The 56,121-nt window shown below is 59.8% G+C and carries 47 protein-coding genes and 2 pseudogenes (1 of these 49 cut by a window edge); 24 read left to right on the plus strand and 25 right to left on the minus strand.

The window, feature by feature from the left end:
• The 3 genes from repA to SM764_RS19050 all read right to left on the minus strand — a co-directional run.
• Positions 1 to 977, minus strand: partial view of a plasmid partitioning protein RepA gene (repA, locus tag SM764_RS19040; RefSeq protein ID WP_274861361.1) — the 5' portion only. Its footprint begins 208 nt before the window's first position; only the first 977 of its 1,185 coding nucleotides appear in the window; the start codon lies at positions 975 to 977; the stop codon falls past the left edge of the window.
• A gap of 197 nt (positions 978 to 1,174) precedes the next feature.
• On the minus strand, positions 1,175 to 1,513 hold the full coding sequence (locus tag SM764_RS19045) for a DUF736 family protein (protein ID WP_274861362.1): 339 nt from the start codon (positions 1,511 to 1,513) through the stop codon (positions 1,175 to 1,177).
• Between the two features lie 550 nt (positions 1,514 to 2,063).
• Complete coding sequence (locus SM764_RS19050) at positions 2,064 to 3,227, minus strand: ATP-binding protein (protein WP_274861363.1); 1,164 nt, start codon at positions 3,225 to 3,227, stop codon at positions 2,064 to 2,066.
• Between the two features lie 129 nt (positions 3,228 to 3,356).
• Between SM764_RS19050 and SM764_RS19055 the strand changes: the two genes are divergently transcribed.
• Entirely contained in the window at positions 3,357 to 3,539 is a 183-nt protein-coding gene (locus SM764_RS19055) for a hypothetical protein (protein ID WP_274861364.1), read from the plus strand.
• Positions 3,540 to 3,547: 8 nt separating this feature from the next.
• Here SM764_RS19055 and SM764_RS19060 read toward each other — a convergent pair whose 3' ends face one another.
• From SM764_RS19060 to SM764_RS19105, 10 genes are all read right to left on the minus strand, one after another.
• Complete coding sequence (locus tag SM764_RS19060; RefSeq protein WP_274861365.1) at positions 3,548 to 4,459, minus strand: DUF2493 domain-containing protein; 912 nt, start codon at positions 4,457 to 4,459, stop codon at positions 3,548 to 3,550.
• A 311-nt stretch (positions 4,460 to 4,770) separates the two neighbouring features.
• Positions 4,771 to 5,817 (minus strand): DUF7146 domain-containing protein, encoded by a 1,047-nt coding sequence (locus SM764_RS19065; protein ID WP_274861366.1) that lies wholly within the window; start codon positions 5,815 to 5,817, stop codon positions 4,771 to 4,773.
• A complete protein-coding gene (locus tag SM764_RS19070) occupies positions 5,814 to 10,211 on the minus strand; it encodes a strawberry notch-like NTP hydrolase domain-containing protein (protein ID WP_274861367.1) in 4,398 nt (1,465 codons plus the stop codon). The genes SM764_RS19065 and SM764_RS19070 overlap by 4 nt, the downstream gene beginning before the upstream one ends.
• A gap of 514 nt (positions 10,212 to 10,725) precedes the next feature.
• Positions 10,726 to 11,355 carry a hypothetical protein gene (locus tag SM764_RS19075; protein WP_274861369.1) on the minus strand — a complete coding sequence of 210 codons (630 nt, stop codon included), beginning with the start codon at positions 11,353 to 11,355 and terminating at the stop codon, positions 10,726 to 10,728.
• Between the two features lie 106 nt (positions 11,356 to 11,461).
• Positions 11,462 to 11,938, minus strand: a complete 477-nt coding sequence (locus SM764_RS19080; protein WP_274861370.1) for a DUF6915 family protein — start codon at positions 11,936 to 11,938, stop codon at positions 11,462 to 11,464.
• A gap of 1 nt (position 11,939) precedes the next feature.
• Complete coding sequence (locus SM764_RS19085; protein ID WP_274861371.1) at positions 11,940 to 12,323, minus strand: DUF6878 family protein; 384 nt, start codon at positions 12,321 to 12,323, stop codon at positions 11,940 to 11,942.
• A 78-nt stretch (positions 12,324 to 12,401) separates the two neighbouring features.
• Positions 12,402 to 12,698 (minus strand): hypothetical protein, encoded by a 297-nt coding sequence (locus SM764_RS19090; protein ID WP_274861372.1) that lies wholly within the window; start codon positions 12,696 to 12,698, stop codon positions 12,402 to 12,404.
• Between the two features lie 115 nt (positions 12,699 to 12,813).
• A complete protein-coding gene (locus SM764_RS19095) occupies positions 12,814 to 13,194 on the minus strand; it encodes a DUF3768 domain-containing protein (protein WP_274861373.1) in 381 nt (126 codons plus the stop codon).
• A 126-nt stretch (positions 13,195 to 13,320) separates the two neighbouring features.
• A complete protein-coding gene (locus SM764_RS19100; protein WP_274861374.1) occupies positions 13,321 to 15,492 on the minus strand; it encodes a ParB/RepB/Spo0J family partition protein in 2,172 nt (723 codons plus the stop codon).
• Positions 15,493 to 15,623: 131 nt separating this feature from the next.
• Positions 15,624 to 16,742: a tyrosine-type recombinase/integrase gene (locus tag SM764_RS19105; protein WP_394436576.1), complete on the minus strand. Its 1,119-nt coding sequence runs from the start codon at positions 16,740 to 16,742 to the stop codon at positions 15,624 to 15,626.
• Positions 16,743 to 17,035: 293 nt separating this feature from the next.
• Here SM764_RS19105 and SM764_RS19110 point away from each other — a divergent pair, with 293 nt between their 5' ends.
• Genes SM764_RS19110 through SM764_RS19120 form a run of 3 tightly spaced genes read left to right on the plus strand, consistent with a single transcriptional unit; the run spans position 17,036 to position 20,272 of the window.
• Complete coding sequence (locus SM764_RS19110) at positions 17,036 to 18,571, plus strand: lipopolysaccharide biosynthesis protein (protein WP_342456207.1); 1,536 nt, start codon at positions 17,036 to 17,038, stop codon at positions 18,569 to 18,571.
• Between the two features lie 19 nt (positions 18,572 to 18,590).
• Positions 18,591 to 19,298 carry a class I SAM-dependent methyltransferase gene (locus tag SM764_RS19115; RefSeq protein ID WP_369002494.1) on the plus strand — a complete coding sequence of 236 codons (708 nt, stop codon included), beginning with the start codon at positions 18,591 to 18,593 and terminating at the stop codon, positions 19,296 to 19,298.
• A 23-nt stretch (positions 19,299 to 19,321) separates the two neighbouring features.
• Entirely contained in the window at positions 19,322 to 20,272 is a 951-nt protein-coding gene (locus SM764_RS19120; protein ID WP_274861674.1) for a phosphoribosyltransferase, read from the plus strand.
• On the opposite strand, the gene SM764_RS19125 is transcribed toward SM764_RS19120, so the two are convergent.
• Complete coding sequence (locus SM764_RS19125) at positions 20,253 to 20,705, minus strand: methyltransferase domain-containing protein (protein ID WP_274861672.1); 453 nt, start codon at positions 20,703 to 20,705, stop codon at positions 20,253 to 20,255. The two genes, SM764_RS19120 and SM764_RS19125, sit on opposite strands and share 20 nt — an antisense overlap.
• A gap of 164 nt (positions 20,706 to 20,869) precedes the next feature.
• Between SM764_RS19125 and SM764_RS19130 the strand changes: the two genes are divergently transcribed.
• Genes SM764_RS19130 through SM764_RS19140 form a run of 3 tightly spaced genes read left to right on the plus strand, consistent with a single transcriptional unit; the run spans position 20,870 to position 24,268 of the window.
• The gene (locus SM764_RS19130; protein ID WP_093455154.1) at positions 20,870 to 22,498 is read left to right on the plus strand and encodes a TnsB C-terminal domain-containing protein; all 1,629 of its coding nucleotides are present in this window, start codon (positions 20,870 to 20,872) and stop codon (positions 22,496 to 22,498) included.
• Positions 22,476 to 23,333, plus strand: coding sequence for a TniB family NTP-binding protein (locus tag SM764_RS19135; RefSeq protein ID WP_071974414.1), 858 nt, complete (start codon positions 22,476 to 22,478; stop codon positions 23,331 to 23,333). The genes SM764_RS19130 and SM764_RS19135 overlap by 23 nt, the downstream gene beginning before the upstream one ends.
• Positions 23,279 to 24,268 carry a TniQ family protein gene (locus tag SM764_RS19140; RefSeq protein ID WP_083545780.1) on the plus strand — a complete coding sequence of 330 codons (990 nt, stop codon included), beginning with the start codon at positions 23,279 to 23,281 and terminating at the stop codon, positions 24,266 to 24,268. Before SM764_RS19135 ends, SM764_RS19140 begins: the two co-directional genes overlap by 55 nt.
• 236 nt (positions 24,269 to 24,504) lie before the next feature.
• Here SM764_RS19140 and SM764_RS19145 read toward each other — a convergent pair whose 3' ends face one another.
• Both SM764_RS19145 and SM764_RS19150 read right to left on the minus strand, forming a co-directional pair.
• On the minus strand, positions 24,505 to 25,386 hold the full coding sequence (locus SM764_RS19145; RefSeq protein ID WP_037932044.1) for a TniB family NTP-binding protein: 882 nt from the start codon (positions 25,384 to 25,386) through the stop codon (positions 24,505 to 24,507).
• A 1-nt stretch (position 25,387) separates the two neighbouring features.
• Complete coding sequence (locus SM764_RS19150; RefSeq protein WP_037932042.1) at positions 25,388 to 27,022, minus strand: TnsB C-terminal domain-containing protein; 1,635 nt, start codon at positions 27,020 to 27,022, stop codon at positions 25,388 to 25,390.
• A 145-nt stretch (positions 27,023 to 27,167) separates the two neighbouring features.
• Between SM764_RS19150 and SM764_RS19155 the strand changes: the two genes are divergently transcribed.
• The gene (locus SM764_RS19155; RefSeq protein WP_161353827.1) at positions 27,168 to 28,181 is read left to right on the plus strand and encodes a hypothetical protein; all 1,014 of its coding nucleotides are present in this window, start codon (positions 27,168 to 27,170) and stop codon (positions 28,179 to 28,181) included.
• Positions 28,182 to 28,236: 55 nt separating this feature from the next.
• On the opposite strand, the gene SM764_RS19160 is transcribed toward SM764_RS19155, so the two are convergent.
• The 3 genes from SM764_RS19160 to SM764_RS19170 are packed head-to-tail and all read right to left on the minus strand — an operon-like array spanning position 28,237 to position 31,713.
• Positions 28,237 to 28,566: a TetR/AcrR family transcriptional regulator gene (locus tag SM764_RS19160; protein ID WP_367022248.1), complete on the minus strand. Its 330-nt coding sequence runs from the start codon at positions 28,564 to 28,566 to the stop codon at positions 28,237 to 28,239.
• Between the two features lie 55 nt (positions 28,567 to 28,621).
• Positions 28,622 to 30,232, minus strand: a complete 1,611-nt coding sequence (locus SM764_RS19165; protein ID WP_161353829.1) for a GMC family oxidoreductase — start codon at positions 30,230 to 30,232, stop codon at positions 28,622 to 28,624.
• A gap of 35 nt (positions 30,233 to 30,267) precedes the next feature.
• Positions 30,268 to 31,713, minus strand: coding sequence for a coniferyl aldehyde dehydrogenase (locus tag SM764_RS19170; RefSeq protein ID WP_369002496.1), 1,446 nt, complete (start codon positions 31,711 to 31,713; stop codon positions 30,268 to 30,270).
• Positions 31,714 to 31,808: 95 nt separating this feature from the next.
• On the opposite strand from SM764_RS19170, the pseudogene SM764_RS19175 reads away from it, so the two are divergent.
• The 13 genes and pseudogenes from SM764_RS19175 to SM764_RS19235 form a co-directional block, all read left to right on the plus strand.
• Positions 31,809 to 32,048, plus strand: a pseudogene (locus tag SM764_RS19175) (transposase); the annotation flags it as partial.
• Positions 32,049 to 32,418: 370 nt separating this feature from the next.
• Positions 32,419 to 33,207, plus strand: a complete 789-nt coding sequence (locus tag SM764_RS19180) for an enoyl-CoA hydratase/isomerase family protein (RefSeq protein WP_093455117.1) — start codon at positions 32,419 to 32,421, stop codon at positions 33,205 to 33,207.
• Positions 33,208 to 33,218: 11 nt separating this feature from the next.
• Positions 33,219 to 34,457: a thiolase family protein gene (locus SM764_RS19185; protein WP_093455119.1), complete on the plus strand. Its 1,239-nt coding sequence runs from the start codon at positions 33,219 to 33,221 to the stop codon at positions 34,455 to 34,457.
• Positions 34,458 to 34,466: 9 nt separating this feature from the next.
• Positions 34,467 to 35,603 carry an acyl-CoA dehydrogenase family protein gene (locus SM764_RS19190; RefSeq protein ID WP_093455116.1) on the plus strand — a complete coding sequence of 379 codons (1,137 nt, stop codon included), beginning with the start codon at positions 34,467 to 34,469 and terminating at the stop codon, positions 35,601 to 35,603.
• A gap of 11 nt (positions 35,604 to 35,614) precedes the next feature.
• Positions 35,615 to 36,388 carry an SDR family NAD(P)-dependent oxidoreductase gene (locus SM764_RS19195; protein ID WP_093455115.1) on the plus strand — a complete coding sequence of 258 codons (774 nt, stop codon included), beginning with the start codon at positions 35,615 to 35,617 and terminating at the stop codon, positions 36,386 to 36,388.
• A gap of 4 nt (positions 36,389 to 36,392) precedes the next feature.
• Positions 36,393 to 37,508: a CaiB/BaiF CoA transferase family protein gene (locus SM764_RS19200; protein ID WP_093455118.1), complete on the plus strand. Its 1,116-nt coding sequence runs from the start codon at positions 36,393 to 36,395 to the stop codon at positions 37,506 to 37,508.
• Positions 37,505 to 38,386 (plus strand): branched-chain amino acid ABC transporter permease, encoded by an 882-nt coding sequence (locus SM764_RS19205; RefSeq protein ID WP_093455114.1) that lies wholly within the window; start codon positions 37,505 to 37,507, stop codon positions 38,384 to 38,386. Before SM764_RS19200 ends, SM764_RS19205 begins: the two co-directional genes overlap by 4 nt.
• 4 nt (positions 38,387 to 38,390) lie before the next feature.
• Positions 38,391 to 39,470, plus strand: coding sequence for a branched-chain amino acid ABC transporter permease (locus SM764_RS19210; protein ID WP_093455113.1), 1,080 nt, complete (start codon positions 38,391 to 38,393; stop codon positions 39,468 to 39,470).
• On the plus strand, positions 39,467 to 40,234 hold the full coding sequence (locus SM764_RS19215) for an ABC transporter ATP-binding protein (protein ID WP_093455112.1): 768 nt from the start codon (positions 39,467 to 39,469) through the stop codon (positions 40,232 to 40,234). The genes SM764_RS19210 and SM764_RS19215 overlap by 4 nt, the downstream gene beginning before the upstream one ends.
• Positions 40,231 to 41,001 carry an ABC transporter ATP-binding protein gene (locus tag SM764_RS19220; RefSeq protein ID WP_093455111.1) on the plus strand — a complete coding sequence of 257 codons (771 nt, stop codon included), beginning with the start codon at positions 40,231 to 40,233 and terminating at the stop codon, positions 40,999 to 41,001. The genes SM764_RS19215 and SM764_RS19220 overlap by 4 nt, the downstream gene beginning before the upstream one ends.
• Positions 40,998 to 42,836, plus strand: coding sequence for an AMP-dependent synthetase/ligase (locus SM764_RS19225; RefSeq protein WP_244525673.1), 1,839 nt, complete (start codon positions 40,998 to 41,000; stop codon positions 42,834 to 42,836). Before SM764_RS19220 ends, SM764_RS19225 begins: the two co-directional genes overlap by 4 nt.
• 20 nt (positions 42,837 to 42,856) lie before the next feature.
• Positions 42,857 to 44,017, plus strand: coding sequence for an ABC transporter substrate-binding protein (locus tag SM764_RS19230; protein ID WP_243614752.1), 1,161 nt, complete (start codon positions 42,857 to 42,859; stop codon positions 44,015 to 44,017).
• A gap of 62 nt (positions 44,018 to 44,079) precedes the next feature.
• Positions 44,080 to 44,691, plus strand: coding sequence for a TetR/AcrR family transcriptional regulator (locus tag SM764_RS19235; protein WP_274861576.1), 612 nt, complete (start codon positions 44,080 to 44,082; stop codon positions 44,689 to 44,691).
• 314 nt (positions 44,692 to 45,005) lie between these two features.
• Here the strand turns inward: SM764_RS19235 and SM764_RS19240 are convergent, their stop codons facing one another.
• From SM764_RS19240 to SM764_RS19265, 6 genes are all read right to left on the minus strand, one after another.
• Positions 45,006 to 46,589, minus strand: a complete 1,584-nt coding sequence (locus SM764_RS19240) for a PHA/PHB synthase family protein (RefSeq protein WP_369002497.1) — start codon at positions 46,587 to 46,589, stop codon at positions 45,006 to 45,008.
• A gap of 380 nt (positions 46,590 to 46,969) precedes the next feature.
• A complete protein-coding gene (locus SM764_RS19245) occupies positions 46,970 to 47,419 on the minus strand; it encodes a MaoC family dehydratase (RefSeq protein ID WP_161353835.1) in 450 nt (149 codons plus the stop codon).
• 25 nt (positions 47,420 to 47,444) lie between these two features.
• Positions 47,445 to 49,094 carry an electron transfer flavoprotein-ubiquinone oxidoreductase gene (locus SM764_RS19250; RefSeq protein ID WP_161353841.1) on the minus strand — a complete coding sequence of 550 codons (1,650 nt, stop codon included), beginning with the start codon at positions 49,092 to 49,094 and terminating at the stop codon, positions 47,445 to 47,447.
• 10 nt (positions 49,095 to 49,104) lie between these two features.
• Positions 49,105 to 50,889: an acyl-CoA dehydrogenase gene (locus tag SM764_RS19255; protein ID WP_161353836.1), complete on the minus strand. Its 1,785-nt coding sequence runs from the start codon at positions 50,887 to 50,889 to the stop codon at positions 49,105 to 49,107.
• Positions 50,890 to 50,903: 14 nt separating this feature from the next.
• Positions 50,904 to 51,830, minus strand: coding sequence for an electron transfer flavoprotein subunit alpha/FixB family protein (locus SM764_RS19260; RefSeq protein ID WP_161353837.1), 927 nt, complete (start codon positions 51,828 to 51,830; stop codon positions 50,904 to 50,906).
• A complete protein-coding gene (locus SM764_RS19265) occupies positions 51,830 to 52,588 on the minus strand; it encodes an electron transfer flavoprotein subunit beta/FixA family protein (RefSeq protein ID WP_161353838.1) in 759 nt (252 codons plus the stop codon). Before SM764_RS19265 ends, SM764_RS19260 begins: the two co-directional genes overlap by 1 nt.
• Positions 52,589 to 53,453: 865 nt before the next feature.
• Between SM764_RS19265 and SM764_RS19270 the strand changes: the two genes are divergently transcribed.
• The 3 genes and pseudogenes from SM764_RS19270 to SM764_RS22600 all read left to right on the plus strand — a co-directional run.
• On the plus strand, positions 53,454 to 54,446 hold the full coding sequence (locus SM764_RS19270) for an IS30 family transposase (protein ID WP_274861575.1): 993 nt from the start codon (positions 53,454 to 53,456) through the stop codon (positions 54,444 to 54,446).
• 101 nt (positions 54,447 to 54,547) lie between these two features.
• Positions 54,548 to 55,549, plus strand: coding sequence for an IS30 family transposase (locus tag SM764_RS19275; protein ID WP_274861574.1), 1,002 nt, complete (start codon positions 54,548 to 54,550; stop codon positions 55,547 to 55,549).
• A 309-nt stretch (positions 55,550 to 55,858) separates the two neighbouring features.
• A pseudogene (locus tag SM764_RS22600) lies at positions 55,859 to 56,023 on the plus strand (helix-turn-helix transcriptional regulator); the annotation flags it as partial.
• Between the last annotated feature and the right edge of the window lie 98 nt (positions 56,024 to 56,121).

Raw genomic sequence — 56,121 nt, forward strand, 5'->3', positions numbered from 1 at the left:
AACGAGGTCAGCTGCTGTGAGGGAACATCCGTTGGCTCATCCCGGGTGATCAGAAACTTGAAGTTATCGTACTGCAGCGTTGCGCCCGCATCCTCGATCACCCCCATGTAGGCGCCCGCGAGTTCAAGGAACTGGGCGGTTGAGGAGACATCCAACATCGAGGGCGTCAGAGGCACAATCAGAGAACTCGCGGCGGCCATTCCAGCGATGGTCAAGAAGCCCAGCTGGGGCGGGCTGTCCATCAGGACTAGGTCAAAATCATTCTCGACTTGGGACAGTGCATTGCGGATGCGCGTGAAGAAAGGCTGATCGGGGTTCGAATGTACCGCAGATTCAGTCTCGAACTCCGACAGCATGAGGCGCGAAGGCGCAATCGAAAGCCCCGGGAAGTAGGTCGGAACAACGACATCGGCCATGCTGACCGGATCGTCGTAGCGGATCGCGTCATAGACAGTCAGCCCATCAAACTCGATTTCCGGGCTGATGCCGCACATGGACGTGAGCGATCCTTGGGGATCCAGGTCAACGACCAACACTCGATAGCCGCGTAGCGCGAAGTAATGCGCAAGATGGATGCTCGTGGTGCTCTTGCTCGAGCCGCCCTTGAAGTTCATCAACTGCCAGACCTGCAGTTTCTCGTCACCAGACCGACGCGGCAGATAGCGCCCTTTCTTGCGTGATGACTTCTCCAGGATCTCGCGTGCGCTCCATATCTCTTGCGCCGTGTAAAAGCGCCGCCCTCCACGAACATCCTCGGGCTCTGGGATCGTCCCTTCTGAGTGCAGCTTTCGCATGAACTGACCGGAGACCCCGAGGAGTTCTGCCGCCTCAGGTGCGGAAAAAGACCGTAGCGTTTTGGTGCTATCTGGGGCAAAAGCTGAAAGAAGATGCTCCCGGATGGCAGCATTCAACCGCTCGGAAATATCTGTCGCGAGCGCTGAAGGCTTCTCGTTTGCCAGTGGTGTCACAGGAATCATCTAGTTGCCCCAAAATCGAAAATATGGCCTTTTTCACGCCACTTGGGATTAAGAGCCGTGATTCACGGCGCTAAGTCAAGATTTTTCCTCTATATAGTGTCTATTGAGGCCGGAAGAGACTACATGCGCGGACCGGCTCGTCCCCGAGTTTACAGCTGTAAACGTGCTGGCAGAGGCGACCCCCGCCAGCCCTTGGCTTAGGCGGCGTCTTTCGGCCCCCAAGGGATGACGGCCTGCAGGGACGGATCGTCCTGGTTCGCGGCCTTGCCGAGGTTGGCGTTGAAGCCGTGATCGCGGATGGTCAGCGTGTAGTAGTCGGCGCCGGTCTCCTTGTTCTGCTTCTTCCAGATGCCACCGCACTCGACCAGCTTGCCGCGCGGGGAGCGGCCGAGGACGCGGTGCGTGGGTGCCATCGGGTTCACGCTCGCGACAGGTTCGACCGTGATGTCGAGGTCGAAGGTCAGGGTCGAGATGGAGCCGACGCCCTTGACAGTTTCGATGTCGGCGCTGGTGAATTTGATGCCGTTCGTGGTCATTGCTCTTTTCCTTGTTTGCGTTGCAATGATGGTCACCTTGCAGCTGGCCAAGGCACGGCCACACCGAAGGCGAAGCGCAGCGGAGAGGGGCAGGCGCCGGTCTTTTTGCTGCGCGCGGAATGGCCCGCAGGGTCAGGGGAAAAAGATCGGCGACAACCTTTGTGGACGGGACGACAGCTGCGACCAGCATGTCATGCAACTCAGACAAAAGGAGAGTTGCGGTGGCCGCGAATGAAACTGGGGGAACAGCCGACGGAGATGCCAGGGGCACAAGTGACGTCTTCGCAATTGTACTGACACTGAGACTCAGTGCGGCCCAAAGTCGCCAGATCACAATCCGATGCCAACAGCGGGCATTTTCCCAAATCCTCTGGCGGGGCAGGATCGCTTGCGTCAGCATCCGGCGATGCAGGGCTCCGGGTACGATCGCGGGGTGACGCACTCATCCGCATAGTGCAGGACAACTGGTCAGAACAGGCCCCGAAGCACGTTCGGGAACTCATGGCAGGGTCCATTCCGTGGAGGCGCCGAGCAGATGATCAGACCTGGGTTAGAGTTCGCCCAGCAACTCGATCGCGCGGACAAGCGGCAAGGCGCGAATGTCATTCGACACCGGAACGTCACGCTCGCCCGCATAGACAAGGAACCTTCGATTGGCCCGAATATCCTCCGCGCCTGTGTGAAACCCTCGCGAGACCTTTGGCGCGGTTGTGCGCTTAATCTCGATCGCCCAGGTCTCGCCGCCAGGCAGGCGGAGGACCAGATCGAGCTCCGCGCCAGCGGAGGTCCTGTAGAAGTAGGGTTCTGTACCGGCAGGGGCGGCCGCAAGCAGGGCCTCTATGCAGAACCCTTCCCAGCTTCCTCCGACCACGGGATGACCGAGGAGCCCTTCGATCGCCCCTATACCGAGAAGGGCATGAACGATGCCGCTGTCTCTGACATAAACCTTTGGCGATTTGACCAAGCGCTTGCCGACGTTGTCATGCCAGGGCTGAAGGCGCCGCACGAGCATGAGATCGACAAGCAAGTCTAGATAGCGCCCGACAGTCTGCCCGGAGACGCCCAAACCTTCGGCAAGAGCGGCGGCGTTCAACAGACCGCCCTGGACATGTGCCAACATGGTCCAGAAGCGCCGCAAAGTCGCGGCCGGAATCCGCGGCCCGAGGGCAGGGATGTCCCGTTCGAGGTAGGTGCGCAGGAAATCTAGGCGCCAGTCCATGCTGTCCTGATCGCTCCCAGCCGAGAAACTGTCGGGAAAGCCGCCGCGCAACCAGAGCTGGTTCAACTGACCCGCTCCCACTTCGCCGAGCTGCAGCGGTGGCATTTCGATATATCGGACGCGGCCAGCAAGAGACTCTGCCGACTGCTGCAAAAGGACATTTGAGGCAGACCCAAGCAAGAGGAACTGGCGGGTTCGGAATCCGGCCCGACGGCGGTGATCGATCTGACCTCGAAGGGTCTTGAATAGACCTGGCATCTGCTGAACCTCGTCCAGGATAACAAGCTTGCCCACTTGTTCGTCCAGATAGAGATCAGGCTCGACCAAGACTTGCCTGTCCGCCTCTCGCTCTAGATCGAGATAGACTGACGGCTGCTCGGAAGCGATATTGAGTGCAAGTGTCGTTTTGCCAACCTGGCGGGGTCCGAGAAGGACCACGGCGGCTTGGCTCTCTAATGCAGATTGCACGAGTTGATGGGTCTTACGTGGGTACATACCTTGCAAATACTCCATCTCATGGAAACTTTGCAAGGTTAATCTCCGCAACAGCCACATACGGTTGCTCTATTCGGAGCATCACATTACCTCAGCACAATAGCAGTGGCTCAGGTGCAGCGACCCAATATGACAGCATTCGAATCCATATCCAAGGGACTAAAAGAGGCTCTGGGTTTCGCGAATGCCGACCTCGTCGGTTCGAAGGTGCATGAGGTTCCTGTCGCCGAATTCCTTCAACAAGTCGGCCAGTCCCAAGCAGCGTCTGCGAAGAAGCCTTCTGTCGTGCAGGATCTCTTGCGCGGCGCGTGAATCGGGGCCTAAGCCCCGATCCTCTTGATGCGGATCCCGAGCTTGCGGGCTTTGTCGACGATGTTCTCGGTGATGCCCGAACCGGGGGTGGCGATCAGACCCTGCGGCATGGTCTCGAGCATCTTGTCGTTGCGCTTGAATGGAGCCGCCTTGCCGTGGCTCTTCCAGTCGGGTTTGAAGACCACCTGGGTGACGCCCCGAGTATCTGCCCAGCGGGCCGCGATCATCTCTGCACCCTTGGGCGTGCCACCGTGCAGGAGCACCATATCGGGGTATTTGGCGTGGGTGGCATCGAGGACAGACCAGATCAGATCATAGGCGTGATAGTCCCCGCCCGAGAAAGCGATCCGCGTACCTTCCGGGCAGTGCACCTCGGTCTCCTTGCGGCGCTTGGCCGAGAGATAGGCGCGGCTGTCGACCACGGCGGAAGTCAGGCCGCGATGCGAGACCTTGGATCCGGTGCGGGGCAGCCAGGGAGACCCGGTGGCGGCCGAGAAGTGATCCACGGCCAGATCGCGCATCTGCTCGAAGGCGTCGCGATGATCCCAGAGCTTCAGCCCGATCATCTGGAGGCGCTCGAGCTCGACCGAGGCGACCTCTGAGCCGTCCTGGACGGCCAGACTTTCCCGGACCTCGAATTCGTTGTCATCGAGAAGCTTCTGGATATGGGTGAGCCGGCGATGGAAGATCGAGGTCAGGGACCAGAGCATCTCTTCGAGATTGTCTTCCAACTGGCTGCCGGTGAGAAGGCCGATGGTGGTGTCAAAGAGCGTCGCCATGGCGAGCTCGACCTCGTCGGTCTGGGGCAGGGGGCGGTGATCGGTCTCGCCGGGCCCGGGCGTTGCGCCGTGAAGTGCGAGATGGTCGAGGATGGCGGAGGTCACGCCGGTCTCCTCTTGGATGTCTGTCTGATGGGGCATTGTCTGGTTCCTCTGTTTGATCTGACCCGATTTGGATGGGGCGATAACAGGACCGGCGGCGACCGGGCCGCATCCGTCAGGATCGGAGCGCGGCGGAGAATGCGCCGCGGGCCGGAAAATTGTCTCCGCGAGGAATGGCCCGCCACGTTCATGTGGTGGGGCAGGGGAATTTTCTGGTTCGGGGCGCATTGCTGCCCGGGCGAGGGGCACTCAGCCCCGACCCGCTGGTCCATCGCTCCCCTTTTCCAAACGGGATCAGATCGAGCCCGCGGAACCTTTGCCCTGTCGGACATCCCCGAGGAGGTTGGCGGTCACCCGCCCTCGATCTCCAGACCTTGTGTTTTCATGGCCTTGAGCAGGGACCGGCACAGCGCATCTCTGCCAAAAGCCCGCAGATCGTCGTTGAAATCGCCCATGGTTGGCACGAGTTTACCACAGGCAATTCCAAGCGATTCCAGTTGGTTACACAATCTCGTTGATGCATTGCGTCCAACTTCGTCATTGTCCCGCGCGATCCAGATACGCTTGATCCCCGGCGGCGGGATGAAGAGGCTGAGATGGGTGGCGGTGAGACAGGAGGCGAGATCGAACTCCGGGAGAGCCGTGCCAACCGAGAGGGTGTTCTCGAGACCTTCGCCGACGATGAGATCGGTGCGAGGTGAGCCGGACCAGAAGCGGATGGCATGACCATGAAGCTGCCCGAGGATCCGTTTCGGGCTCTCGATCTCGGCCAAACCACCGGTGGACGGGTCAAGGTAGGCTCTTGCGCATCCGGTGATCTGACCCCGATTGTCGGTGATCTTAGCGAGCAGGGCAGGGGCCCTTTGCGGCGGATCGTCGTCGTCCTCGCCCTGCCGCAGGAAGACCCGCGGGTGAAATCGGAGGGCCGGACCCAGCCGTGTGATACCCCGCACTTGCAGATAGGTGGCAGCCAAGGTGCCAAGCACCGGCTTGCCCGCGGCGAAGAGTTTGCGCGCCCGCGCGATGCGTTTGCTGGAACCTGCATCCCGACGCTCAGCCCTTTGGGTTTCACGAGGTACGGCAGGGCAGGGGGCCTCGCCGAGAAAGGAACGGGCCTCCCTCAGCGTTTCCTTCAGCGTGACCGACCCAAGCCGTTCATGCAGCAGATCGATCAGATCGCCATATTCACCCGTCGCATAGTCGGCCCAGGATCCGGCTTTGCGCCCGCCTTCCGCGTGGAGCCGGATGGCGAGGCTCTGGCCCTTTGCGCCCGAGGTATCGCCAACCTGCCAATAATTGCCCTGCTTCCGCCCCTCGGGGAAATACTGGCGGCAGAAACTCTCGGTCCGGTCTGCGAGATCGGCCGAGAGGTCTGCGATGCTGCACTGCGCGCTCATGCCGCGGCATCCGCGGCGCTGGCGCCAACCGGATGTTCGGCGAGTACACGCGCCAGCACATCGATGCCATCCACCGGGATGAACACCCGCGTCTTCCACTGGATCACCTCGGTGAAACAGCCCATCGCTTTCAAACCGGGCAAGGCCGAACCCGACGCGCCGATCAATTCGAGCCTTGGCTGTCCCATGACCAGCGACCGGCGCAGCTGGTAGCCGCCAAGCAGGCTCAGGGTCGTTCGCGCCTCCATCACCGCGGCGAAGACCTCCTGTGGCGTCATCTCGATCTGACAATCGAGCCCAAGCCGTGCGTAGACGTTCAGGAGTTGCTCCTGGCTGACCAAACGACCGATGGCGCGCTCCCCGTCCTCGGTCTGCAGGCGATAGATCCGCATGTTGTCGGCGGGCAGCCGGTCCCAGATCGCCAGGAGCAACCCACAGATCAGCGTGATCTTGGAGGTGGTGAACTCCGGCACCGCCTCGACCTCGGCCTGCCAGAGCTGTTCGAACATCGCATCATCGATCTCCTCCCAGTGTGATTTCGAAAACTCGGAAAGCGCGAGGATCTCGGTCGCCATGGGCCGCAGCAGTTTCACCCGCAGGATCGGTACACCGTCCTCATCCATGAAGGCCGGCGCCTTCACCATCAGGGCCGCGCGTTTGGAGGAGGTGTTCCAGCACAGCATCGCGCCCTTCGTGTCGGCGCAGATCGCTTTAACCCGGGGCAGGGTCAGCGGATCGTTGCGATCGGTGCGCTCGACCGTCAGCGCGGTGGCCGTCGCCCCCGTCGCCTCACGCTCGAAGATGACTTTTCGGTCTACGATCTCGAATTTTTCCGCACGCAGGGTCTCGAGGCCGACATCGAGCGTGCCCGCCTGACGCGCATCTTCGATGATGGCCGAAAGGAACCCGCCGAAGGCATCAAAAATTGCGTCCTGCATGTCAATCCGCAGCGCCAGGCAGCGATTCAGGAACTGCTGGATCGGCGGCAGGTTTTCTTTCATCGTGCCATCCGCCTCATCGAGCGTCAGCCCGGTCATCTCCTGAAACTTCGCGTAGGAGCAGGCCTCGATCTTGCCCGCCCGCAGCTTGTAGAAGAATTGCCGCAACGCCGCCCGTGCGTAGGGGCTCTCGAGGTTGTCCTCCGCGCGGAACATGTTCTGACCGCCGGTCTCGCGTTGACCCTTGGTGATCGCCCCCAACGTATCGAGGCGACGGGCGATGGTGGAGAGAAACCGTTTTTCGCCCTTCACATTGGTCGCCACCGGCCGAAAGAGCGGTGGCTGCGCCTGATTGGTGCGGTTGGTACGCCCCAGCCCCTGGATCGCATTGTCGGCCTTCCAGCCGGGCTCAAGAAGGTAGTGCACCCTGAGGCGCTGGTTCTTGGCGCCGAGATCAGCATGGTAGCTGCGCCCGGTGCCACCGGCATCGGAGAAGATCAGGATGCGCTTGGCATCATCCATGAAGGCCTGCGTCTCTCCGAGGTTGGAGGAGGCAGGCCGGTTCTCGACCTTGAGCCGCCCCTCGCGCGTCTTCACGATGCGCCGCTTGCGCCCCGTGACCTCGGCCACAGCCTCGCCGCCAAAATGCCAGAGGATTTGGTCGAGCGCGCCCTGCACCGGGGCGAGGGCTCCCAGATGCTCGACGAGCTCATCCCGCCGCCGCTCCGCCTCGCGGCAGATGATCGGGTTGCCATCGACATCGAGGGCGGGGCGGGATCGCAGATCGCCATTCTCGTCGGTGTAAGGTTCAAACAGCTGCGTCGGAAAACTGTGCATCAGATACTCCATGACCGCTTCGCGCGGCGTGAAGTCGACCTGCAGATCGTCCCAGTCCGAGGGCGGAATCTCCTCGAGGCGGCGTTCCATGACCGCCTCGCTGGTCGAGACCACCTGGATCACCGCCGAATCACCCGCCGCCAGATCCGCTTCGATGGCGCGGATGAGCGACGGGCATTTCATGGCCGTGATGAGATGGTTGAAGAAGCGCTGCTTGTTGCTCTCGAAGGCCGAGCGCGCGGCGGATTTCGCTTGGGCGTTCAAGGTGCCAGTTTCGGAAGAAATGCCCGAGGCCTGAAGGGCGGCTTCAAGGTTGGTGTGGATGACCTGATAGGCATCGGCATAGCTGTCGTAGATCGCGATCTGGGCGGGCGTCAGCTCATGCACCAGCATCTCGTATTCGACCCCGGCATAGGAGAGGGACCGCGCGAGATAGAGCCCAAGCGCCTTCAGGTCGCGCGAGATCATCTCCATGGCGGCGATGCCCCCGGCCTCCATCGCGGCAACGAATTCAGCCCGCGTCACGAAGGGGAAATCCCCCGTGCCCCAAAGGCCAAGGCGGGACGCATAGGCGAGATTACCGACGACCGTCGCGCCGGTGGCCGAGACGTAGAGCACGCGCGCATCGGGCACGGCGTTCTGCAGCGCAAGGCCCGCGAGGCCTTGCTGGGAAGCCTTCTTGTCACCGCGGTCGGACTTTTCGCCGGCGGCATTGGCCATGGCGTGGCTTTCATCGAAGGCGATGACCCCGTCGAACCCTTCGCCAAGCCAGGACGTGACCTGGTCGAGGCGGGAGGCCTTGCCCTCGCGTTCGGCCGAGCGCAGCGTGGCATAAGTGACGAAGAGGATGCCTTCAGGGAGACGGATGTCGCTGCCCTGGCGGAATTTCGAGAGCGGCACGATATCGCTCTCACGACCCCCGAGTGCAATCCAGTCGCGCCGCGCGTCTTCAATGAGCTTGTCGCTTTTTGACACCCAAACCGCCCGGCGGCGCCCCTGAAGCCAATTGTCGAGGATGATGCCCGCGACCTGCCGTCCCTTGCCACAGCCCGTGCCATCACCCAGGAACCAGCCCTTGCGCAGACGGAATGCGCCTTCGTCACCCTCAGCTGCCGCCATCAGCTGGCCTTCGATCTCGCCGCGCTTGAACCAGCCCTTCAGGTGCGTCTCGTGCGCATTGCCCGCGTAGATCACGCTTTCGAGCTGCGGCGCGGAAAGGAGGCCGTCCGCGACAAGGGTCTTCGGCAGTATCGGCCGATAGGTCGGGACGGGCGGCGGAACCGAGGCCATGGCGGCGGATTGAACAAGTGCTGTCGGATGCACCGCCGCGCCATCGATCCGGATCGCCTGAAGGTCATAGGCCTCGTAGACCGTGTCCTGCAGCGTGCCCTCGGGTTCGCTCCAGGCTTTTGGCAGGTAGCCGAGCGGGGCCGTTTCGACGTCGTCGAATGGATGTCTGGCGCGTTCCTCGGCGAGCGCTCGGGTTTCCTTGCGCGCGGCGTTGCGCAGGGCGTGCAGGTTGGTGCGGGTAGGGCGAGACGGGACCGACAGGGCCGTACTGGTGGGGCAGGGCGGGGGGCTGTGGCGCTCGGGGCAATGGGTGAGCACTGCGGCGAGAAGTGCAGCGGTCGTGTCGCAGATCGGATGATAGGCGGCCTCTATGTCGACCGGCGCGGTCGCTTCAGCGCCAGCCGCGCGCTTGTCGATCACCGTGAGCCGCGTGTCGATCGTGGTGCCATGCCGCGTGAAGACCCTGCCGTCGATCGCGGCGGAAAACACAACATCGGCGCTTTGGCCGATCCGTTGAAACGTCGACTGGAAGCTCTTCGACGAGGGGCGGAAGCTCTCGCCCGTGATGACGACAAGCCGCCCGCCCGGCGCGAGGCGTGCCAGGGCGGACAGAACGTGCTGACTTGTTGCTTGGCGGAACCGGCCTTCGACATGGTTCGCAGCGGAGAAGGGCGGGTTCATCACGACGACCGAGGGCACGGTGGACCGGTCGAGGCGGTCGTCGATCGAGGCGGCATCGTGGCCTGATACGGCGGCATCGAGGAAAACTTGTCCCAGTAGGGCGCGGCGGGTCTCAGCGAGTTCATTCAGCGCCAGGCGCGTGCCAGAGATCCGTGCGAAGACCGCCAGCATGCCAGTGCCCGCCGAGGGTTCGAGCACCAGATCGTCGACGCGGAACCCCGCCGCCTGCGCAACGATGGCCGCAAGGGGCAGAGGGGTCGAGAATTGTTGCAGACGCACGCTGTCTTCCGAGCGCCGCGTGTGGGACGGGGCCAGCCCGGCGAGGCGCTCGATCATGGTGAGGAAGGCCTGCGATGAGGCGGTCTGGCGCTGCATCAATGCGCCGTAGCGCGAAAGCATCAGGATCTGCGCGACTTCTGCCGCTTCGTAGGCGTCCTTCCAGACCCAGGCACCGCTCGTGTCGCTGGCGCCGAAGGTATCCTCCATCGCGGCGCGGAGGGCTGCAGCGTCGATGGGTTTGCCGGCCTCGAACAGGGGGACGAGGGTTCTCGCAGCCTGGATCAGGTTGTGGGCGAAGCGCGAGACTTCCGGGCGGGCAGGGGCCTCGGGCACGGGCGCAAGTTGGACGGAATGGGGGTGAGCGTTCATCGGCAATCTCCGGGGTTGAGGGTTGGCCCCAAGCCCCGCGCGCACTCTCTCACCCGGGAGGGGTCACCCCTCCCGCCTTGCCTCTCGCTCTTTCATGGGAGTGCTGATCTCCGCCTTGCAGCGGAAACTTATCCCCAGAAACTGGGGATGGGTCTGTGGACGCTGTCGCGGGAGCCCTTGTCAACTTGACGAATTACCAGCTCGCCTTAGTTTTGGGTGGTTTTCGGCCTGCGCATCCGAAACAGGTCCCTCTTCGACCGATTGGCGGCAGTAAGCACCCGGACAACTTTCAGGAAGAGCTTTGAAAAAGAAAAAAGGCGGCATCCGGGAGGAGGTGGATGCCGCCGTTTAGCTTAGATCGGTTCAGGGAGGAGGAGAGAACCGATCACATTCGAAACATAGTGGTCATGCTGCGACCGCACAATAGGCGGGCTATGATATTACTGCAGTGCAGCAATGCGCGACCATTCGGGCTTTTCACAAGAGTGGGAACATGTGTCACCTGTGCCGGTTCCTAAGGGTGAACTTGAGCAGCAGCGGACTGACGTGTTTGACCCGGCGAAGATGTGGGCACCGCCTCCCGCGCTTCGGGCAAACAGCCGGTCTCATAGTCACCGACGAACCCCCAGCAAGCGTCGATTTCCTCACCGTCCTGCTCAATGACATAGCCATAGACCCGGCCGCCAAGATAGGCGTCGTAGGTGACGATTTCAGCCCGCAGGATGTCCTCAGCCTTTTCGCGTAGCGCCTTGGTGACGCGTTTCGTGCCGAACTCCTTCCGAACCACCTCAAGCGTCACATAGACATAACCAACCTGGCCGGAATCCCACGGGCAATGGAACCCAATGGTGTTCATGGCGAGCCCGGAATGATCATAGAGAAACACGGGCAGTAGGATCGCCTTGCGCTCGGCGCGTTCGCGCAACTGGTCCATCGAGAGGTCGCTCTGCTCCGAAACACCGGCGAGATCGCGCAAGAACGCCTCGGGGCTGTCGAACGGATGGCTGTCCCCCAAGCGGTATCGGCGGTGCCAACAAATCAGTTTGCCAAGGTTGCACCACTCCCGTGGGCTCTCAGCATCGGTGTCATGGTAGATCCTGATGGTGTGGCCTTGGTAGGCCTCCTCGTAGACAGGGTCGTGCATGTCGTTATCCTTTCTTGAAACGCAATCGACCCGCCGAGCCAGTTGAGGCCGCAGGCGGGTCGATTGGGACGTGGTCAGATGGTTGGCGAGTTTGCCGATCGGCGGATCAGGCGGCGGCGCGGTTCTGACGATGCTGAACGTGCTCGACAGAGACCTTGAGAAGCCAATCCTCAAACCCGAGAATGGTCTGGTGATTGGCCACCGCTTCGATCCAGACCGCGCGCGGATCGCTGCCGATCTGCGTCGGGTCGTTGTCGATCCGACCACTGGCCATCCACGGTTCGGGTTGTATGCGTCCTAGCCAGTCCGCCAGCGACGGGATACGCCCCTGGCAGTCTTCGCGCACATGCTGCTCGCCAATCCAGCGGATCGGGACGACCCGGCCCGCGCTGTTGGTCAGGATGTGTCCGAAGATCCGTTGGGCATCATAGATTCCGGCCGTATGATGGCGGTAGGCTCGGTGGACAAAGAGGGCCAGGTGCTCTTTGGATGAGTCAAACCAATCATGCACGAACTGGTAGTCATCTGGAACGCCGCCGAACTTTCGGGCCGAGCTTTCTGCGTGATGGAGGGGATGTGCCATGTCAGAGCCCTTCATGTTCGGTGGTGTTGGTCTCGATATAGCGGTTCGAGTGGCTGACATCGATCTTGTCCGCCTCAATCGCCCAGGTCAGTTCGCCATAGCCACCTTCATTGTTCTCGAAACCGGGGCTCAGCGCATAGGCGAAGTCCCAGCCGAAGTCTTCGACGCGGCGCCGCAACTCCTCCGTCAGGGTGACAGTGTCAGGGGTCACGACGACATCCTCAACATTGCCGGAATCGCCGTAACCTTCGTATTGCACCTCGATGCTCGTCACACCGAGGGCGCGCAGCTCGGCAAGGAGCGCCGCGCGGGTCTCAACCCGCTGTTCGGCAGCAAGTCTCTGGGACTCGAGCATTTGCGCGTAGAAATCATTCACTTGTGTCATGTCTTCAGTCCTTTGGAATTGGGAGAGGGGAGGGCGACCGTTACGGGAGGCCGCCCCGTTGGTTTCCTTAAGTGGGCTTCAGGCCGCAGCGTCACCGCGGTTTTCCGCCGTCCGGTCAACCAGGTTGAAATAGAGGTTCTCGGTCGCGCGCTTGAACCCCGGCGGTTTGCGCGGGGCGCGGCAGCGCACCGAAGCGCTGCAGCTTTCGCCATGCTCCATGGCGAACTGCGTCACCTTGTCGATGAGGTCATCCATGCCCGCGGCTTGGATGCACTTTTCAGGGTAGCTCCCGAGCATCTGGAACTGGGTAACAACGAAGGCGCCGTCACGATGCGCGGGATAGAGGGTGATCTGATAATCGAGTGTTTTGGCCATTTCTGGTCTCCTGCGGCGGGCGGGCGCGGGTATCGCGCCCCTTCAAAACCCGCCAGCGCGAAAGGACCGCCCTTGTGCAAGGGCGATCCGGGGCGGTGAGTAGGGATTGGAGGCGTCAGTATTCCGACGGTAGAAGCAGGGTCAGCACGCGACGCGTCTGTTCGAGGTCGGAGGGCTCGGGCGAGCCGTACGTGTAGTCGACATCGTACAAGTCGATCTTGAACCAGACCGCCGTGTCCTCGAAATCGATGACCCCCATCTCGTGCCATCCTTGCGGGTCACTGTCGGCATTGAAGGCGTCAAAGGCGGCAACCCGGCGGGTGAGCTCCAGCTGGGCATCGGGAGGAAGCGCCGCGACGCCGCGTGTCATCACGAATTGGCCCTGTGGGGCTTCGGCGACCGAGGTCGTGACAAGGATGGAACGGCGAAACGCATCGTTCTGCGCGGCGATGAGTGCGGCTTCCCGAACGGGATCGAGGTCGAGCGTGGTGGTCATGGGATGTCTCCGGGACGGGCCAGCCGATCCGATATCGGCTGTAGACAACCCGCCAGCCAGAAAGGGCCGCCCTCGATGTGAGGACGGCCCAAAGTTCATGTGGCAATCAGATCAGTGTTTGCTTCGTCAGGCAGCATCCTCACTGAGGAAGGCGGGCAAGGACGATGGTTCATCGCTCTCCGCCTCTGCCAGAGGGTCTGCGGTGGACACATCCCCCTGCTCCGCCTCGGGTGCATCGCCAATCATGTTGGCGTCCACCTCCGTCGCACCTGCAAACACCATCCCCTCGGGCAGCCAGCGCGTCGTCCTGGCGACCGTCGCCGCGTCGAAACCTTCCGTCTCGCCGGCAGTTTCCGCGAAACACCGTTCCATCGCGGCCGCGATATCGCCCTTGCGCTCGCGATTGCGATCCTCGGCGTAATCGTCTCCAATCAGCTTGCGTGCCGTGGCCACTGAATGACCCTTGTTGACCCGACCCCAGTAATTCTGCGCCGTCGGGCGCCAGCAAGCCGCCACATCGACATCGAGCCGCGCGCCAATCTCCTCGATGATCGGGGAAGGGCGATTGTCGGAGGAGAGCTGCGGCTTGAGCGCCAGACCCGTCGCCCAGGCGAAAAGCGCCTGCTTGTCGGCAACGGGTAGCGCTGACATCGCCCGGAAGTCCTCAGGCTTCTCCAGCTTCATCCAGTCGGTGGCGAGGTCTTGTTCCAGCGCCTCGAGCATCTTCTGGGCTACAGTGTCCGCATGCAGCACCTCGCGGTTCTGCGCCTGGAAAGGCCGGATCGAGATATCGAGCGCCTCGTTGTTGTAGGACCGTCCCAGAGCCTGCTCGCAGAGCGCGTAGAGCATCGCGTCGAACGCCACCTCGAAATCCGCCGCCAGATGCGCCCGCAGGATGTGCTGACGCGTGGCGCGCAGATCGTCGGCAAGGCTCGCCGAAATCCCATCGGCTTTGCGCAACGTCGCGGCCGGGTCGGAGCTCGGCACCGGTGTGGAGGAGGTCGGTGGCGTCACCTTCGGACGGGCAGGGGAGGGGGCTCCTCCCGCATCTGCGGTGACTTCATCGGGCTCGGACGCGGCCGGAATATCCTCCGGTCGCACGAGGCCTTTCTCGACCCGAGCCGCCCCGTCATGTCCGATGGTCAGAACGACACCGGCGATAGCGCGATCTTCGTCTGCGTAAGGTTGCCGTTCGCGCTGAAGGGCCTCGATCTCGCGAAGACGCGGCTCGATGGCGTAATATTCTTTGGTCTCCGCGTCGGTCCAGTCCTCACTGTCATTCTGTGCCGCGAGTTCTTCTTCTCGCGCGATGAGACGTTCCTCCTCGGCGAGCAGGTCCGGATCAGGGTCGATGTCCTGCGGATAGACCCGCCCGAAACTGCGAAACGCGCCGTAATCCACCGAAAGATGCACCTCGACCCATTTCCACGCCGCCTCGAAGGGCTTGGCCGCGGCTTGCAGCTTCTCGATGGCGAGGCGCTCGAGGAGCTCGGGGTTTTCCATATGGGCGCTGGCACGATCGTCGAAGAGATCGCGCAGCAGAACACCGCCCGCCGCCTCATAGGCCTCGATGCCGACAAAGCGCCCCAGGGCCGAATTCGCCGAATGCGCCGTCTCGGTCAGCTGGCGTTTGATGCTTTGCGGATGGATGTGATAGCCGCCCTTTACCGCGTTCCAGACCGCCAGTTGCCGATCATGGTCGTCAGTCAGGGTGAAGGCCATGACGCATTCAAGGGTCAGATCGCCCGTGCGGAACTGCTCGATGATCTCGGGCGCGACACGGGCGAGTTTGAGGCGACGGCGCACGAGGTCGACGGAGACGCCGAATTTCAACGCGATCTCGTCTTCGCAGCGGCCCTCGGCGATCATCGCCTCAAAAGCCTCGAACTGGTCAGCCGGATGCATGGCCGCGCGCTGGAGGTTTTCCGTGGCGGAGGTGAGGACAGCATTGCGCTCATCTTCGACGAGGCAGGGCACAGGATGATCGGCGGGAATGACGCCGTCGTCTGCGAGATGTTTCAGCGCCTTGAAGCGTCGGCCACCGGCATCGACAGCAAAACGTGTCTCTGATAGCGCATGCACCACCAGGTTCTGCTTGATGCCTGTCTCGCGAATGCTGGCGAGGAGTTCAGCATCGTCGCTGGCGCTGGCGGCCACCTTCCGGACGTTGAGAGGGCTCGGCTCCAGCTGGTCGAGCGGGATCATCCGGATATCGGCAACGCCATCAGGCGTTGCCGATCTGGCGGCTTCGGTCTTCTTTGAGGTGGCGGGTTTCGGGCGGGTCGTGGTCTTGGCCATGGTCAGCATCCTTGTCACGCCGGACCCGGAAGAGACTCTCTCTATCCTTTCAAGCCCGGCACCCGGGCTTCCCTTTCTCTGGCTCTGTGCAATTTTGGATCACGTCACCAATCGACCGAATGACCGCGCGATCAGAGCCCCGCGGCCTTTGTCAGGTTCACGCGGAACCGATCGCGGCGGCGCTGGTAGCGCCGGGTCATCTCGGCCGAGACGTGGCCGAGTTGCTTCTGGACGTAGCGCTCGTCTACTTCGGCGGAGCTAGCGAGACCTGCGCGCAGGGAGTGGCCTGAGAAGAGAGCGAGGCGGTCTTTCTCGGGCAGCTCTGATCGGATGTCCGCGTCCAGCACGGTGCGTTTGATCAGGCGCGCCACATGTTTGTCGTTCAATCTCGTCTCCGTGGCACGCTTGCCGTCCCGCGAGGTCCCGACGAACACGGGACCGAAATCGATCTTCCCAAAGTGCAGCCACTGTTCCAGCGCATGCACCGGGCAGGTCTGATCGCTGGAGCCGCGCCCGATCTCCACTTCGCGCCATCCGGTTTTGGCGTTCAGTGTCAGTACTGCGCCGTCGTCGAGGATCTCGATCCAGCCGCCGCTGTCGGGCGTGTCGTCTTTGCCGAAGTCGAGGCTGACGATTTCCGAGCGTCTGAGACCACCGGCATACCCGATGAGAAGAATAGCCCGATCCCGCAACCCGCGTAGATCGAAGGGAAGGGTGGCGACCATGGCGAGGATGTCCTCCGGCAAGATTGCCTCTTTCTGCACCGGAGGGCGTGCATGCTTGCGTTTGATGCCCGCGAGCACGGTGGCGATGTGCCGGTCCTTGCGATCCAGCGTGAACCCGCGTTGCCCGTAGTTCCAAGCAAGCCCCGACAGACGACGGTCAATGGTCGAAACGGATAGGGCAGGGGCGCCGCTCGTCGGCGCCGCCAGGTCGGTCAGGTAGAGCCCGATCATCTCCGGCGACGGGGGAATAGGCTCTGTCCCCTTCAACCTGCACCATCGCGCAAAGTGCTTCCAGTCGGTGGCGTAAGCCTTGTTGGTGTTTTCGGCCGTCGAAGCTTTGGCGTAGTCTCGCGCAGTGTCGACCAGCCGGTCCAGTGTCCCGGAGCCTGCCACATGGGCGGGGAGGGCGATCGTGTCGCCGTCTGTAGGCATTCTCTCGTCGCGCTCATTGCCATTCTTCGTGTCATGGGACGCTGAGTGCGATTTCTCGGCATTTGCGGGCTTGTTTTTGGGCATTTTGCTCATGTTTCTGAGCATATCGCAGTAATGTCCGATAATGCAAACTTATTGGACATAGTTAAAGAGTGCAGGGTATGGCGCTTATGTCAAAAAACTTTAGTCAAAAGCGCCGCAATGACACGCGCAGGTGACTGTTTTCCCCAGCCGCTCCCTTTTGCTTCTCCGGGGCGGCGTTACAGGCTTGGAGCGAGCAGCCGGTTTTGGGGATTCAATATGTGATCCCTTACTCGATTTGTGTCACAAGACCCAATACTACTGCCTTAAATTAGAAAGATCATGATCGTGCGTTTATTAGGCTGATGGACAAAAAAACGTCGGATACCTCTCAGCGGGAGATGCGCAATGAACAGGCGCTATCTACCGATCATCTGTCAGACGACTTGGTGTCCCGTACAGCAAAAGGCGGGGTCATCGGAGCGGTGTCTCAGGGTATGCGCATGGTTGTCGGGATGGTAACCATGGCCATTCTTGCGCGTGTGTTGACACCCTATGATTTTGGCCTGGTTGCTTTGGCGACGATATCAACTGGCGCGATAGCGCTTTTTGCTGATCTTGGGCTTTCAATGGCCACTGTGCAAAAGCGCAGCCTTAGGCAAGAGACCGTAAGCACCCTCTTTTTTGTCACTCTGGGCGTTAGTGTCCTGGCGATGGCTGTTTTGGTTTTGCTGTCACCGTTTATCGCCTGGATATTTAATGAGCCATCGGTCGCACCGGTTATCATCGCCATCGCCATTCAGATTCCGATCATTGGGGCTTCGCGGCAGCATACTGCGTTGTTGCAGCGCGGCATGTACTGGACGAGCCTGGAGATGATCTCGCTTGCCTCTCAGGGGGTGGCGGCGGTCATTACGGTCTTTCTGGCGATCTGGAGCGATCTGGGCTATTGGGTTCTTGTGGTCCAAATCTGGGTTGCGGCGGGCATATCTCTGGCTCTGACCTGGCGGGTGTGTAAGTGGCGGCCAGATTTGATCTTTCGATGGTCGGCGGCCCGGGATTCAATCCATTTCGGCACTCATATCACCCTGTTTCAGTTTCTGAACTTCTTTCACCGGCAGTCGGATGATATGCTGATAGGGTGGCGCTGGGGGGCCAGCGATCTTGGGTTTTATAACCGGGCCTATGCGCTGTTGCTGGCTCCGATACAGCTTATTCAGGGGCCTGTGACCGCCGCTGTTATCCCGGGGTTGAGCAGGCTTCACGGAGATTCCGAGGCATGGTCTGGCCTTTATGTTTCGACGCTGAAGGTGGTTGTTACGGTTGCTGCCCCCTTGTCTTTCATGCTTATCCTTGCCGCGCCCGAGCTTATTCTGATCATGTTCGGGCCAGGGTGGGAACGCAGCATCGGTATCTTTCAGATCCTGTCGATCTGCATGATTGCACAGCCGGTCATGTCGTCGACGGGCTGGTTGTGGATTTCAGCGGACAAGACACGAAAAATGCTCAACTGGGCGCTGTGTTCCATTCCCGTCATGGTGCTGGCGATGGTTGTATGCCTGCCCTACGGGGCCGAAGGTGTCGCGGTTGGATATGCCCTGTCATTTCTTATTCTGACGCCGCTTTCGACGGCCTACGCAGCCTCGCATCTGCCGATCTCGTTTTGGCATGTTTACCGTAGCATTGGCCCCATTCTGGGCCTGGCCATTGTTGCATTTCTGCTTATCGCCTATGGGCCGATGATTTCGGGGGGAGCAGTGTTTCCCTCCGGGCTCTGGGGGATGGTCATAAAGCTCTTTGGATATCTTTTTCTCTATGTCGTGGGCATACTGTGTCTTGAACCGGCTATGCTTATTGGGCCAGGCCGGGCGGTTATTGCCAGACTGAAGAAAGATCATTGAAACGAATAGGGAATTTACATTGAACATTCTGCCCCTGAGCACCCTGCCGCACCGCGCGATCCAGGCTCTGAGACATGTCTTGGCACCGATGAAGGCGCATGTTCTGAGTGCGGTCTACCGGCTGGGATGGAATTCCGTTTCGGCGGCCCGGAATGCCCGCCGCCCTGTCCGCTGCCTGGAGATCGGCCCGGGGCCTGACCCCATACCGGGTTTTGAGGCTTTGAATATCGTCTGGACGCCCGGTGTCGATTACGTGTGCAACGCCAGCAAGAGGCTGCCCTTCGGTGACAATACCTTCGATACGCTCTACGCCAGCCATATTCTGGAGCATATTCCCTGGTACAAGGTTCCTGATGTCATTACGGAATGGTGTCGTATTCTCAAACCCGAAGGGTCTCTGGAGGTTTGGGTGCCCAATGGGCTGGAGATTGCACGGGCGTTTGTAGCGGCCGAGGATGGGCAGCCGAATGCGATTCACAAGGATGGTTGGTACAAGTTTAACCCCAACCAGGATCCCGCAGTGTGGGCCAATGGCCGGGTGTTTTCTTATGGGGATGGGCGGGGAACCCCGGGGCATTTCAATTGGCACTTGGCGCTTTTTTCGGAACGCTATTTGCAAGATATCCTGTCTGGCGCCGGATTTTCCCAGACGGGGATTTTGGACCGCTCTGCGGTCCGTGGCTATGATCACGGTTGGATCAACCTAGGTGTATACGGCAAGAAATAATGGAATTCAGAAGCCTCGCTGACTTGACACGTATCACGCGCACCGGTGCCGAGACACTGGGCGACGATTTCGACCTGATCGTCGGTGTTCCGCGCAGTGGAATGTTGCCAGCGACAATTATTGCCCTTCTGAAGAACAAACCTCTTCTGGATCTGCCCTCATTCCTGCGGGGGGATATTCCGGAAAATGGTTTGACCCGGATCTTGGATGGCGGCCAGCGACAGGCGATCGAAGATTTTCAGAACATCCTGGTTGTGGAAGACAGCTTATCTAGCGGTCGCAGTCTGCAATCTGTCCGGAGTCGGATCAATGCGGCCCGCCCCGATGCGCGTGTGACATACCTTGCGGTTATCGCTGCTCCGGAAACCCGGCACCTGGCCGACCTGAATTTTGATCTTTGTGAACATCCCAGGTTTTTCGAGTGGAATTTGATGAATGGCCAGATGTGTGACAGGGCGCTTTTCGATCTGGATGGCGTTTTTTGTCGGGATCCCAGTCAGGTGGAAAACGACGATGGAGAAGCTTACCGGGCATTCATCCAAACCGTTGCAGTAACTCATAGGCCCCGGCAACCTATTCGCGGTATTGTGACGTCACGCTTGGACATGTACCGGCCTGAAACAGAAGCCTGGCTGTCTGCACAAGGCATTAGGTGTGAGCGGCTTGAGATGATGACCGGGGTCACCGCTCAGGAAAGGCGGGAGAAGAGGCTGCATGCGCCGTTCAAGGCCAGGCTCTATGCCCGCGACCCTGGGGCCGAGCTCTTCGTTGAAAGCGATCCGGGACAGTCACTGGAGATTGCGCGCCTGAGCGGCAAACCCGTTTTGGATTTCAGTTCAATGATCCTGATTCAGCCGGACGCGGGCAGTTTGGCCTATGCGCGACAGATACTGGCTTGTGGTGCGCGCCGTCAGAGGCGAACAATGGGCGGGCTGCTGTCGCGGCTTAGGAGCTTCATACCTTTCGCGCGATGAACAGCTTCTCTCCCCGCAACAAGCCATGGCGCTGCACATGGGGCTCCTCGGCCGTGTATTCCGCCAGGCTGAAGCCGGCTTCGGTCACGCGGGTGCGAAAATCGGCCCCGTAGTACCTGACATGATCCGCCTGCCCGAAATGCTGAGCGCGTTCTGTGTCTTCGACAATGGCGGGGTTTTCATAGGTGTGCGCCCAACCTTCGATGATTGGCACCATCAGCAGCAGAGAGCCGCCCGGGCGTAATATCCTATGCAACTCGCTCAGGGCCTTGTGGTCATCCACATGTTCAAGCACGTGAAAGCAGATGGCCACATCAATTGAGGTTGCTGGCAAACTGATCTCTTCGATGTTGATTTGAAGAGGCGCAAGCGCCGGATCCAGATCACAGGCTAGGTAGCCGCCGCACAAAGGTTTCAGTAGCCCTGCTGTCACTGTACCCTCATTAATCAGAATTGCCTTTAAAATTATCGTTTGTTTTCAGCGGCACGATGTACCCTTAATTTTCATATTGTACCGTTAATTGCCATACTGTACCCTTTATTAGCATACGGTCAGTTCTGTGGATAAGTGCTGACAGGAATAGGGCAGGGATTGGCGTGGTCAGCGAGCGTCTTGCAAAACATCGAGCAGCAGTCCTCCGTCCGATCCTGGAACTTGAGAAGAAGGGTGAGCCGATCAGTGCGGCAATCGGAGATGCTGCTTGGGAACTAGGTTTGGCGAAGAGCCACACCTGGTCGCTTTACCGCCGTTTGCGCGAGAACGATGGGCGGGCCGCAGCACTGGAACTCAGTCGCCGGGGGCCGAAACCGGGGTCGAAACGGATCGCGCGAGAAGTCGAAGACCTCATCGATGAACGCCTACGGCGCTATTATCTGGTCCGCGAACGCTCCAGCTTTCTGCGAATTTGGCGTGAGATCCGTTCGGAATGCGAGGCAAAGGGCTTCCAGCCACCGGCACGAAAAACGCTGAAAGCTCGGCTCGATGCAATGGACGAGAAAGAGATTGTTAGAAAGCGCCGTGGTGCCAAGGAGGCGAACAAGACTTTTGCGGCACGTCCGGGCCGGCTTGCGGTTGGAACGCCACTGGAAATTGTTCAGATCGATCACACCTTGGCCGACATCATTTTGGTCGATCACGTGGATCGGCGACCGCTTGCGCGCCCATATTTGACGGTAGCCATCGATGTTGCAACCCGGATCGTTCTCGGGGTCTTCGTCAGCTTTGATGCACCATCAGTTCTTTCGATCGCGCTCTGCCTCGATCATTGTGTGCGTCGGAAATCGATCCACGTCCCAGGGAAGCTGGAAGAATTGGTCTGGCCGACATCCGGCATCCCGAAGGCGATCCATGTCGATAACGCGCAGGAGTTCCACAGCGACGCCTTCTCATCGGCCTGCGAAGATTGGGGCATTGCCGTCGAGTACCGCCCGCCTGGTGCAACGCACTTCGGAGGTCATATCGAACGTTTGATCGGAACGGCCATGGGGGCTGTTCATGTTTTGCCCGGGACCACGCAATCCTCCGCTGCCGAGAAGGGCGATTATGACAGCGAGAAACATGCGGCTCTGACCCTGGCCGAGTTCGAGGACTGGCTTCATCTGGAGATTTGCCGCTACCACAATACCCGCCACGAAGCCCTCGGGCGAACGCCGCTGGCCGCTTGGGCTGACTTGGGCGGAGACACTGCGGGGCGGCAGGTTGTCGATGTCGAAGCCTTCCGGACAAGCTTCCTGCCTTTTGAGTTGCGCCAGCTCGGGCGCACTGGGATCACTCTCTTTGGGGTGCACTACTGGAGTGATGCCTTCGCGTCGTTGGTCGGACGGGGCAGCGGCAAGGTGCAGGTGAAGTACGACCCGCGGGACCTGTCGCAGGTCTGGGTTCTCGTCAATGATGGCCGCATGATCCCGGCTCGGTATCGGGATCTGAGCCACCCTCGGATATCGCTTTGGGAAAGTCGTCGGGCGCGGAAGGAATGGCAAGACAGGCATGGCGGTCGGATCAACGAGAAGGCCTTGTTCCAGGTGATCGACGCGCAGAGACGACTGGCCGAGGCGGCGCGTCAGAAGACAAGGACCGCCCGTCTGGAGAGCGAACGCGAGACGCGGCTTCCCAAGCACCAGCCGCGCCGCGATCCGTCCCGAGAAATGTTCGCCATCGACACTGGTAACCCAGACCTCCCCACTTATCCGATTGAAGAGTTTGATGACCCCAGAAGAAAGAATTGACCGCATCCGCAGCGATCATTGGATCGCATTCGACCGTGCCACGATTGTTCTCAACCGATTGACGTCCCTGATGGAAATGCCGCAGCAGAGCCGGATGCCTGGCCTGATGGTCTATGGCAGTTCCGGTATTGGCAAGACGATGATCGCCAAGCGCATGGCCAGCAAGTATCCGACGCAGTACAACGCAGAACTGGGCATCACGAAGACCCCCATCCTGCTGGTTCAGGCGCCGCCAGCGCCGGACGAGCGACGCTTCTACCAGCACATCCTTTCGACGATCGGGGCGCCGATGTGGGGGCGGCATACCGTGTCCGAACTTGAGGTCCGCGCGCTCAGTCATCTTCGGGATATGGACCTGAAGATGCTGATGATCGACGAGGTGCACAATCTGCTTGCCGGTAGTTACCGGGAGCAACGCCGGTTCCTGAACATGCTGCGGTTCTTGGCCAACGATCTCTGTGCCTCGCTTGTCGTTTTCGGTGTCAACGAAGCGCTCGAGGCCGTCCGCGGTGACGACCAACTGGCCCGTCGCCTGGACGAACACTACCTGCCGCTCTGGGAGGACGACGTGGAGTTCTCTCGGCTCATCCAAACGCTGATTGCCGCGATGGCACTTGAGCAGCGGTCGGGCCTCACGGTTGCGTCGCTTCGGACAATCCTGAAAGTGACGGGCGGTGTGACCTCGCGCGTGTTCATCATGATCAAGTCCTTGGCCATCGATGCGATCGAGACGGGTGAGGAGCGGATCACCGATGAGGCCGTTCAGGCCTGGCAGCCGGTATGGGCGAAGCATGCTTGGAGCATTCCGCGCCAACCCATCGCGGAGTTCGGGTGACCGTGAACCCATTGCCGCGTCGACCGCCACCGGTATCCGACGAGCTTCTCTCGAGCTGGATCGGGCGGTTGGCCCGGGCCAATCATTGTTCCGTCGAAGAGCTTTGCGGCTATCTCGGTTTGGGGCAGGGCAGGGTGCCGGAGCATGCGGGTGACCTTGGGCATGTGAACTGGGCTCGGCTATGTCCGGCGGTTCAGCAGACCCGGGATGAGATCGCGGCCATGACCCTCCCGGACACGACGCATCATCCCGCTCAATGCGTATCTAGCGATGACTTCCAAAGTTGCGCAAACTGCTCGAAACAAACCTCGGGACTGGTCCTGCGCCACTGGCGCTTCGCCTGGTCGCTGACTTGCGAAAACTGTGGTCGACCTCTTGTGGCGAGGCATCCGGCCGATGGTCTATCAAACAGGCTACGTGTCCGCGCCGCTCGGGGCGCGGCATTGCTGAAGACGGCGGTTGCCGCCGCCGATCTGAGGCACATGCAGCGGATCAGCCATACGCTGTGCCTCTTACAAGTACTTGAGTTGGTATACAGCGTGCCACTCACGTCGCGGTGTCAACTGGAGCGGTCAATAGCACTCGCAGCTGTCGATGTCTGCTCAGCCCGTCCATTATTGGGAGTGGCCATCTTGCTGCGCGGAAATGAACAAGCATTCTGGGATCTCCGACGCGCCTTTCCTCAGCGCAGACGTTTGATTGAGAAGGTGCGCAAGCTGTCGATGAACCTCGATATGCGACTTCCGCGAAGACGTCGGCAGGAAAGCAGTCCCGTTGACCGATCTGCCAGGGCGACGTCGCCCAAAAAGACGTCTGCGCAGGCCCTAGACGCTGCCCGTCAGGCCATCTCCGAGCTCGGTGCCGATGCAGATCGTCAAGCGCTTCTGGCACGAGCCGATGCAATCTGGAAGCGCCAAAGCTGTGTCAGCCACTGACGCAGCGCCCTGTGGATATATTGCAATTAAGGGTACAGAATCTGCCGAAAACGCTTCCAATCCGCAGAATCTGATTAATTAGGGTACAGTGACAACACCATTGGCCAATGCGAGCCGGTGCAGCCAACTTGACAGAAGCTCTCCCGGAGCCGGAGCGACATCCACGGGCCAGCCGCGTCCCACCTCGCTGGCATATCGGCGCGCAGGCGTGACGGTGATCCCAGGTGAAGACCGGTTCACGTCATCTCGTCGCGCAAAGCAGCGTTCCGGCGCCTCGACAGTGGAATGTAGTTAAGGGATGCAATGCTCGCTTCGGTGATTTGCTCCTCACCGTTCCTGATCGCGGCAATTGCGGCATTGCTGACAATGTCGACAACCTCTCCGATCAAACCTTCCGACAGATCATGAACGATCCTCGCCAGTGGCTGGCGCGAGAGCTCCGAGGGTAGGGCAAGCGGCATGCTGGCCTCAAGGCTGTCGAGGAGCGTTGCGAAATCCTCATCATACCCCCACCTCGGAATAGGGATCGTGTCAAACCGCGATCCCATCTCCTCGGTATTGTGGATTGCGTCGTAGACCGCGACCTCACCGACAAGCACAGGCGAAATGTCATGAACCCTGGCCATTCGGCGCAGGAACGAAAATATGGCTTTGACGTCCTGCCGTCGTCCCCGCAGGGCACTGTGGAATTCATCGAAAATGAGCACGCGGGGCTTCAGGCTTTCCAGCAGATGATCCACTTGCTCTCCCGCGCGTGACAAGCTTCTCCAGCCAGCTGCCTGAGGGGCGCGCAGGCCGGAAAGAATGCTGGCATAGAAATGGGATAGGCCGGCGCCTTCCCGGGTCTGGATTACCCAGACCCTTTGCCGATCCGACTGTCGTAAATGCTCGATGGCGAAGCGTTCGGCAATCATCGTTTTGCCGTTGTGATAGGGGCCCGCCAGCAACACGCCCCGCGGGCGCAAGGAGGATGGCCGGTCTAGCAGAAGATGCATGGCGTCGTGGGCTTTGCCAGCGACCGGGTGGCTGATCCAGCGCGGCCCTCGGATATGGGTAATCCGAAGCGCATCCTCGGAACCAAGTAGCAACGCGGCGGAGGGAAGGAGGTGATCCGCCATCTCACCAATCCTCCACCGGAAAGACCCGTCGCGGGCGGTCCCGGGCCGGGCCCTCGCGGGTGGGTGCCGGGGAAGGGGCAAGTTTCTGATAGGGTTTTGGAGCATCGGCCGCATGTCTGGCGCGGGTCAATGCCTTCATCTGCTGTTTTCGCGATGCCGACGCATCCACGGTCGCGGCGATTTCGCGCCGGATCGCCGTTCTGTCTTCGACCGGGCGTCTTCCGGATTCGCGCAGCCGGTTTCGTTCGGCCTTGTGTTGCCACAGGGTGATCGGTTCGGACAAGCCGTCTCGCCGGCCGACCGCGCGCCAGGCTCCGGTATCGGGATCCCTGAGGTAGACGTGGCTCATGTCGCGCGGGTCGTAGCGAAGATCGAAGGCCTCCAGCCGGTCGCGCCGGGCGATCGATGGGCCGAGCCAGGGATCGAAATAGTCGATGGCGAAAAGGCTGATGCCTTGAGGTGAAATCCTGCGGGTGGTGTTGGGGAGGAAATTGAGCAAAACATCCATGGGATTGTCGGCGGGGCCTTCCATCACACGGCGCTTGCGTTCCCAATCATCCATCGGCACGGTCAGTTTCCGAGCGTTCTGGCTGAGATTGTGGTCAATTATCGCCAGTGCGATACAGCGTTCGAGGTCCGAGAAGCTGAGCTTCGCCCGGTCCGCGGATAGGTATTCACCCCGGTCCGCGATGGAGCGCCCGGTCTTTCCTGGCAATGACCGCAGCACTGTGTTCACCTTGCCGAGAAGGCGTTCGACAACACCGCCACGATGGACGGTCCCCTTGTTCCGGGTTTGAATGGCGATGCCATACTCCGCACATCCTCGGGTGAAACTGGCGCTTTTGAATTCCATTGCGGAATCCACCACGACCTGCTTCGGACGGCCAAACATCGGCCAGGCATGATTGATGTTGCGTTCGGCCAGCCAGTCTTCCTTGCGGCACATCGCCTGCGCCAGACAAAGCGCGACCGACAGGCGCGACGGTTGCTCTAGGGTCAGACAGAACCCGATGATTGCGCTTGTCGCGACATCCGCTGCGATCGTAAGGTAAGGCCGACCGACAAAGATACCCTGACCGTCGATGATTTCCACGAACTGGATATCGGCAGGGGTATGGTCGATCTGGACCACGTCAAGGGCGTGCTTGGCCCGGATATAGCCAGGTCGAGGTTTCAGACGGCGCAAGCTTTTTCCGCCGGAGTGTCGCCGACGTGCGATCTCTTCTGGTGTGAACAGCAGCGGGATGCGCTTTGCGACGGTGACGTAGGCTGGCGGAGAAAGCCCCTCGCTGGCACAGCGTGCGCGAATTTCCTCGATGATTGGAGCGAGGTCTGGTTGCTCGGGCCGAAGCCACATTTCCCGCAGCGTTTGCGCAATGATTTCCTCGACGGCCTGGCTGATCCTTGTGCGTCTGGCACCGCTCGTTCTTGGCAGAAGGGAAGACACTCGGCGTTCGTCACGGTATCGGCTCAAGTGGTTGTAGATCTGGCGCGCCGACAGGCGCAATTCGGACGCCGCGCGCGCGACCGCGTCTCGCATTGGTTCCGTGCCATCTAGAATGCGGTCCAGCTCTCGCGCAATGCGCGTGGCCTTGCTCCAGGCCTCGTCAGAGGGTTCCTGTCCGTTCAGCGTCATAAGCCGGTCGTCTCAGAGTGTCTCAACATCATTTTCCGCCCTAATTCTCTCGCTTATTGAAATGCGAGATAAAAATTGAAATCGCAACGTAATATTCTACGTCTATTTCCGCCTCATCCTGCTGAAATCGTTTAAGAACCTTTTGATGAAACGACAATGCAATTGCGACAAAGAGGATCTCTGGTTTCTGCCTGGGCCACTCGAGGAAGAACCGGATGATTTGCTTCCCGGGCCACGGGCAGAACCGCCCGACACTGCTGTCATCGCAGACTGGGCAAAGGCAGAAAGCGTTCACGCTGCTCGACTGGCACGGGTCGCTGGACGTCTGGGTGCTCTGGATGACCGGCTGCTGCGTGGCCCGGAAGGTTGGCGGCATAGGCTCGCGTTGATCGAGGCGGCGGACCTCAGCTGGTTCGCAGGGGATCGGGTGAGTTCTGATCGTCTGGCGCTCTGGGTATCGATGCGGTTGTCAGGCGCACAGGATGACCCAAATGCCCTGGCAAGAGTTGGATGGGCTGTTCGGCGCCTGACAGGCGGCCCCGGACCAAAGGGCGATTTGGCCGCCTTCCTGGATCGCCGTGATCCCGAGAACATTGAGGACAGTGCCGAGCGTCTCAAAGATCGCGCGGGCGGATGGCTGAAGGTATTGGCAGCTGCGGCCGATCTTCATCCAATCACGCGGGCTTGCATGGGGTATCACCTCTGGAGCCTCGCGGGCCTCGGACAATACGGAGACCAGATCGAAGCCGCCGTCACCGCGTCCAGGATCGCGGCAAGCGATGGCACCGGCGCCATCTTCGCACCGCTCGCTATGGGCGGGGCAGGGGGGCTGCGTGCCTCGGGCTTGCCGCCCGAACGTTTGGCCCGCTGGCTGGATGGGATGAGCAGCGCGATTTTATCGGCGATGCGAGTACTTGACGATACTGAAAGGTGGGCGGCGCGGGCGGAGTCCGACATGGCGCATTTGTCGGGTCGCACGCCGGTCGCCTTGCGTAAAGCTTTCTCTCAGTGGCCATTGGTCTCTGCACCAATGGCTGAATCCGTGACCGGAGCCAGTCGCGCCGCCATTCAACGCAATCTGGCGTGGATGGAAGAAAGCGGTTTGATCCGCGAGGTGACAGGGCAGGGGCGCTTCAGGATATGGACTCTCGAAAACTGAAAGTCGATTCCCGGGTGTGCTGGTTAATTTCAATGTGCCAGCATGACAGAGATTGTCATGCCGCGATGTTGCTACAAATGCAAACCGGATACGAGGCTGTCAAATGGACTTTCTCAAAAGCTGCCAATCTGTTGCGCGTCGCTGACATGGCGACCTCGCGGTATGACGGAATCCGCTTGCAGGACGTGACGGACGAGTTCGGTTGCTTTATTGCGCACCTTCGAGAAGGAGATTCGATTGTGCACTGCAGCAGGATGTCTTCCTTGTTCTTCACATAGTAACAGAGGGCAGGCTTGGAAACATCGAGCAGGTCGGCCAATTTGCCAATTGACGTTTCCGAATACCTCTTGGTGGTGAACTCGTGCGCGGCCGTATCCAGCAACACCCAGCGCTTCAGCTTCTGCTGATGCTCGGCATCCTTGGCCTTGCGGGCGAATTGATCAGGTTGCGGCTGCGTCCTCCTTAATCATGTCGGCGGATTTTTCACCGATCATGATACAGGTGGCATTGGTGTTGCCGTTGATGATCTCGGGCATGATTGAGGCATCGGCGACACGCACATTGGCCAGTCCCTTGACCTTGAGCCGCGCATCGACCACGGCCATGTCGTCGCGGCCCATCTTGCAGGTGCCGACCGGGTGATACGCATGGTTGACCTCGGCGCGCAGGTAGTCGTCGATCTCGGCATCGGTATTGAGATAACGCTTTGGGTAAAGCGGCTTGGCGATCATATCCTTCAGCGGTGAGCCGTGCAGGATGTCCTGCGTCACCTTGAAGGCATTGCGCATGTCCTTCAGGTCATCGGCGTGATCCAGCAGGTTCAGGTCGATATTGGGCTCGGACCCCGGGTTGGCGTTCTTGAGCGTCAAACGCCCCCGGCTGCGCGGGTGACCGATATTGACAATCATGGTAAAGCCCCACTTGATCATCGACATGTAGTCATGGGCATGGTTGCGATAGGGCAACGGCACCATGTGAAGTTGGAAATCCGGGTTGTTCTTACCCGGCTCGGACCGCAGGAAGCCACCCGCCGCTGTGGGCGGATTGGCGAGCCAACCTTTGCGCCTGGTGAAATACTGGTAGAAGGCACCAAGGTTCTTGAGCGTGCCCAGTGGGCCAAGGGAAATTCCGGTGCGTTTCTTAGATTTGAACACGAACATCACGTCCGGGTGGTCATGCAGGTTTTCGCCCACGCCGGGCAATTCATGCTGCACCTTGATGCCATGTTTCTCCAACTCGGCCCGGGGTCCGATGCCCGAGAGCATCAGGACTTGCGGCGAGCCGAAGGCCCCGCCGCTGACGATGACCTCCTTGTTCACCCCGACCCGCTTGGTTTCGCCGCCCTGGTCGTATTCGACGGCCACCGCGCGCCCGTCTTCCATGACGATCCGGCGCACCGTGGCCTTAACCTGGATATCCAAGTTCTTGCGGTCCGTGATCGGGTCGAGATAGCAGAACTTGACCGAGGCGCGTTCGCCGTTCTTGGTGGTGAACTGGTAGATGCCCAGCCCTTCGCGATTGGCGCCGTTAAAATCCGGGGTCTTGGGGTATTCCAGCTTCTCGCCCGAGGAGAGGAAGGCGTTGTAGAAATCAAACGAGGCATCGCCGTTGCTGACATGCAAGGGACCGCTGTCGCCGTGATAGTCATCCGCACCGCGTTCGTTGTTTTCGGCCTTTCGGAAATAGGGCAGCACCTCGTCATAGCTCCAGCCTTCGTTGCCGAGTTCGGACCAGCGGTCATAGTCACCGGATTCGCCACGGATATAGACCATGCCGTTCATGCCGGACGAACCGCCCAGCATCTTGCCGCGCGGGTTATAAAGCGCACGGTTGTTAAGATTTTTCTGCGGCGTGGTGTTGAAGCGCCAGTTCAGCTTGTTGATTTTGTAGTTCTGGATCAGCCCGGCGAACATGCCGGGAATCGAAACGAATTTCGAGTTACCCGGACCCCCTGCCTCGAGAAGCGTGACGGTAGTGTTCGGATCCTCGGATAGCCGCGCGGCAACCACTCCTCCCGAAGATCCTCCACCAATGACTACATAATCTGCCATTGTTACTCTCCCTGTTACCATTTTTTGTGTCTGTGTCAGACGATTTTCTTCATGACCGCCAAGAGCGTGTCGGTGAGCCTGCTGTAGGGCGGATTCAGAAGGTTGGCCGAGTTCAGCCGCGCCTGCCGGAAGACCGGCTTGTGGGCGCTGAAACTGTCAAACCCAGCCTTGCCGGTATGGGTGCCCATGCCGCTGGCCCCAATGCCGCCGAAGGGCAACTTTTCCTGGAACACGTGGAACAGGGTTTCGTTGACGCACATCCCCCCGGCCCAGGTGTTTTGCAGCATGTGTTTTTCACGGGCGCGGTCATGGCCAAACCAATAGAGCGCCAACGGACGGTCATGGCTGTTGATATAGCCCGTGACCTCATCCAGGCTGTCATAGGTCTTGATCGACAGAACCGGGCCGAACACTTCCTCCTGCATCACTGCCATGTCGTCGCTGGGGTTGATCACTATATTCAGCGGCAGAATCCGGTTGTTGGTATTGCCCTCGCCACCATCGGGGTTGACCGTCACCACCTTTGCCCCCTTGTCACGGGCATCGGTGACCACATTGCGCAGCCGGTCGTAATGGCGGTCCGAAACGATCGTGGTGTAGTCTACGTTGCCATCGAGGTTGGGAAAGAACTTGGTAAAGCCCTTCTTCATATCCCCGACGAACCCATCAAGCTTTTCGGTGGGCACAAAGACGTAGTCCACTCCGATACAGGTCTGGCCACAGTTCAGCACCTTGCCGCGCAGGATCGAGCTGACCGCCTTGGCCGGATTATAGGAATGGTCGATGATCGCGGGGCTCTTGCCCCCCAGTTCCAGCGTGACAGGCGTCAGGTTGGGTGCCGCGGCCTGGGCGATCTTGCGCCCCACGGCGGTGGACCCCGTAAAGATCAGGTGGTCAAAAGGCAGTTCGGCAAAGGCATTGCCCAGCTCGGCCCCGCCGGTGACGACGGCCAACAGGTCCTCGTCAAAATTGTCGGAAACGAGATTGCCCAGAAGTTCGGTTGTATGTACCGTGACCTCGCTGGGCTTGATCATCATACGGTTGCCTGCGGCCAGCGCATGCACCGCCGGAAGAAGCGCGATGGCATAGGGATAGTTCCAGGGAGCGATATTGCCGATCACTCCTAGGGGCTGCGGCACCACCTTGCATGTGGCCGGCAGCGAATGCAGGCTTGTGCCCACCCGGCGCGGGCGCATCCATTTGCGCAGGTGACGGCGGGCATGTTTGGCGCCCTGGATGACAAGGAACAAATCGCTCAGCGTGGTTTCGCGCACCGAGCGGTTGCCGAAATCCTTGTCGATGACATTACAAATGTCGTGCTTGTGTTTCTCGGTCAGTTTCAGCAGCTTTTCGACATTGCCGCACCGTTCTTCGTAGGACGGGTAGGGGTTGGCATTGGAGGCGGCTTTCTGGCAGGTGAAAAGCGCCTTGAGATCGTCGATGGAGGTGTCAGGGACGATAGGCGTGGCATAGGAATTCATGGTTAGTCCTTTGTATCAATTTCGAGGAAGCGGCGCAGCATATCGCAGGCCATTGTCTGTTCTTCGGTCTTGAACATCCTGCTCTCCTATCGCGCCAGCACCGCACCAAGCTTCACAGCACCAACCCCATCGAGCGCCTGAACAAGGAAGTGAAACGGCGCGCAGATGTCGTCGGCATCTTCCCCAACGAGGCATCCATCACCCGCCTAATCGGCGCCGTGCTGTTCGAGCAAAACGACGAATGGCAGACCGCCAGCCGTTATATGATGGTCGAGGCATTCGCACAGATCGACAACGAGGAGACAGACCCAATTCTCAGCATCAAAGCCGCCTGATCATGACCTCGGGCCACCCGACAAATTACACCACGTGCGCGGACACTAACTCCTACTCGTTGCCGCTGTCGGGAGCGGGACCTGTCAGAAATCTGCGATGTGTAGCCGACTGAATTTGTTCGGTGTTGCCTGTTCGGCATTCCTGAAGCGCAAGCACACATGATTACCGACAGGCAGCAATTCCTGTGAGATTTCCTTCGCGAACAACGAGTCTCGCCCGAAAAAGCTGTCACTCTGATTCTCGGTTTTTTACAGGTTTTATGAACCCCCATTCGAGCGTTTCTTCCAAGGTGCTGTAATAGATAAGGAAATTTGATGTTGACAGCGCAGGCTTATTATTACTTACTAGTCAGTAAATAAAGGTGAGCATATGCAACATGTAAATGTCATTTTGGAGACGCGGGGATCGGCGGCCTGGTTGCGCCTGAACAGACCCACCGAGTTGAACGCTCTTTCGCGGGACATGGTTTTGGAGCTTGGGGAGGCGCTTGAGTGCATTCGTCGTGACGAAAAGCTGCGCGTTGTGGTGCTGACCGGCAGCGGCCGGGCGTTCTGTGCGGGCGCTGATCTCAAGGCGGTGCAAGCTGGTCTGTCAAAGGAGCGGTCCGAAGACGGCGATTTCCTTGATGCCGTAGCGGAGGTTTTTCAGATTCTCCGCGATTTTCCCAAACCCGTCATTGGTGGCCTGAACGGCGTGACCGTCGCCGGCGGTCTGGAACTGGCCATGTGCTGCGACGTACTGATCGCCGCAGAAAGCGCGAAGATCGGTGATGCGCATGCCAATTTTGGGGTCTTTCCGGGGGCCGGTGGCGCTGCTGTCCTGCCCTCTCGGATTGGCCTGCCGAACGCTAAATATCTGCTGTTTTCCGGCCGAAGTCTGCCGGCGCGCGATTGGTTGCGCATGGGGCTTGTGCAGGAAGTTGTTGCCGATGATGCGCTTGAGGCTCGTCTGGACACGTTCGCAAGTGATCTGGCTGACAAAAGCCCGCTCGTCCTGTCGCGCATGAAAGCGGTCGCCAACGCGTCAGTAGATATGTCGCAAGCCGAAGCTCTGGTCTGGGAATTGTCGGTCCTGCGCGACCACCTGACATCAAACGACGCTGCCGAAGGGCTGGCGGCGTTTTCGGAGAAACGCAAACCGGTCTTTGCCGGAAACTGATGAGGACCAAGATGGACAAGGTTTACATAACCGGCGTGGCGATGACGCGCATGGGACGCCTGGACGGGGCGACTGTGAAGTCGCTGTCCCGCGAGGCCGTCACCGGGGCCCTGGCTGATGCCGGGATTTCCGCCGGTGCGGTCGAAGCCGCCTATTTCTCGAACGCCACCCAGCGGCATCTGGAAGGCCAGTTGATGATCCCGGGCCAGATCGCCCTGCGCGATATGGGGATCGAGGGCATTCCGGTTGTGAACGTCGAAAACGCCTGTGCCAGCGGATCAACCGCCCTGAACCTGGCGGCGCAGTTTCTGAAGGCAGGCGAAGGAGACGTGGCGTTGGCCGTCGGGGCCGAGAAGATGTGGACTGGTGACAAGGCCAAGATGTTCAGCTTTTTCGACTCGGGCTGGGAACTGGCGACTGCCGAGGAGAATGAAAAACAACTGCTGGCGCTGGGACATGGGATCGATCTGCCGGAAGGCAGCGAGTCCGAAAAACCCTATTCCGTTTTCATGGCCGTCTACGCCGCCTTTGCCCGCGCGCATATGCGCCTCTTTGGGACGACACAGGCGCAATTCGCGGCCATCGCGGCCAAGAACCACATGCATTCGGTGGAAAACGACAAGGCGCAGTTCCGCGATCCCTACACTGTTGGCGACGTGCTGGGCGCGCCGCCGATCACCTATCCGCTGACCCTGCCGATGTGCGCCCCGATGAGCGATGGCGGTGCTGCGGCGGTGCTGATGACCGAAGCGGGCATGAAGCGCCACGGCATTTCCCGAGACCGCGCCATCGAGTTGCGTGCCAGCGTGATCCAGACCGGTTCGGACCGGGATGGCGACGACTTTGAAAACCATCTGACCGCTAAGGCGGCCCGGCGCGCCTATGAGAAGGCCGGGCTTGGGCCCGAGGACGTCTCGGTCGCCGAGGTGCATGACGCCACTGCTGTGGGCGAGCTGATCCAGATCGAAAACCTTGGTCTTTTTCCCTTTGGTGAGGGCGCGGCAGCCTCCGAACGTGGCGAGACCACGATTGGCGGGCGTGTGCCGGTCAACCCGTCGGGTGGGCTGGAGTGCAAGGGCCACCCGATCGGCGCCACCGGTCTGGGGCAGGTCTATGAGCTTGTCAGCCAGCTGCGCGGCGAATGCGGCACGCGCCAGGTCGAAGGGGCAAAGGTGGCAATTGCAGAGAACGGTGGTGGGCTGATCGGGATCGAAGAGGCCGTGGCCTCGGTCCTGATTCTGGCACGATAGGAGAGCGAGATGTTCAAGACCGAAGAACAGACAATGGCCTGCGACATGCTGCGTCGCTTCCTCGATGACCAGATCGAACCGGAATACCTGAAGGTCAAGGATGCGCCGTTTGAAAAAGAGGTGATCCAGGGGTTCCTCACGCAACTGTCCGAATTCGGCCTGACCTCGGCCCCCCATCCCGAAGAGGCGGGTGGCATGGGGCTCGATTGGTCCACGCACCTGATGCTATTCGAAGAGGTCGGCGTCACGGCGATGGACATTGCGTTGCCGATCCTAATCAACGTGGTGGGCGCCGACCTTTTGCTTCGCCTTGGAACCGATGAACAACGCGCGCGCTATATCCCACAGCTTCTGGCGGGTGAGACATCCGTGGCCATCGGCATCTCTGAGCCGGGTGTCGGCTCGGACGTGGCGGCGGTCAAGACACGCGCCCGCAAGGATGGCGGCGATTGGGTGATTTCGGGCGAAAAGACCTGGATTTCGAACGGGCGTTTCGCCGATTTCCTGATCTGCACCTGCAACACCGGCGAGGGGTTGACGCATATCCTGGTCGACCGCAAGGAACACGGGTTCGAAACCCGCGACATCCCCAAGATCGGCCTCAATGCACAGTCGACCTCGCAGGTCTTCCTCGATGAGGTGCGGGTGCCCGTTGAGAACACCATCGGCGCCGAAGGGCGCGGGTTGCAGCAGACGCTGGTCGTGTTCGAACGCGCGCGGGTGCATATGGCGATGTGGGGCATCGCGCTGGCGCGCCGGGCGCTTGAGGAATCGATCCGTTACGCGCAAGAGCGCAACCAGCATGGCAAGCAGATCGCCGGGCATCAGATGATTGCCGACAAGATCGCCACCATGGCAACCGAGATCGACGCCGCGCGCCTGCTGACCCATCGTGCCGCCGGCATGATCGACCGCGATGAACGCTGCGACACGGAATGCGCCATGGCCAAGTGGTACGGCACCGAGATCGCGGTGAACGCCACGCGGCAGGCGGTGCAGATCCATGGCGGCAACGGCGTGACCCGCGAGTTCATCGTCGAACGCCTGGCCCGCGAAGCCATCATCGGGCCGATCCCGGACGGGACCACAGAGATTCAGAAACTGCTGATCGCCCGGTCCCTGACCGGTGTGGCGGCGTTCAAATAGGGGCCCAGGTCATGAAGATAGAAGGCAAGACCATTATCGTGACCGGCGGGGCCTCGGGACTTGGTGCTGCGACGGCAGAATACCTGCACGGGCTGGGTGCACAGGTGGCCATGTTCGACCGCGACATGGAACAGGGCACCGCGCTGGCCGACCGTTTGGGCGCGGACCGGGCCATGTTCCGGCAGGTGGATGTGACCAGCGACGAGCACGTGTCCGAGGCCATCTCGGCTGTGGTCGACCGCTTTGGCGCGCTGCATGTCGCCATCAACTGTGCCGGTGTGGTCAGCCCGATGAAGGTGGTCGACCGCGAGGGCGCACCTGCGTCTCTCGATGCCTTTCGCCGCACGGTCGAGATCAACCTTGTGGGCACGTTCAACGTGATGAGCCAGGCCGCCGCGCGGATGCTGGAAAACCCGCCCGAAGACGGGGAAGAGCGTGGCGTGATCGTCAACATCTCGTCCGGGGCGGCCTATGAAGGCCAGATCGGGCAGACTGCCTATGCCTCGTCCAAGGCCGGTGTGATAGGGCTCAACCTGCCTGCCGCGCGCGAGCTGGGGCCGAAAGGCATCCGTATCAACGCCATCGCGCCGGGACTGTTTGGCACACCGATGGTGATGAGCCTCGGAGATGAGGTCGTCGCCTCGCTCGAAGAAAGCGTCGAGGCCCCCAAGCGGGTGGGCCGGATGGAAGAATTCGCCCATGCCTGCGCTTTTCTGATCGAAAACAGCTACATGAACGGCGCGACCCTGCGTCTGGATGCCGCCACGCGGCTGCGGGCGAGGTGACGAGATGCTGACACGCAACGGTCCCCTCAAAGGTGTTCGGGTCATCGAAATGGCCGGGATCGGGCCTGCGCCCTTTGCGGCCATGCATCTGGCCGACATGGGCGCCGAAGTGGTGCGGATCACGCGCCCCGGTCAGGCTTTCCCCTTGCCGATCGATGAGAAACACAACCTGTTCAATCGCTCGCGGCGCAGTCTGGTGCTCGATCTGCGGCAGGCAAATGATGCTGAAAAGCTCTGGGGGCTGATCGAGCGGGCCGAGATTCTGATCGAGGGCTTCCGCCCCGGCAAGATGGAGAAACTCGGATTCGCTCCAGAGGCGGTTCTGGCACGCAATCCGGCGCTGGTCTATGGCCGCATGACCGGATGGGGACAGACCGGGCCGCTGGCACAGGCTGCCGGGCATGATCTGAACTATGCCGCGATCACGGGCGCGGTTCATGGGCTGGGCGAGGCCGACCGGCCCCCGCCCGCGCCAATGAACCTGATTGCCGATCAGGGTGGTGGCGCGATGATGCTGAATGTCGGCATCCTCGCGGCCCTGACCCATGCGCGCGCAACCGGCGAGGGTCAGGTGGTCGACGCGGCCATGTGCGATGGGGTCAACCTCTTGATGACCATGCAACACGGGCTGGCGGCCGGTGGGGCCTGGAGCGGCGAGCGCGCTGGCGATTTCATCAATGGCGGGGTGGCGTGGTATCGTTGTTACGAAACCGCCGACGGAAAGTTCATATCCATCGGCTGTGTCGAGCCACAGTTCTTTACCGAATTCCTGCGCCTGACCGGGCTGAGCGATGATCCGCGTTTTGCCGACCAATATGCGCCCGAGGCGCAGCCGGCCATGCGCGAGGCCCTGACCGAACTGTTCCTGACCCGGACACAGGCCGAATGGTGCGAGGTGCTGGAAGGCAGCGATGCCTGCTTTGCGCCGGTGGTGCCACTGGCCGAAGCTGCCACACACCAGCACAACCGGGCACGCGAGAGCTTTGTCACCGTGGACGGCATCGAAATGCCCGCCCCGGCCCCCCGATTCTCACAAACCCCGCCAGACATTCCGACAACCGGTGACGCCGGTTTCGTCGAAATGAACGAAATCCTAGAGCATTGGAGGGCCGCCATATGACCGGTCTGAGTTTCGCCGACGCCATACAGCTTTTGCTGGTCGGCCTGTCACAGGGCTGTCTCTACAGCCTGATCGCCATCGGCCTGGTGCTGGTCTACAAGGCTACCGAGCAGGTGAACTTCGCCCAGGGCGAGTTCATGATGCTGGGGGCCTTTGTAGGCTATCAGTTCATCGTGCTTTGGGGGTTGCCTTATTGGCTGGGGGCCTTGCTGACGCTCGTGTTCATGGGCGGGTTCGGTTACGGGGTCGACGCGCTTGTTGTGCGGCGGCTCACCGGGCAGCCGGTGTTCACCGTTTTTATCCTGACGCTGGCGCTGGGAATTGCACTGCGCGCCGTGGCCGGGATTGTATGGGGCTTTGGCAACTATTCGCTGCCTGCCCCGGTTGAGGGCAATCTGACGCTTGGGTCGGTCATCATTGGCTGGTCCAGCGTTCTGGCGATCCTGGTAACCGCCATCGTGGCCAGCGGGCTTTACGCCTTCTTCCGCTATGCCCGCCAAGGCGTGGCGATGCAGGCCTTGTCCCTGAACCAATTGGCGGCCTTTTACATGGGCATCCCCGTCAAGCGCCTGACCTCGTCCATCTGGGCCATGTCCGCAATCTTCGGCGCCATCGCCGGCCTGCTCCTGGGCCCGGTCACGCTGGTCTCGACGCAGATGGGATTTGTCGGCTTCAAAGCCTTTGCCGGCGCCATTGTCGGCGGGTTCGGATCGATCCCCGGCGCCGTTCTGGGCTGTTTGCTGATCGGCGTGACCGAGCCGTTCTTCGACATCATGTTCCCGACGTTCAAGGGCATCGGCGCCTATCTGATCATGTTCGTCGTGCTGCTGATCCGGCCCGAAGGGCTGCTGGCACAAATCTACGCAAAGAAGGTATAGGCTCATGCGCGTTCTTTTCCGCAAATCCTACAAGCAGGACATCCGCCTGTTTCGCGACCGCACACAGGCTTTCTGGTATCTGCTGTTCTTGTGTATCGCGCTTGCCGCCCCGCTGTTCCTTGACGGCTACTTTCTGGACGAATTGTCGTTTGTCTACATCTATGCCATCGCCGGCCTGGGTCTGATGATCCTCACCGGATTCTCGGGACAAGTGAGTTTCGGGCAGGCCGCCTTTGTTGCCATCGGCGCCTATGCTCATACCATCCTGCTCAGCCGCTACGGCGTGCCGTGGATCCTGTCGCTGCCCCTGGCGGCGCTGATCACTGGTTTGGTCGGGCTGGCCATCGGGCGCATCTGCGGGCGCATGCATGGCTTGTATCTCGCCATCGCTACGCTTTCGATTGCTATCGTGACCGAACGGCTGATCGGCGGCGGCGGCGATTTTACCGGCGGACATCGTGGCCTGCCGGTTCCGGGCATCGACATCTTCGGCATCGCCATCGACCAGAGCTGGAAGACCTACCTGTTAAATCTCGCCCTGTTTGTCGGCGCCATTCTGATGACGCGCAACCTGTTGCGCACACGGTCTGGCCGCGCCCTGATCGCGATCCGCGACAGCGAAGTTTCGGCCCGTTCGCTGGGCACGAATGTGGCCTTCTACAAAGCCTATGCCTTCTTCCTGTCGGCGGTGTTCGCCGGTCTGGCTGGTGGGCTTCTGGCGCATGCGTTCTACTACATTACACCGGAAACTTTCGGCATGGGTGAGAGCATTCGCCTGCTTCTTATGATCGTTGTCGGTGGGATCGGCACCATCCACGGGGCCATCTTCGGCGCGTTCTTCATCGTGCTGCTGCCCACCGTCCTGAGTTGGGTCAAGGTGCTGCTTCCCGGGGCCATAGCCACATCCGGCGGGTTCGACAGCCTCGCCTTCGGGATGATCCTTCTTGGCTTCATCCTGTTCGAACCTGATGGGCTCTATGGCCGCTGGGTCAAAATCCATCACTATTTCAACGTCTTCCCGATGTACAAGCGCCGCAGCTTCCAACGTCAGAAGACCTTCCTCAAGACGGAGCGTCTGAAATGAGCTGGCTTGAAGTCGAAAACGTGTCGCTGGCATTCGGTGGGCTGAAAGCCGTCGATAACCTGAGCTTCTCGGTGGAACCGGGCAAGGTATTCACCATCATCGGTCCCAATGGTGCCGGCAAGAGCACGGTGTTCAACCTGATCTGCCGCATCTATGACCCGCTGGAAGGCGATATCCGCTTTGGTGGCGAAAGCCTGCTGGGGGCCAGGCCCCACGAAGTGATCAACCACGGCATCGCCCGCACCTTCCAGAACATCGAATTGTTCGAGCATGCCTCACTTCTGGACAACCTGTTGATCGGCCGGTTCCGGCATGGGCGGTTCTCGCCGCTGAGCGAGCTGTTCTTCCTGCCCGGCCAATTACGCCAGGAACTGGAGCACCGCCGCAAGGCGGAAGAGGTTATCGAGTTTCTCGATCTCGAAGGCTACCGTCACGCCCGCGTCGCCGACCTGCCTTACGGCGTGCGCAAGAAAACCGAGATGGCGCGCGCGCTGGTCGCCAGCCCCGAGATCCTGTTGCTGGATGAGCCCTCCAGCGGGCTGACCACCGAGGAAACCGACGACACCGCCTTTGTGATCGAAGACATCCGCGAGGATCTGGGCATCACCGTGGTGATGATCGAGCACGACATGAAGCTGGTGAACAAGGTCTCGGACAAGGTTCTGGCAATCAACGAAGGCCGCTTCCTGGCCACCGGCAGCGCCTCGGAGGTGCAGGACGACCCGGATGTGCAGGCAGCCTATCTAGGGGGGGAAGCGGCATGAGCGAAGTTCTGAAAGTCCGCAATGTCGAAACCATGTATGGCCGCGTCATGGCGATCCGCGGTGTCAGCCTTTCGGTGCGCGAAGGCACCGTGGTCACGGTCATGGGATCGAACGGCGCTGGCAAGACCACTATCCTGAAAACCATCTCGGGGGCGCTCGACCCGTTCAAAGGTGAGATCACATTCAAGGGTAAGGCCATTACCGGCCTGGATCCGGATGTGATTGCCCGCACCGGTGTGGCCCATAGCCCCGAAGGACGCGAAGTGTTTGCGCTTTTGTCGGTGAAAGACAACCTGATGATGGGTGCCTATTGCCGCAAGGACCGCGACGAGGTGGCGCGCGATTTCGAAAAGGTGCTGGGCTGGTTCCCGGTCCTGCGCGAATTTCTCGACAAGCAGGCGATCTACCTGTCGGGCGGGCAACAGCAGATGGTGGCCCTTGGACGCGCCTTCATGGCACGGCCCAGCCTGATGCTGCTGGATGAGCCGTCGCTGGGTCTCTCGCCCCGGCTGATTTCCGAGATTTTCGCAATCATCAAGCGGATCAATGTCGAGGAAGGCATGACGATGCTGCTGGTGGAACAGAACGCCAGCGTCGCGCTTCCGGCCGCCGATTTCGGCTATGTGCTGGAAACCGGGCGGATCGTCATGGAAGGCGAACGCGACGTGCTGATGAACAGCGCCGATATCCGCGAATTTTACCTTGGCATCAAGGCCGACAGCGCGCGGGGCGACCGCCGCTGGAAAGCAAGGAAGACATGGCGATGAACGACATCTCTACACAAAACTGGACCCCGCCCGTCTTTGAAATCGACGGCTGCGACACACTGCCCAAGCTGTTTCGGCAGAACTGCCGGAAATTCGGGTCTGCGATCGCGATCCGCGAAAGGGATTTCGGCATCTGGGAAGAATACACCTGGACCGACTACTATCACCGGTCCCGGCAGGCAGGTTGTGCGCTGATGGCCTTGGGGGTCGATGCCGGCGACGTCGTGGCGATCATCAGCGAAGACAACAAGGAATGGGTGTTTTCCGATCTCGGCATCCAGTGCATCGGCGCGGTCACCCACGGGCTCTACCCGACCTTGCAGGAAAAACAGGTCGCCTATCAGCTCAACGACAGCGGCGCCAAGGTGTTGTTCGTCGAGGACGAGGAACAGCTCGACAAATACCTGCTGGTACAGGACGAGCTGCCGGGGATTGAAAAGGTCGTTGTCTACGACATGGAAGGCCTGCGCCGGTTTTCTCACGACAAGGTCATGGGATGGGAGGCGTTTCTCGAGCTTGCCGCGGACGGCGCCCCCGAAATGCACGCCGCCTTCGAAACCCGAATTGATGCCGGCAAGGGCGAGGACATCGCCACGCTGATCTATACCTCGGGCACCACCGGCGCGCCGAAGGGCGCGATGATCTCGCACCGGTTCTTTCTGGCGCAGGCCGACAACCACCCGGAAATGCCGCTGGGCCCGGGCGACGAAATCCTGACTTTCCTGCCGCTGTGCCACGCGGCCGAGCGCATCATCTCGGTCGCAACCCCGATCCGGCATGGCATCACCATCAATATTGCCGAAAGCGGTGAGACCTTTAATGCCGACATTCAGGAAGTGGCCCCGACTTTCATCTTTGCCGTGCCGCGGGTGTGGGAAAAGTTTTATTCCCGCATCTCTTTCATCATGAATGACGCCACCGCCTTTGGACGCTTTGCCTATACGCAGGCGCTGAAAGTGGCCGAACGCCGGGCAGATCTGCTGGCTGCGGGCAAACAGGTGCCGCTGGGCCTTTCCCTTTTTCACCGAGCGATCGATTTCCTTGTCCTGCGCAACATCCGCGTGGAACTGGGTCTGGCACGGGCGCATACGATCGTTTCGGGCGCCGCGCCGATCTCGGCCCGACTGCTTCGCTGGTTCAATGCGCTCGGCGTCTCTGTGCAGGAAGCCTATGGACAGACCGAGACTGGCATTGTCACTGCCACGGTTCCAGGCCAATCGCCCATCGGCTCGATCGGGCGGGCCATGCGCGGCGTCGAAGCCAAACTGGCCGAGGATGGCGAGATCCTGATACGCGCGCGGTCAAACTTCTCTGGCTACCTGAGCCAGCCGGAAAAGACCGCCGAGACCATGGTGGATGGCTGGGTGCATACCGGCGATGTCGGCAAGATGGACGACAATGGCGATCTGACCATTCTGGACCGCAAGAAGGACATCATCATCACCGCCGGCGGCAAGAACATCACGCCCTCGCAGCTGGAAAACGAGCTGAAATTCTCGCCCTACATCTCGGACGCGGTGATCATTGGCGACAAGCGCAAGTACCTAACCGTGCTGATCATGATCGACCAGGAAACGGTCGAGAAATACGCACAGGACAAGCGCATCCCGTTCTCGAACTACAAATCGCTCTGCGAAAGCGAGCCGATCATCGAGTTGATTGGCAACGAGGTGGACCGTGCGAATTCCGGATTTTCGCCGGTGGAACAAGTGAAGAAGTTCCGCCTGATCGACGTGCTTCTGACGGCTGAGGATGAGGAACTCACTCCGACGATGAAACTCAAACGCAACGAGGTCGAGCGTAAATACAAAGACCTCATTGAAACTATGTACTGAAACTTGAAAGGGAGGAAATCATGAAGAATTTTGCAACTGCACTGGCGCTCTCCGCGCTGGTCACCGGGGCGGCCATCGCTGGTCCGCAGGGCGTGACCGAAGATAAGATCACGCTTGGCAGCTATACCGATCTCAGCGGCCCGCTGGCTGTCTGGGGTGTGCCCGAAGCCAACGGCCTGCGGATGCGCGTGGACGAGATCAACGCCGCCGGCGGCATCCATGGCCGCCAGCTTGAGATCGTGATCGAGGACATGCAATATCAGGTGCCGCGCGCCATTCAGGCAGCCAACAAACTGTTGCGCCGCGACAAGGTCTTTGCCATGGTCGGCGCGCTGGGAACACCAATGAACCTCGCGGTCATGCCGCAGCAGTTGGAGGCCGGCGTTCCTAACCTGTTTCCCATGACCGCGGCGACCGAGATGGCCGAGCCGCTGCATCCAATGAAATACGCCTTCTTCCGCAGCTATACCGAGCAGTTCCGAGCGGCGGTTGCCTATTTTCATGAGAACGGCGGGTTTGTGACTCCCTGCGTGTCGCAGATCGCCAACGAGGCGGGCGAGTCGATGACGCTTGGCGTCGAACAGCAGCTACATGAATACGGCATGGAGATCGTTGCAAAAACCGAGCATGCGGCCACAGAGACCGACATGGTGTCTTCGGTCACGACCTTGAAGAATGCAGGCTGCGACATCGTCTTCAACGCCGGCAGCGTCAAGGACACGATCTTGACCGTTGCCACCTCAAAGAAGCTCGGTTTCGAACCGATCTTCGTCACGGGCATGATCCCCTACATGGATGCCGTGGCCAAGGCGGCAGACGGTGCAATGGAAGGGCTCTATCTGGTTTCGCCCTTCGTCTTCGCCGATGTCGCGACTTCGGAAGGCGAGGCCAAACGCATCCTGGAAACCTATGCAGAGACCTATGGGACAAAAATGGAGCCGCAGGCGCAGTTGGGCTATATTTTCATCGATTTGCTGGCCGAGGCGCTTGAAGCGGCAGGCCCCGAACTGACCACCGAAGGCTTCTTGGCTGCGATCGAGGCGATCAATGGCTATGTCGATCCGATCGGCGGCCAAACAATCAGCTTTGGCCCCGAAGATCACCAGGGGGTGGAAACGCTGATTCTGGCCAGGGTTGAAAACGGCTCCTGGACCGTTGCAGCCCGGGGCCTCGACTACTAATCTCGCCAACATGTCGGGCGGGAAGTTCTCTCGCCCGGCGCACAATTTATAGTGAGGGAAATGTGCCTGCGATCCAATGGCATAAAAAGACAAAAGACGTCGAGGAACAGCAGGAACTTAAACGCCGCGCAGTTTTGGATGTCGCGGCGAGTCTGTTCTCGTCGGTCGGCTACAAGAAAACCTCGCTCGATGATATCGCCGCTGAACTGGACCTGACCAAGCCTGCACTGTATTATTACGCCCGCAACAAGGAAAACATCCTAATGCAGTGCGCACTGGTTTCCCTGGAAAGGGTCGGTCTGTGCTTTGACGCGGCCCAAAGGTCAACTGGCAATGGCCTTGACAGGGTTCATGTGTTTTTTCGTTCCTACGCTGCATTGGTTGTGAGCGATTTCGGTTCCTCATTGATTCGCGAGGCGCGCCGCAACCTCACGGGCAAGAATCAGGAAAAACTGCGCCAAACCTTGCGCGACGGTCAGGAATTCCTTGAAGAGGTCATCGAGGCAGGTATCAAGGATAAGTCAATCCGCGAATGCTCGCCTAAAAGGCTCGCCCAGGTTCTGTTCTCGGCCTTCAACCAGATGCCGGAGTGGTACGATCCCGACGGTCCGGAACCTCCCGAGGTTATTGCCAACCAGATCCTTGAACTTGTCAGCGATGGAATACGAGCCTAGCGCACCCAATGCTGTGTTTTTGCGCTCAATTTCGGCATACAACCAGACCAGTCACAGTCGGGATTTCGGAATGCCGGTTGATTGGGGGGCAATTCATTCGGTGAAATCTGACGAAGATCGTTGCCCTGCCCACATATGCACAGGAGTATCCGCTACCGGCCATTTGATTATGCCGAGGAATGCAAGACGTTTGATGCTTGGTTCAATAGGGATAGGATTTCCGGTCGTTCCGCTTCACGAGGGATGGCGTTCAGGTTTCGCGGCGATTTCCGGCAGTACCGAACGACCACATATCCCTGTCATGGAACGCGGTCTCAATTCGCCCGAACGTAGCTTCCCGGTGCCGGCTCGATGGATTTGTACTTTCCGCGGTTGACGGGCTTTCGAGGCTTGACGGTCTTGCCGTCTTTGGCCTCGAGCCAGTCCGCCCAGTAGGGCCACCACGACCCCGGCATTTCCGTGGCCTTGGTCAGAAAATTCGCTGGTTCTGGCGGATAGGTGTCGCTTTTTCTGAAACCGTATTTGGCACGTTCGGTCGGGGGGTTGATGACTCCGGCAATATGGCCCGAGCCGCCAAGGACAAATTCAACCTCGCCGCCGAGTATCTGCGTCGCTGGATAAATCGAGGTCCAGGGGGCGATGTGATCCTCGGACGTGGCAAGTACGAAAACCGGCGTTTCGATCTTGCTCAGATCGATCTTGACACCGTTCATTTCCAATCCACCGGGCTGGCGCAGCCGGTTCTCTAGATAGACCTCTTTGAGATACCAAAGCAGCATGGCCGCAGGCAGTCGTGTGGAATCCGAATTCCAATACAAAAGGTCGAAAGCCCGGGGTTTCCGACCGCGCAGGTAATTGGCCTCGAAGAACGACCAGATCAAATCGTTCTCGCGAAGCATCGAGAACATGTCCTGCAAGTGATAGGCTTCAAGATAGCCTTTCTCTTCCATATGCGCACGCAGGACTTCCAGCCGGTTTTCATCGACGAAGACGCCGATTTCGCCCACGTCCTTGAAATCGACCATGGTGGCCAGTGTCGTGGCGGAATTGACCCGGTCATCACCAATGGCTGCGAGGTAAGCCAGCGTTGCCGTCACCAGGATGCCACCAATGCAGAAACCGAGGATATTGGCCTTTTCTTCGCGGGTGATGTCGCGAATGGCATCAAGCGCGGCCAGCGGTCCGAGTTTCATGTAATCAGCAAAATCCTTGTCCGCGTGATCGCTGGTCGGGTTGACCCAGGAAATCACGAACACGGAATGCCCCCGATCCAGCATGTAGCGCACCAGGCTGTTCTTCGGCTGCATGTCCAGAATGTAGAACTTGTTGATCCAGGCCGGGACAAACAGGATTGGCACACTGTGCTGGTCCGGTGTGCGCGGATGGTACTGGATCAGCTGCATCAGGTCGTTTTGAAACACAACCTCGCCTTCTGTCGTGCCAAGATCCTTTCCGACCGTGAACGCCGACGGATCGTTCGTCGCGATGTCCAGGCGCCCCTCACCGCGCTCGAGATCGTCGAGCATTTTGGACAATCCTTCCCGAAAACTCGCACTGTTGGTTTCAGTGAACATCTTACGCGCCGGAGCGTTGGTCAGCAGGTAGTTACTGGGCGACAGTGCGCTCATCATCTGCCGCGTGTAGAATCTGACACGCATATAATCTCTGGAATTTTTTGGAAGCTCTTCCAAAAGGTCATTGGTCGCGCCTTCAATCGCCAGGAACACATCGCGATAGGCTCGCGATATCGGGTCCTTTTCCCAACTCGGATCGCTGAAACGGCGATCTCGCACACCGCTTTCTTCATCGGGGCCTTGCAGTATCGCCTTCCACGAAGACTGGATCGCCATGCTGGCCTTTATCTGTGCATCAACCAGCTTGCCCGGCTCCTGCAGCATGTCGGCCCAGAAGGTTCCATAGGCTTTGGCAAGTGTCTTGGCGTCGATCAGGGAATACTCTGACCCGCTGGCCTTTTTGAGGGCCCGCACGTGCAGCTGTGACAGCACTTTTGTCGTGCGCAGGGTCAGATCCTGCATTTCCGTTGCGGCCTTTGCTGTGTCGGCTGTGTCGTTCGTTTTAGTCCACTGTGTCATCATCCGAGTCCCATCATGTCAAGTTTGTCTTTCTGGCGCATCCAAGCGGCAACGCCGTCCTGTCAAGCAACCCCAGGAACGTCGTGATACCCACGATGTCCTCTTTGTCGTCGTGGCGGCTGGTGGAATGTTCAGTCACAGGGGACACAATTTAAGTGGCTGACTAAAGGATCGTCGGCCATATCCTACGCGGCTTTTGTGCCCCGTTTGGCGCTGGAGGTCAGCTTGACAGTGGCCTCGCCGTCCACCACGACCTGCCCGCGGACGCGGCAGGTTGTTCTCAAGTTCGCGCGGCAGCGCTCGGTCTCGATTGTTTCGACAATCACTTCAGCGTGAACTGTGTCTCCTGGACGCACAGGTGCCACAAAATTCATCTCCTGCGAGATATAGATTGTTCCGGGCCCGGGTAGTTTGTTGGCAATCGCCGCGGAGATAGTGCTGGCGGTAAGAAACCCATGCGCGATCCGGCCATTGAACGGTGTGGTTTTGGCAAACTCATCATTGATGTGAATGGCGTTGTTGTCGCCGGATGCCCCGGCAAAGAGAACAATGTCGGCGTCGGTGATGGTTTTCGAGAACGTGGCGGTCATGCCCGGTTCGAGATCTTCGATGTCATATCCGTTCAGCTCGTTCATAGTGCGGTTCTCCTGATTTAGGCATTTACATGTTCGGATAATTTGGTCCGTCGCCGCCCTGCGGCGTGACCCAGTTGATGTTCTGGCTTGGGTCCTTGATGTCACAGGTCTTGCAGTGCACGCAGTTCTGGAAATTGATCACGAAGCGCGGGTCGCTGCCGTCTTCCTCGACCACCTCGTAGACGCCGGCCGGGCAATAGCGCTGTGCCGGTTCGCCGTATTTTGGCAGGTTGACCGAGATCGGCAATTTGTCATCACCCAGCTGCAGGTGGCTTGGCTGACTTTCCTCGTGATTGGTCATCGCAAACGACACGTTGGTCAGCCGGTCAAAGCTCAGCTTGCCATCGGGTTTTGGATAATCGATCACCTTGTGCTTGCTGGCCTCTTCGGTGGCCGCCGCATCGGTCTTGCCATGTTTCATCGTGCCAAAGAGCGAAAAGCCCAGCGTGTTGGTCCACATGTCCAGACCGCCCAGCGCCAGCGAGGGCAGCATCCCCCATTTCGACCACATCGGCTTGACGTTGCGCACCTTTTTCAGATCCTTGCCGATGGCGCCGCCCCGCACGTCGTCCTCATACGCCGTCAGCTCATCACCCGACCGCTCGACCTTAATCGCGTCAAACGCCGCCTCGGCCGCGGCCTTGCCGCTGAGCATCGCGTTGTGATTACCCTTGATCCGCGGCACGTTGACCATGCCCACCGAACAGCCCAACAGCGCTACACCGGGTGCCACCATTTTCGGCATCGACTGGTATCCGCCTTCGGAAATCGCCCGTGCGCCATAGGCCACGCGTTTGCCGCCTTCCAGCAGTTCGGCCACCATCGGGTGATGCTTGAAGCGCTGGAATTCCATATAGGGGAAGAGATGCGGGTTCTTGTAGTTCAGGTGCACCACGAACCCGACATAGACCTGGTTGTTCTCGAGGTGATAGATGAACGACCCGCCCCCGGCATTGCCTCCCAGCGGCCAGCCCATGGTGTGGGTCACCTCACCCTCGTTGTGCTTGTCCGGGTCGATCTCCCAGATCTCTTTCATGCCGATGCCGAATTTCTGCGGCTCCTTGCCCTTCGACAGGTCGTATTTGGCAATCACTTCCTTGGCCAGTGACCCGCGCACGCCCTCGGACAGAAACACGTACTTGCCGTGCAGCTCCATGCCGGGCTCATAGGCCGGCCCCGGTGTGCCATCGGCTTCCTTGCCGAACTCACCGGCCACAACACCCTTCACGCCGCCGTTTTCGTCATAAACCAGCTCGGAACAGGCCATGCCGGGGAAAACCTCGACGCCCAGCTCCTCGGCCTGCTCGGCCATCCAGCGACAGACATTGGCCATGCTGACGATGTAGTTGCCGTGGTTGTTCATCAGCGGCGGCATCGGAAACCCCGGCACCCGGATCTGACCGGCCTCGCCCAGCATGTAGAACTTGTCGGAGGTCACCGGGACGTTTAGCGGCGCGCCCTTTTCCTTCCAGTCGGGGATCAGCGCCTCGAGCCCCGAGGGATCGAGTACTGCGCCGGACAGGATATGCGCCCCCACTTCCGAACCCTTTTCCAGCACCACCACGTCAAGCGAACTGTCGAGCTGCTTGAGACGGACCGCGGCGCTCAGACCCGCAGGCCCCGCGCCGGCGATCACCACATCATATTCTATCGTTTCTCGTGCAGATCCAGACATCTCAATGACCTCACGCAACGCTGTGCAGATCAGAGGGTGCCAGCGCCAGAACGCTCGACGCACCATCCGTCGCCGCGCTCAGCCGTGCCAGCGCCTCGGGGAAGACTTGCTGCGCATAGAATTCCGCCAGCCGGATCTTGGCGCCGGCATGGTCGGATTGGCCACCCGCGGCAGGTTCCCCAGCGGCAGCAAGCGCCGCATCGCCCAAGGCCCAGGCGCCCAGCGAAAGGCCGAAGAGCTCTAGCACGTTCATTGCCGACGCGGCCTGCGTATGTGCGGTTTCCTTACCCGCATCAAGCAGCCATCTTGTAGCGGTTTCCACCGTATCGGCAGCGTGCGAAACGCTGCGCGACAAGAGCGTCCAATCACCGTGCGGGCTGCTCTCGCAGGCAAGTTCCGCCGCGCTCAATCGCATGTCGTCGATGATTTCCTGAACCGCCGCACCGCGGTCGCGCAGGATCTTGCGCCCGGTCAGGTCGAGTGCCTGAATGCCCGTGGTACCCTCGTAGATCGTGGTGATCCGGGCGTCGCGCAGGTGCTGTGCTACACCGGTTTCCTCGATATAGCCCATGCCACCATGAACCTGAATGCCAAGCGAGGCGGTCTGGATCGACATCTCGGTCGAACAGCCTTTGACAACCGGGATCAGTAGATCAACCCGGCGCTGTGCACGGTCCCGGGCCTCGGGGTCGACGGCGCGATGCGCAAAATCCAGCGCCGCCGCGGCGCGGTAGGCGAGAATGCGGGCGGCTTCGGTGCGGCTCTTCATGATACCCAGCATGCGGCGAACATCTGGATGGTGAATGATTGCGGCCGACCCCTCGACCCCGTCAACCTTGCCCTGCCGGCGGTCGGCTGCATACGCCGCCGCGTCCTGGCAGGCATGTTCGGCAACGCCGATGCCCTGGATTCCCACATTGAGCCGGGCGTTGTTCATCATCGCGAACATATACTCCAGTCCACGGTTGACCTCGCCCACAAGGTAACCGACGGCGCCACCGCTATCTCCAAATGACAACGTGCATGTCGGGCTGGCATGAATACCCAGCTTGTGCTCAATCGAAACGCAGTGCACGTCATTGGGAGCGCCATCTGGCATCACCTTCGGTACAACGAAGAGCGAGATGCCTTTGACGCCCGCCGGAGCATCAGGCAGTCGGGCCAGCACGAGGTGGATGATGTTGTCAGTAAGGTCATGCTCGCCGTAAGTTATGAAGATCTTCTGGCCGCTGATCCGGTAGCAATCGCCCTCGGGCACCGCCTTTGACCGTATCGCGGCCAGATCAGACCCTGCCTGCGGTTCTGTCAAGTTCATGGTTCCGGTCCATTCGCCGCTCACCAGTTTGGGCAGGTAGGTCTCTTTCAAGGTGTCCGAAGCATAGCATTCAAGCGCCTCGATCGCGCCCTGGGTCAGCATCGGGCAGAGCTGGAATGCCATGTTGGCGCCGTGGAACATCTCCTGGATGCAGGCATTGACCACGAAGGGCAGACCCATGCCACCGTATTCGGGGCTTGCCGACGGGCTGTTCCAGCCCATCTCGACCAGCATGTCGTAGACGGTTTTCCAGCCTTCGGGCATGGTCACCCGGCGATCTTCAAAACCCAGACCGGCGAGGTCGCCGGACCGGCTGAGCGGCGACAGTTCTAGGCCGGCATATTTGGCGGCTTCCTCGAGGATCGCGTCCACCATATCCGGCGTTGCCTCTTCAAGGCCAGGCAACTGGCTGATCGCGTCGAGATCACAAAGCTTGCGCAGAACGAAACGCATGTCCTGAAGGGGGGCGGTATAGGTCATTTTCTGACTCCAGATCAGAGCTTTTCGATCAATTCCGGCACGGCGGTGAACAGGTCGGCGACCAGTCCGAAATCCGCGACCTGGAAGATCGGGGCCTCTTCGTCCTTGTTGATGGCAACGATGACCTTGGAGTCCTTCATGCCGGCGAGGTGCTGGATCGCACCCGAGATGCCGACCGCAACATAGAGGTCCGGGGCCACGACCTTGCCGGTCTGGCCGACCTGCCAGTCGTTGGGGGCATAGCCCGAATCGACCGCCGCGCGCGACGCGCCGACAGCGGCGCCTAGCTTGTCCGCGAGGGCTTCGATCAGTTTGAAGTCCTCTTCGGAACCGACACCGCGGCCACCCGAGACCACGACGCCTGCCGAGGTCAGTTCAGGTCGATCGCTTTCGGCGACCTTGTCCTCGACCCATTCGCTGAGGCCGGGATTGTCACCCGCCGAGATGGTTTCGATCGGGGCCGAACCACCGTCACCGGCCGCATCAAAGGTCGAGGTGCGGAAGGTGACGACCTTTTTGGCATCGTTCGAGCGGACCGTCTGCACGGCATTGCCGGCATAGATCGGGCGTTCGAACGTGTTGCCGTCAACCACGCCCGAGGCATCTGAGATCACCATCACGTCCAGCAGTGCGGCAACACGCGGCATCACGTTCTTGGCGTCGGTGGTGGCGGGCGCAACGATATGCTCGTAATCACCGGCCAGCGACACGATCAGCGCAGCGGTGGATTCCGCCAGGCGGTGGCCGAGGCTTGCGTCTTCGGCGACCAGCACTCTGGACACGCCGTCGATCTTGGCGGCGGCTTCGCCCGCGGCGGCGGCAGAGCCCCCGGCACAGAGCGCGGTCACGTCACCCAGGGCCTTGGCGGCGGTCACGGCCTTGGCGGTGGCGTCCAGCGACAATTCGCCATTGTTCACTTCGGCAAGGAGAAGAACAGCCATTACACAGCCCCCGCTTCTTTGAGTTTCTCGACCAGTTCGTCGACCGAGCCGACGATGATCCCAGCGGCGCGGGCCTCGGGTTCGGCCGTGCTGACGATTTCCAGGCGCGGGGCGACTTCGACGCCGTAATCGGCGGCGGTTTTTTCGTCCAACGGCTTTTTCTTGGCCTTCATGATATTCGGCAGCGAGGCATAGCGCGGTTCGTTCAGGCGCAGGTCGACGGTGACGATGGCCGGCATTTTGACCTTGATAGTTTGCAATCCGCCGTCGACTTCGCGGGTCACGTTGGCGCTGTCGCCGTCGATCTCCAGTTTGGAGGCGAACGTCGCCTGTGCCCAACCCGTGAGCGCCGCAAGCATCTGCCCGGTGGCGTTCATGTCATTGTCGATGGCCTGTTTACCGCACAGAACGATACCTGGCTGTTCTTCGTCGATCACCGCTTTCAGCAGCTTCGCCACGGCGAGGGGTTCGATGTCGGTATGCACATCGTCGGCGGCGACAATCAGGATCGCCCGGTCGGCCCCCATGGCCAAAGCTGTCCGCAGCGTTTCCTGCGCCTGCTTTACGCCGACCGAGACCGCAATGATCTCTTCGGCTTTGCCGGCCTCTTTCAGTCGGATCGCCTCCTCGACGGCAATTTCGTCAAACGGATTCATCGACATTTTCACGTTGGCGAGATCAACGCCCGATCCGCCCGCTTTGACGCGAACCTTCACGTTATAGTCGATCACGCGTTTGACAGGCACCAGCACCTTCATTATGAGGCTCCTTTTTTTGATGTTCGGCCATCGGGAAGTGTCCGATGGGAAACGCGACTTCACTTGGTAGTTTCGTTCAGCTTCCAGAGATTGTTCACCACGTCACTGCCATCTTCGAAAACCCGGTTTAATGTGTTTTCAACTTGCCAAATGCAGCTGATTTTGTGGCTCGCCTTTTTGGCGCCCATGCCAACAATCGACGCAACCGCCACCGGGTACCTTGCTTGTAAGGTACATGTGGACGAGGTGTTTGTAGCTCTTGCTGTCCTTGATCCCCTTCAGGCTGAGGCTTTCCAATTGGGTGGACGACGTGCGGCAGCTGGCATCGCATGTCTTCGATCACAATCCTGAGCTGGCAGCCCTGGTTACAGCCTGCAGCAATGATTTCGTCAACGCGCACCAGATCGGCGACCCCTTTGGTTCCAAGACGACAGTTTTTTTGTCAGCATTTAGGTTTCCTTTTTACTGACTAGTAAGTAATAAATAGCTGAAGCAGTCAACAAAAAATATTGACGCTTTTTCATAAGCTTGGGGATAGCTATCAGAAGAAGCGGGTGCTTTGCCGCGTTCAAACGAGAATCAGAAGTAGTGTGTTATCGTGCCAAGCACATTGTCCGTTCAATATATGCGTTGCGGTCTGTGAACTCTCGTTTCTGCTTGCGCCCGCTCAGTGCCGGTCGGGAACAAGGGAAAAGCACATTTGCGACCCATCGGCTTTAGCCAAAAAAAGACGGGCTCTCGAATTCCCGAGGATCGCAAATACTTAACATAATTTCAATTATGCGATTTCTATCAAACCCCAGGGCACATTCTAAACTGGGTTGCGACAAATCCCCTATCTTGCTGAAAAGCAAGGAGAACGGACATGGCCCACACAGAGCTGGATTTACGTGAAAGACGCGCAATCGAAGACATGCTGAATGCAAAAGTGCCGGTGAGCAAGATCGCAGCGGAGATCGGCAGGCATCGCTCGACCGTGTATCGCGAGATCAAGCGGAACTATTTTGTCGACGATGAGCTGTCGTATCTGAACGGATACTACGGAATGAATGCTCAGAAATACGCATCCGATCGACGCGCACGGCGTCGCAAATTGATCCGACTTGTTGATCTGCGGTCCCATGTCATCGCTCAGTTGAAGATCGGCTGGACGCCGGAACAGATCGCTGGACGCCTCGGTTTTGATGGCCAGCCCGTGCGCGTCAGTCACGAGACGATCTACGCTTATGTCTACAGCGCTGAAGGCCAATCTGAGCAACTGGCGCGTCATCTGCCCAGTCGAAGAAAGAAACGGCAGCCACGCTACGCCAGACGGCCCAGAGGCCAGGTATTTCCACCGGATCGGTCCATTCATCAACGCCCGGACTATGTGAAGACGCGTGAGACTTTCGGCGAGTGGGAAGGCGATCTGATGATCTTTGAACGTTCTCAAGGCACCATGAATGTCGCCTCACTGGTCGAACGCAAGACCCGGTTTGCCGTCCTGTTCCGCAACAACGACCGCAGCTCGACGCACTTTATCAACAAGCTGATGGACATCATGGAACCCCTGCCCCAGCCAGCCCGTCGCTCCATCACCTTTGATAGAGGCTTCGAGTTCCGCGAGTGGCGCAAGTTAAAGTCCGGCATCGGCACCGACAGCTGGTTCTGCGATCCGCAAGCCCCATGGCAGAAAGGATCCGTCGAGAACCTGAACAAGCGGGCGCGACGATATCTCCCCCGAGACACCCAGCTCGCAGCGCTCTCAAATCGCACTATGAAGGCGATTTGTGACTACCTCAACGGAACGCCCAGAAAGTGCCTCGGCTGGCGCACCCCGACCGAAGCGTTCAGAGAAGAGATGATGAAACTGAGATAGCGGAAACCGTCGCAACGACCCTTGAGCCATCACAGGCACACGCTACCCTCAACTGCGACTCTTGTTAGAAAACAGTAGTTTATCTGACGAGAGGAATCGCTATGGGAACGTCTTACACGCAATTGAGTATCACAGAACGACGCAAAATAGAACGCTGGAGGCACGCTAAAGTCCCCGTTGACGAAATGGCACGGGTTTTGAAGCGCTGCAGGTCGACGATATTCCGCGAATTAAAGCGCAATCATTTCTCAGATGAGAGCATGCCGAAAAACGATGGGTATTACGGTGCAGCAGCGCATTTGATGCAGGCGGATCGTCGTGCACGGGACCGTAAGCTCATCAAATATCCAGAACTTTGTCAGCGTGTCATTGAGCGGATCAAAGACGGCTGGACGCCCGAGCAGATCAGCAACCGCATGATCCAAGAACGAGCAAAGCCGCGCGTGTGCCAAGAAACGATCTATCGCTACATCTATTCACGCGAAGGCCAGCGCGAGGATCTATGGTGGTACCTGCCAACGCATCGCGTCGCCCGACGTCCTCGACGCACCCGCCGACGTCGAGAACCCAAATTCCACCGTGATGTCAGCATTCTGTTCCGCCCCGATGACGTGGCCCACCGACGTCAATTCGGTCATTGGGAGGGCGATTTGATGCTGTTCAAACAAAAGCTTGGGCAGGCAAACGTCACTTCGCTTGTTGAACGCGTCAGCAGGTTCACGGTGATCCTTAAAAACCCGAACAAGCGCACCAAACCCGTGATGGAAAAGATCGTTGAGGCGATCAAAGACCTGCCCCATCCAGCGCGCAGATCGATCACCTTTGATCGTGGTTCTGAGTTTATGAACTGGCCACATCTACAAGCTGAGATTGGCACGCAAGCCTGGTTCTGTGATCCGTCCTCTCCGTGGCAAAAAGGAACGGTCGAGAACACGAACCGGCGTGCTCGGCGCTGGCTGCCTAGAAAACGTGATATCCGCTCAATGACGGATCAGGACATGAAAGAGATCTGTGACAGACTGAATAATACGCCCCGAAAATGCTTGGGATGGAAAACGCCTGCAGAGGTGTTCCGTGAAAAGATGATGGAGGAAATGCGATGAACCCCCTACCCTGAACCCAACACGAGTCGCGGTTCAAGTGGTGCGCACACAAATTTCGCTGTAGAATTCGCCCTTTACCTCCTCCCTGTGGGCGAATTCCTAGCGGCACCGGTATTGCCGGTGCCGCCCTTTTCCGAAAGAACGATTGAACGGCCCATTATGTTTGCGAGACGGATCATCCCGTGACCTGCGCATCGGCAGGCATCCCAGTCCGGCGATCTCGCGCCGTTCCAAGAATTCTTCTCTGCACCTCCGAATGTAACATATATCGCGTGGCGATATTTCGCGCAGCGTGTCCGTTTCGAGGGCATGAACTTGCGGGACCGAGTAGCACTGAACATCCAGGAATTGAGACGCGCCCGCGGCCTCAGCCAGGAGGAGCTTGCTCATCGGGCCGACGTGAGCCGCGGCCATATGGGCAAGGTCGAGAACGCCAAGTTCGCGGCCTCCCTCGGGCATTGCCAACTTATTTGCACCCGGCTGAATGCGGCCTGCTCCGCGCCCGTCATGCGGTCATCTCGAGTGCGTAGCCGTTCCAAAGATCAAAGGCATCGGATCGGGCGTGGCGGTAC

It is taken from the genome of Pseudophaeobacter sp. 1A16562 (assembly GCF_041008785.1).
GTDB lineage: Bacteria > Pseudomonadota > Alphaproteobacteria > Rhodobacterales > Rhodobacteraceae > Phycobacter > Phycobacter gallaeciensis_A.

Coding starts and splice junctions, on each gene's coding strand:
- SM764_RS19245 (WP_161353835.1), bottom strand. CDS start 47,419: ATGAACGAGCTGAACGGATATGACATCGAAGATCTCGAACCGGGCATG.
- SM764_RS19165 (WP_161353829.1), bottom strand. CDS start 30,232: ATGGCAGATTATGTAGTCATTGGTGGAGGATCTTCGGGAGGAGTGGTT.
- SM764_RS19045 (WP_274861362.1), bottom strand. CDS start 1,513: ATGACCACGAACGGCATCAAATTCACCAGCGCCGACATCGAAACTGTC.
- SM764_RS19065 (WP_274861366.1), bottom strand. CDS start 5,817: ATGAGCGCGCAGTGCAGCATCGCAGACCTCTCGGCCGATCTCGCAGAC.
- SM764_RS19100 (WP_274861374.1), bottom strand. CDS start 15,492: ATGGCCAAGACCACGACCCGCCCGAAACCCGCCACCTCAAAGAAGACC.
- SM764_RS19110 (WP_342456207.1), top strand. CDS start 17,036: ATGGACAAAAAAACGTCGGATACCTCTCAGCGGGAGATGCGCAATGAA.
- SM764_RS19260 (WP_161353837.1), bottom strand. CDS start 51,830: ATGGCTGTTCTTCTCCTTGCCGAAGTGAACAATGGCGAATTGTCGCTG.
- SM764_RS19150 (WP_037932042.1), bottom strand. CDS start 27,022: ATGACGCTGAACGGACAGGAACCCTCTGACGAGGCCTGGAGCAAGGCC.
- SM764_RS19180 (WP_093455117.1), top strand. CDS start 32,419: ATGCAACATGTAAATGTCATTTTGGAGACGCGGGGATCGGCGGCCTGG.
- SM764_RS19205 (WP_093455114.1), top strand. CDS start 37,505: ATGACCGGTCTGAGTTTCGCCGACGCCATACAGCTTTTGCTGGTCGGC.
- SM764_RS19085 (WP_274861371.1), bottom strand. CDS start 12,323: ATGACACAAGTGAATGATTTCTACGCGCAAATGCTCGAGTCCCAGAGA.
- SM764_RS19185 (WP_093455119.1), top strand. CDS start 33,219: ATGGACAAGGTTTACATAACCGGCGTGGCGATGACGCGCATGGGACGC.
- SM764_RS19095 (WP_274861373.1), bottom strand. CDS start 13,194: ATGACCACCACGCTCGACCTCGATCCCGTTCGGGAAGCCGCACTCATC.
- SM764_RS19250 (WP_161353841.1), bottom strand. CDS start 49,094: ATGTCTGGATCTGCACGAGAAACGATAGAATATGATGTGGTGATCGCC.
- SM764_RS19240 (WP_369002497.1), bottom strand. CDS start 46,589: ATGCTGCAGGAGCCGGGCAAGCTGGTTGATGCACAGATAAAGGCCAGC.
- SM764_RS19265 (WP_161353838.1), bottom strand. CDS start 52,588: ATGAAGGTGCTGGTGCCTGTCAAACGCGTGATCGACTATAACGTGAAG.
- SM764_RS19060 (WP_274861365.1), bottom strand. CDS start 4,459: ATGCCCCATCAGACAGACATCCAAGAGGAGACCGGCGTGACCTCCGCC.
- SM764_RS19145 (WP_037932044.1), bottom strand. CDS start 25,386: ATGGCGGATCACCTCCTTCCCTCCGCCGCGTTGCTACTTGGTTCCGAG.
- SM764_RS19270 (WP_274861575.1), top strand. CDS start 53,454: ATGGCCCACACAGAGCTGGATTTACGTGAAAGACGCGCAATCGAAGAC.
- SM764_RS19075 (WP_274861369.1), bottom strand. CDS start 11,355: ATGCACGACCCTGTCTACGAGGAGGCCTACCAAGGCCACACCATCAGG.
- SM764_RS19220 (WP_093455111.1), top strand. CDS start 40,231: ATGAGCGAAGTTCTGAAAGTCCGCAATGTCGAAACCATGTATGGCCGC.
- SM764_RS19170 (WP_369002496.1), bottom strand. CDS start 31,713: ATGAATTCCTATGCCACGCCTATCGTCCCTGACACCTCCATCGACGAT.
- SM764_RS19050 (WP_274861363.1), bottom strand. CDS start 3,227: ATGTACCCACGTAAGACCCATCAACTCGTGCAATCTGCATTAGAGAGC.
- SM764_RS19080 (WP_274861370.1), bottom strand. CDS start 11,938: ATGGCACATCCCCTCCATCACGCAGAAAGCTCGGCCCGAAAGTTCGGC.
- SM764_RS19210 (WP_093455113.1), top strand. CDS start 38,391: ATGCGCGTTCTTTTCCGCAAATCCTACAAGCAGGACATCCGCCTGTTT.
- SM764_RS19190 (WP_093455116.1), top strand. CDS start 34,467: ATGTTCAAGACCGAAGAACAGACAATGGCCTGCGACATGCTGCGTCGC.
- SM764_RS19105 (WP_394436576.1), bottom strand. CDS start 16,742: ATGAGCAAAATGCCCAAAAACAAGCCCGCAAATGCCGAGAAATCGCAC.
- SM764_RS19255 (WP_161353836.1), bottom strand. CDS start 50,889: ATGACCTATACCGCCCCCCTTCAGGACATGCGTTTCGTTCTGCGCAAG.
- SM764_RS19215 (WP_093455112.1), top strand. CDS start 39,467: ATGAGCTGGCTTGAAGTCGAAAACGTGTCGCTGGCATTCGGTGGGCTG.
- SM764_RS19140 (WP_083545780.1), top strand. CDS start 23,279: ATGGGCGAAGCATGCTTGGAGCATTCCGCGCCAACCCATCGCGGAGTT.
- SM764_RS19230 (WP_243614752.1), top strand. CDS start 42,857: ATGAAGAATTTTGCAACTGCACTGGCGCTCTCCGCGCTGGTCACCGGG.
- SM764_RS19200 (WP_093455118.1), top strand. CDS start 36,393: ATGCTGACACGCAACGGTCCCCTCAAAGGTGTTCGGGTCATCGAAATG.
- SM764_RS19275 (WP_274861574.1), top strand. CDS start 54,548: ATGGGAACGTCTTACACGCAATTGAGTATCACAGAACGACGCAAAATA.
- SM764_RS19090 (WP_274861372.1), bottom strand. CDS start 12,698: ATGGCCAAAACACTCGATTATCAGATCACCCTCTATCCCGCGCATCGT.
- SM764_RS19225 (WP_244525673.1), top strand. CDS start 40,998: ATGAACGACATCTCTACACAAAACTGGACCCCGCCCGTCTTTGAAATC.
- SM764_RS19135 (WP_071974414.1), top strand. CDS start 22,476: ATGACCCCAGAAGAAAGAATTGACCGCATCCGCAGCGATCATTGGATC.
- SM764_RS19155 (WP_161353827.1), top strand. CDS start 27,168: ATGAAACGACAATGCAATTGCGACAAAGAGGATCTCTGGTTTCTGCCT.
- SM764_RS19195 (WP_093455115.1), top strand. CDS start 35,615: ATGAAGATAGAAGGCAAGACCATTATCGTGACCGGCGGGGCCTCGGGA.
- SM764_RS19055 (WP_274861364.1), top strand. CDS start 3,357: ATGACAGCATTCGAATCCATATCCAAGGGACTAAAAGAGGCTCTGGGT.
- SM764_RS19070 (WP_274861367.1), bottom strand. CDS start 10,211: ATGAACGCTCACCCCCATTCCGTCCAACTTGCGCCCGTGCCCGAGGCC.